Here is a 57,671-nt window from a genome sequence, read left to right as displayed (position 1 = left end):
TGGTGCTTTTGATGAAGCTACTGTTCAAAATAAGGTTGATCAACTTCTAGCAGAAAGTCGTGAAGTCTATAAAGATAAACCAATTTTACAAAGACAAATTGAGCTTGCCTTGGGACAATTCTCTGAAAATATGAAGAAGCTCTCAACCAACTCAACAGCTGGTTATCTGGCTGCTTTAGATCTCTTTGACAAGCAGTATATCCACGTTGACTCTAGTGTAAAACCAACAGAAATCAGTCCTTTAGACAAGAAATATCAAGCTTTAGTAGATAAGATTAATACCTTGGATACGGATGCTTATGGACTTCCTAAAAAGGATCTATTGGCTCAACTCCAAGAAAATAAATTGGCTCAAGATGAGGCTGGTTTAGATGCAGTTGAAGCTAAACTACAAGCTCTGCAAGATTTTAATGATCGTACTGGTGTTACGACAGTCGAATACATTAAGTATTTCTATCAACATCTGTCAGATGGTCGTTTAAATGACACTCTTAGAAATAAAGTTGCTAACTTAACTTGGACTCTTTATCAGTCACAATCTTTCCTTAAGGCAACTGACTTGAACAAACTCTTCCCTGAAATCTATCAAACAAAATTAGAGGTAGAAGAAGCAGTGAGGAATGAATCAGTTGCTCATAAACCTTCTGAAACGATCCTAGACACTGAAAAAGTGGATGGTCATAGTGCCAAAACGGCAGTCTATGAATTTTTGAAAGGTTTGTTTGATGATATTCAACCTGAGGAACAAAGCAATCATGTTCGAAAAGGTCAAGTAGAAGAACTTTTAACAAAAGCTGAAGAATTAGTGGCTCAAGTCAAAGAAGAGGGAGTTAAAGCTTCACTTGCTGACGAAGTTAAAAATCTGAAAGCTGCTCTAGATAAAGATGACGCAGACCTTGATGAATTAAATACGCAAGTCCAAGATCTTCTGAAACGTATTTCACTAACCATTCAGAATGAACGTGAGAATGTCAAACAAGACCCAGAGGTTTTAGTTCTCTACCAAAAACTTTATAATGGTGTCATTGCCCTTCATACTTATTTAGAAATGAATAATGGGTCTGATGCTGACTTTGAAAAAGTGGACGCCTTATTTGATAAGCTTAGTGCCGCAAGCAAAGACAAGCAAGCTCTTTTGGCTCTTGCTCAAGAAATCGTTTTGTTAAACCAAGAATTTCAATCCAAAGTAAAGCCAGCTGAAGCTAGCACGGAAACAGCCAATACAGAAACAAACGATAAACAAGCTGAGTCAAACTTAACTCCTGCAACTAGCTCTCCAGAAACAAGAGAAAAAGTAGCAGAATAATAAAAAGTTCAGACAGCTACCGTGTCAAAAGTAGGCTGCTGATAAAAAAGAGGTCGGGAATTTTTTCCCGATCTCTTTAGTCTTTATAAGCTACAATTCCAATAATAGTGTCAACAGCACGCTCCATAGTTTGAAGGCTAACGTATTCAAAACGACCATGCATATTCTCGCCACCAGCGAAGATATTTGGCGTTGGAATTCCCATAAAGGAAATCTTAGATCCGTCAGTTCCACCACGGATAGGTTCGATAATAGGTGTGATAACAAGGTCTTCCATTACCGCTTTAGCAATGGTTACTGGTGTCATATCCTTTTCAATGACTTCTTTCATGTTGTAGTACTGGTCTGTCAAAGTTAAAGTAACACGATCACTACCAAGTTCTTGGTTCATCTTATCAGCGATAGCTTGCATAGCAGCTTTACGCGCTTCAAAGTTTTCTTTTTCGAAGTCACGGATAATATAACTGGCACGCGCTTCCTCAACAGTACCTGTTACATCCATGAGGTGGTAGAAACCTTGGTAACCCTCAGTCAACTCTGGACGGTCGGTTGCAGGAAGTTGATTGTGGAAGTTAATGGCTAATTGGAGAGCATTAACCATTTGCCCTTTAGCTGTTCCTGGGTGAACATTACGACCTTGGAAGTGAAGTTCTGCACCTGCAGCAGAGAAGGTTTCGTATTGCAATTCACCAAGAGGTCCACCGTCAACTGTATAAGCAAAGTTGACATCGAAATCTTCTGCATCAAATTTATTGGCACCGACACCGATTTCTTCATCTGGTCCGAAGCCAACACGGATTTCACAGTGTTTAATTTCAGGATGAGCAGTCAAGTATTCGATAGCTGTCATGATTTCAGCGATACCAGATTTATCATCAGCCCCGAGAAGGGTAGTTCCATCTGTAGTAATTAAGGTTTGGCCAGGATATTTCTCTAAGCTCTTGAAATCCGCTGGATCGAGTTTGAAACCAGAATTACCTAGTTCAATCACACCACCATCGTAGTTTTCAATTACCTGTGGATTGACTCCTTCGGCATTAAAGTCAGCAGTATCCATATGGGAGATGAAGCCAATTTTACGTGTTAAAGATGGATCATTGGCTGGCAAGGTACCAATCGCAAAACCATTTGGAAGGTAGTAGACGTTTTGCAGTCCAACACGTTTCATCTCTGGGATGAGGACATTGGTTGCGAAGTCTACTTGACTTTGGGTACTTGGTGTAGTGGTTGAATGTTCGTCAGAACGTGTATTGACTTTGACATAAGTCAAAAAACGCTCCAACAATGTTGGATATTTCATCGTAACTCCTTTTTCCTTCTTTTAAAACCATTGTATCATAGAAAGAAGAGAAAAACAAAAGTCAGAAGGGAGATAAAATCCTTATGTTATCGTTTACTTATGGCTTCTTTAGTGATACAATAAAAAAGATAAAAATATCACAAGGATGCAGAGATGAAAAAAGCGATTTTAATGATGACATTTGGTTCACCAGAAGAGATTACCTTTGAAGGAGTAGCCGACTTTTTTACCAACATTCGTCGAGGAGTTCGACCTCAAGACCACGAGATTCAAACCCTTTATGATAATTATGTTCGAATTGGAGGAACTCCACTTCAAAAAATTACCCGTGAAGAAGTTGCCTTGGTAGAAGCTAGGTTAGGAAATGAATATAGTGTCTATTTTGCCAATAAATTTTCAACCCCTTTTATTTCAGATATAATTCGGCAAATGGAAGCAGATGGAATTGAAAAATGTATTTGCTTGATTTTAGAGCCACACTATTCTTTTTACTCTGTCATGGGGTACGAAAAGTTTCTGGAAAGCAAACAAATTCAGTTTTTAGTTATTAAGGACTGGTATCAAGAAGAAGCACTATTAAACTATTGGACAGCTGAAATTGCTAAGATTTTAAAAGAAAAGGTGAAACAGGATAGCTTTAAAGTCATCTTTTCTGCCCACAGCGTACCCATTTTTGCCTTGGATTTTGGTGATCCCTATATCGACCAGATTTTCGAAAATAGCAAGTTAATTGCTGAGAAATTAGGCTTGAAACCAGAACAATATACCAACACTTGGCAGAGCGAAAGTGATATTGGTATTCCTTGGATTAAACCAGATGTATTGGAGTATCTTAGAGAACAGGAAGAACATCCAGAGCATTATATTTTTGTGCCTATTAGTTTTATCAGTGAGCATATTGAAGTCTTGTTTGACAACGATGTAGAATGTCATGACTTGTGTCAGGAATTGGAGGTGAACTACCATCGTCCACCAATGCCAAATACAGATTCTCGTTTGATTGATGCCTTGGTCAATATTATCCGAGCTAATGAACATAAAGAATTTAGAGAATTCCTCCCAGAAGAAGAAACCTTTGATGAATTAGTCCCTTCGGATGACACTAAGAATATTTTAGATGAATCACAAGACTTACAAATGCCAGAATTTGTTAAAAAATTAATTGAGAAAAAAGGTCGTGAAAATGTCAAGATGCCTTATTTAATCAAAAAAATGCTTGAAAAAGCTGGCAAATTACCTAAAGACTAAGTGAAAATAGAAAAGAACTGGTAAGTTTTGTTTCCAATATCTGCTAAGGTAGGATATAACTTAGAATGTGAAAGAAAAGGCGGTGGGACAGAAATCGATAGACAAAGTCTTGATTTCGTAGTCCCAGCCCCGCGAGGATGATTAGGAACTTTTTGGAGTCTAAAAGACGAACAAAAAGTTCAATCAGCTACCGCGTCAAATTATGATTGATAATAAAAAGTGAGGTCGGGATCTTTTTGTCCCAACCTCTTTTTAGGTGACTAGCATTTTTTTGACCTAGTTTTTTCTTATTTACCCAGACAAAATTGGCTGAACAACTGTGTAATGAGTTCATCTGGTGCAGCATCACCAGTGATTTCTCCGAGGATTTCCCAGGTTCGAGTTAAATCAACTTGAAGCAGATCAACTGGCATGCCCAGCTCAAGACCTTCGTTAACAGCTTGTAGGCTTTCAACAGCCTTCTCAATCAAGGAAATATGACGAGCGTTGGATAGGTAGGTAGCATCTTGCTCAACCAACCCAGCATTCTCAAAGAAAAGGTTGTTGATTCTATCTTCAATCTTATCAATGTTTTGATTTTTAAGGACTGAAATACGAATGACATCATCTGGAAGTTCAGAAGTTTCAATCGCTTCTGGCAGGTCAGTTTTGTTGAGAAGAATGATTCGATTGGTATCTTGACTGATTTCAAGAAGTTGTCGGTCTTGGGTAGTTAGAGGTTCACTGGCGTTTAAGACAAGTAGTACCAAGTCAGCTTCCTTGAGAGCTTTTTTGGAGCGCTCGACACCGATTTGTTCGACGATGTCATCTGTTTCACGGATACCCGCAGTATCAATCAACTTAAGTGGTACACCATTGATGTTGACGTATTCTTCGATGACATCTCGGGTAGTACCTGCAATATCCGTTACAATAGCCTTGTCTTCACGTAGGAGGTTGTTGAGTAGACTGGATTTCCCAACGTTGGGACGACCAATGATAGCCGTTGAAATCCCTTCACGTAGGATTTTACCACGACGAGCTGTTCTAAGGAGATTGGTTAGTAATTGCTCAAATTCCAATGTCTTCTCTCGGACAACAGCAGTAGTGGCTTCTTCCACATCGTCATACTCAGGATAGTCGATATTAACCTCTACTTGTGCTAGTGTATTGAGGATTTCTTGACGAGTATTGTTAATCAAGTCTGATAGAGAACCGTCTAGTTGCTTGACTGCAATATTCATGGCCTTATCCGTCTTGGCACGAATAATATCCATAACAGCTTCGGCCTGTGTCAAGTCGACACGACCGTTCAGGAAAGCACGCTTAGTAAACTCACCAGGCTCTGCCATACGAGCACCTTCGCGGATAGCCAGTTGGAGAATTTCATTGGTTACGGCGATTCCACCGTGGGTATTGATCTCGATAATGTCTTCACGAGTGAAGGTCTTTGGAGATTTCATAGCTCCAACCATGACCTCATCCATGACTTTCCCTGTCACAGGATCAACAATATGACCGTAGTTAAGAGTGTGGCTAGCAACCTTACTCAAGTCCTTGCCTTTAAAGATTTTCTGGGCGATAGCAAAGCTATCTGTTCCGCTTAAACGAACAATCCCAATAGCCCCTTCACCTAGTGGAGTGGAGATTGCTGCGATGGTATCAAATTCCCGTGTAATCATTTCAATTCCTTTATAGTTTATTTGTTTGTATTGACTAATATCTCTTAAAATTGTAACAAAATATAATGTTTTATTCAACGAATGCCACTTAGAAAGAAAAGCCTAAGCAGATTGCTTAAGCTTTACTTAGTGCGCATTTCGCCTTGTGGGAAATAGGTTCCTTCAGGCATATCGTTGATAATGACATGAACAGCAGATTGAGGTGCACCAGTGTTGCGAACCACAGCTTCCGTTACTTCCTTGGCTAGGGCTTTCTTTTGCTCTAACGTGCGTCCTTCAAATAAATCGATGCGTACAAATGGCATAATTGCGTCCTCCACTAGTTATTTGATTTCTTCTATTTTACCACAATTTGTCGTTTAAAGCTTTGAGAAAATATGGTATACTAGAATGTAGCAAAAATTTAGAAATGGACGTGAAATAGAAGCATGGCACAGTTGTATTATCGTTATGGGACCATGAACTCAGGCAAGACGATTGAGATTCTTAAGGTAGCCTATAACTATGAGGAGCAAGGAAAGGGAGTTGTGATTATGACTTCGGCTCTGGATACGCGTGACGGTGTTGGCTATGTTTCAAGTCGAATTGGGATGAAAAGACCAGCAGTTGCTATTGAGGAAACGACGGATATCTTTGGGTTCATCCGAGATTTACCTGAAAAGCCTTACTGTGTACTTGTCGATGAAGCCCAGTTTTTAAAGCGTCACCATGTTTACGACTTAGCTCGTGTTGTTGATGAGTTAGACATACCTGTTATGGCATTTGGTTTAAAAAATGACTTTCGCAATGAGCTATTTGAAGGTTCTAAACACCTCTTGCTTTTAGCAGATAAGATTGATGAAATCAAGACCATCTGCCAGTATTGCAAGAAAAAAGCGACCATGGTCTTGCGTACGCAGGACGGATTGCCAGTCTATGATGGTGAGCAAATCCAGATAGGTGGCAATGAAACCTATATCTCGGTTTGCCGTAAACATTATTTTGCACCACTGATAATATCCAAAAAGGAACAAGACTATGACAATTGAACTAAGAGATGTTACAATGGAAAATTATTTTGATGTTCTGAATTTGGATGTTAAAGAATATCAAAAACAATTTATTGCTACTAACGCAATTAGTTTAGCTGAAGCATATGTCTACACAAAAAATGGAGATTTTGTAGCTCCATTGGCAGTTTACGATAATGATGCAATCATAGGTTTTGTGATGTTAGTATATGATAAAAAAATCGGAATTAGTAATGGAAATTATTTACTATTTCGTTTCATGATTGATAAGCATTTTCAAGATCAAGGATACTTTAAACCAATTATGGATAAGGTGCTAGACTATGTTCGGACAGCGCCAGCAGGTTTATCCAATAAACTTTGGTTGTCTTATGAACCAGAAAATGAACATGCAAGATCTTGTTACCTCAGTTATGGATTTAAAGAAACTGGGGAAATATTTGAGAACGAAGTAGTAGCAATATACGATTTAACAATTGAGAAATAAGGAGAAAAAATGAATATCTATGATCAACTACAAGCTGTAGAAGACCGTTATGAAGAGTTGGGAGAATTGCTGAGTGACCCGGATGTCGTTTCAGACACCAAGCGTTTCATGGAGCTCTCAAAAGAAGAAGCTTCTACTCGTGATACCGTCACAGCTTACCGTGAATACAAACAAGTTCTTCAAAACATCGTCGATGCTGAGGAAATGATTAAAGAATCAGGCGGAGATGCTGACTTGGAAGAAATGGCCAAGCAAGAATTGAAAGATGCTAAGGCTGAAAAAGAAGAGTACGAAGAAAAACTGAAGATCTTGCTTCTTCCTAAAGATCCAAACGATGACAAGAATATCATCCTTGAAATCCGTGGAGCTGCAGGTGGTGATGAAGCAGCCCTCTTTGCTGGCGATTTGCTAACTATGTACCAAAAATATGCTGAAGCTCAAGGCTGGCGCTTTGAAGTCATGGAAGCATCTATGAACGGTGTCGGTGGTTTCAAAGAAGTGGTTGCTATGGTTTCTGGTCAGTCAGTTTACTCTAAACTTAAGTATGAATCAGGTGCTCACCGTGTACAGCGTGTCCCTGTGACAGAAAGTCAAGGGCGTGTCCATACCTCGACAGCGACTGTCCTTGTCATGCCTGAAGTGGAAGAAGTAGAGTACGACATTGATCCAAAAGACCTTCGTGTGGATATTTACCACGCATCTGGAGCTGGTGGACAGAACGTCAACAAGGTTGCGACTGCCGTTCGTATTGTTCACTTGCCAACCAATATCAAGGTTGAAATGCAGGAAGAACGTACTCAGCAAAAGAACCGTGAGAAGGCTATGAAGATTATCCGTGCGCGTGTTGCTGACCACTTTGCACAGATTGCTCAAGACGAGCAAGACGCAGAGCGTAAGTCTACTATCGGTACTGGTGACCGTTCAGAACGTATCCGTACTTATAACTTCCCACAAAACCGTGTTACCGACCACCGTATTGGCTTGACTCTTCAAAAACTAGATACGATTTTGTCTGGTAAACTAGATGAAGTTGTGGACGCCTTGGTTCTTTACGACCAAACTCAAAAATTGGAAGAATTAAACAAATAATGAAATTAGCTCAAATTTTTAAGGATTTTGAGGAAAAGTTGATAGCACAAGGAGAGGAAGCAGAAAGCCTCTCCTTTGTCTATCGTAGCCTGAAAAATCTATCTTTTACAGACTTTGTCTTTGCTCTCCAGCGAGAGGTAACAGATGAAGAGTTACAGCTTATAGAGGACATTTACAGGAAATTGGCAAATCATATACCCGCCCAGTATATTATCGGTCATGCTGAATTCTTTGGGATGAAGTTAAAAGTAGATGAGCGGGTCTTGATTCCTCGACCAGAGACAGAAGAACTAGTGGAGCTCACCCTGGCTGAGAATCCAAAGGAAAATCTTAAAGTTCTGGATATTGGAACAGGGAGTGGTGCTATTGCTCTTGCCTTAGCTAAAAATAGACCTGATTGGACAATCACAGCTGCCGATATTTCTCAAGATGCTTTGGATCTGGCGATGGAAAACGCTAATAAACAAGGTCTAACATTATCCTTTATTAAATCTGACTGTTTTTCCGAAATTTCTTCAAAATATGATATAATTGTATCCAATCCACCTTACATATCTCGAGTAGATGAGGCAGAAGTAGGTTTGAATGTTCTCCATTCAGAGCCACATTTAGCCCTCTTTGCAGATGAGGATGGTCTAGCGATCTATCGCAGAATTGCGGAAGAATCAAAGGACTTTCTAAATGATGGTGGTAAGATTTATCTTGAAATTGGCTACAAACAAGGACAAAGTGTACCTGCTCTCTTTAAGGAAAATTTTCCCGAGAAGCGAGTTCGAACTCTGAAAGATCAATTTGGCCAAGATAGGATGGTTGTCATTGATGATTGAGAAAATTAAGAAAGAGCTTGAAAATGGTGGAGCTGTAGTTTTGCCGACAGAAACAGTTTATGGTCTCTTTGCAAAAGCTTTGGATAAAAAGGCAGTTGACCATGTTTATCAGCTTAAATGTCGCCCTAGAGATAAGGCGCTCAATCTCAATGTCGCAAGTTTAGACGATATCTTGAACTTTTCTAAGAATCAGCCACCTTATCTCAATAAACTGGTTGAAAGTTTTTTGCCAGGCCCTTTGACCATTATCTTAGAAGCTAATACCAAGGTTCCCTACTGGGTTAATTCAGATTTGACGACTGTTGGATTTCGCATGCCGAGTCATCCAGTAACTCTGGACTTGATTCGTGAGTTTGGCCCCTTAATAGGACCTTCTGCCAATATCTCAGGGCAATCAAGTGGAGTAGATTTTCACAAGATTCTTCAAGATTTTGACCAAGAGGTCTTGGGACTAGAAGACGATGCTTTTTTAACAGGTCAGGATTCGACTATTTTAGACTTATCTGGTGACAAGGTAAAGATTCTACGTCAAGGAGCGATTACTCGAGAAGATATCCTTGCCAAGATACCAACAATTCCTTTTGAGGAGGTATGATATGCTACGTGATTTGAAAACAAGAGATGTTGCAGCTATTTGTGAGATTAACAAAGAAGCTTTAGACTATTCCTTTAGTTTAGAGGAAACGTCTAGTCAACTAGATAAGTTATCTCAAGACTCTCATCATTACCTACTGGGTTTCGAGGATTCGACCAGCCATGACTTAGTTGGTTATGTTCATGCCGAGGTTTATGAATCCCTTTATTCAAAACCAGGTTTTAATATCCTAGCTTTAGCTGTTTTGCCTCAAACACAGGGTCAGGGTATCGGAAAAACTTTGCTCCAAGGATTGGAACAAGAAGCAAAAAAACGAGGCTATAACTTTATTCGCTTAAATTCTGCAGACCATCGTCTGGGTGCCCATGCATTTTACGAAAAAGTTGGTTATACCTGTGATAAGACGCAGAAACGGTTTATTCGCATTTTTTAGTTTGGATTTTATATTCTTGTTGTAAAAACAAACTAAAGACCTGTCACACTATAAAGGAGAAGACATATGATTTTTGACAAAGATGATTTTAAAGCTTATGACGCAGATCTTTGGAATGCTATTGCTAAAGAAGAAGAACGGCAACAAAACAACATCGAGTTAATTGCCTCTGAAAATGTTGTTTCTAAGGCTGTTATGGCAGCTCAAGGGTCTATCTTGACCAATAAATACGCCGAAGGTTACCCAGGACGTCGTTATTACGGTGGTACTGATGTAGTAGATATCGTTGAAAGTCTAGCTATTGAACGTGCAAAAGAAATCTTTGGTGCCAAGTTTGCCAATGTCCAACCTCACTCAGGAAGTCAAGCCAACTGTGCAGCTTACATGGCTTTGATTGAGCCAGGTGATACGGTCATGGGAATGGATTTGGCAGCAGGTGGGCACTTGACTCACGGAGCTCCTGTCAGCTTCTCAGGTCAAACCTACAACTTCGTTTCATATAGTGTTGATCCTGAAACCGAACTTTTAGACTTTGACGCCATCTTGAAACAAGCTCAAGAAGTAAAACCCAAACTAATCGTAGCAGGGGCTTCAGCTTATTCTCAAATTATTGATTTTTCAAAATTCCGTGAAATTGCTGATGCTGTTGGTGCTAAACTCATGGTCGATATGGCGCACATTGCTGGTTTGGTTGCTGCAGGTCTTCATCCAAGTCCAGTCCCTTATGCACATATTACAACAACAACGACCCACAAAACACTTCGTGGGCCACGTGGTGGTTTGATTTTGACTAACGACGAAGAGCTTGCTAAGAAGATCAATTCTGCTATTTTCCCAGGTATCCAAGGTGGGCCATTAGAGCACGTTGTTGCTGCTAAGGCTGTTGCCTTTAAAGAGGTATTGGACCCAGCATTCAAGGAATATGCAGCAAATGTTATTAAGAACAGCAAGGCTATGGCAGAAGTCTTCTTGCAAGACCCTGATTTCCGTATTATCTCTGGTGGTACTGAAAATCACCTCTTTCTAGTTGATGTAACTAAGGTTGTAGAAAACGGAAAAGTTGCTCAAAACTTGCTAGATGAGGTCAATATTACCCTAAATAAAAACTCAATTCCATACGAAACTTTGTCACCATTTAAGACAAGTGGGATTCGTATCGGTGCAGCAGCAACAACTGCACGTGGTTTTGGTGAAGCTGAAAGTCGTAAAGTGGCTGAACTTATCATTAAAACTCTTAAGAATGCAGAAAATGAAGCTATTTTAGATGAAGTAAGAAGCGATGTCAAAGCCTTGACAGATGCCTTCCCATTATATGAGGACTAAAATTTTTATGGACATTTATATTAAGAAAGCTATTATCCATCAGTTCAGCCCGGATGACACAGAGTTGTTTCTAGCGGATAAATTTCTCAATATCACTCCAAAAATCGAAGAATACCTGCGCAAGAAAATTGAACGTGTGTATTCAGATGAAGCCAAGACTGGGATTTTCGAAGAAGAAAATCCCTTCTTCAATCACATCACAAACGATTTGTTGGAGACATCGGTGACGCTGGCTAACCTCTGGAAAGAGGAATTCAGCATTTCTGAAAATCTTAAGACCAATGACTTGATTTTTGTGCAGTTTTCTAAAGAAGGAGTGGAACATTTTGCTTTCTTGCGAATTGCCCTGCGTGAGACCTTAACCCATCTGGGTGGAGAAGTTGACAATCCAATCAAGCTAACTCAAAACAATCTACCAGGATTTGGAACAGGTGCTGACGAGGCCTTGGTGGTCAATCTTCAAAGCCGAAAATATCACCTGATTGAGAAACGAATCAAATATAATGGAACTTTTTTGAACTATTTTTCTGAGAATTTGATTCAGGCTCAGCCAAAGATATCACCTAAGAAGTCAATCAAGGAACTGGAAAAAACAGCTCAAAGAATTGCAGAAACCTTCAACACAGACGATTTTCAATTTCAATCTAAGGTCAAGTCTGCTATTTTCAATAACCTTGAAGAAAGCAATGAGTTGTCTCCAGAAAAATTGGCCAATGACCTTTTTGACAACAATTTGACAGCTCGATTGAGTTTTATAGACCAAGTCAAAGAAGCAGTGCCAGAGCCAGTTCAATTTGATGAAATCGATGCCAGTCGTCAATTAAAGAAATTTGAAAACCAAAAACTTTCTCTGTCAAATGGGATTGAGTTAATCGTACCCAATAATATTTACCAAGATGCTGAGTCGGTCGAATTTATCCAAAATGACAATGGAACCTACTCTATCTTAATCAAAAACATCGAGGATATACAAAGCAAATAATGTTTAAATTTATAAGAAGGGTCTTAGTGCTTGTTCTTATCTTATTTACTGGTTATAAACTTTTTCATATGTATCGGGATGTGAAGCAGGTCATGACCTATCAATCCTTGGTACGAGAGGTTTTAAGTGAGCAAGATACGCCAGCAAATGAAGAACTAGTCCTGGCCATGATTTATACCGAAACCAAAGGAAAAGAAGGCGATGTCATGCAGTCTAGTGAGTCTGCTAGCGGAACTACAAATACAATCTCTGACAATAGGAGTAGTATTCGTCAGGGAATTCAAACCTTGACAGAGAATCTTTATTTAGCTCAAGAAAAGGGTGTAGATGTTTGGACTGCTGTACAGGCCTATAACTTTGGGCCTGCTTATATCGATTTTATCGCCCAAAATGGGAAAGAAAATACCCTTGCACTAGCCAAGCAATACTCAAGAGATACCGTTGCTCCGATTTTAGGAAATACAACTGGAAAAACCTATCGATATGTCAATCCAATTTCCATCTTTCAAGGTGGAGAACTTTATGTAGATGGAGGGAACTATTATTATTCTAGACAGGTTCAACTAAATCTCTACATTATTAAATTTTTTAATCTATTTTAAGCACTTAGAAAATTCTAGGTGCTTTTATAAGCTTTCTTTAAGACTAATTTACTATGCTAGATAGGAAAAGGAGGAACGTCTCATGCGAAAGAAATTCTTTCTGACTAGTGCTGCAGTTCTTTTAGCTGTTGCAACTTTGCAAAGCGCTCAAGCAGCCACTGATGTTCAAAAAGTAATTGATGAAACTTATGTTCAACCTGAGTACGTCTTGGGTTCTTCACTAACAGAAGATCAAAAAAATCAAACATTAAAAAAACTCGGCTATAACGCATCTACAGATACCAAAGAACTGAAGACTATGACGCCAGATGTCTACTCAAAGATTATGAACGTCGCCAATGACTCTAGTCTCCAGCTCTATTCGTCTGCCAAAATTCAAAAATTGGGTGAAAAATCTCCACTTGAAGTGAAGATTGAAACCCCTGAAAATATCACTAAAGTGACCCAAGACATGTACCGTAATGCGGCCGTTACCTTGGGTGTGGAGCACGCGCGTATCACCGTTGCGGCACCAATCCCTGTAACAGGTGAAAGTGCCCTAGCAGGTATTTACTATTCATTAGAAGCTAATGGTGTTCAACTTCCTCAAGAAAATAAAGACCTAGCTCAGGAAGAGCTAAAAGCCTTGTCAGACATCAACGATGAAAACAAGGACAAATCAGGCTATGATGCCAATAAACTCAATGTAGCCCTTGCCGATATCAAGTCTGCTATCGCTAAGGCTAAAGAGTCCAAGGGTGAGCTTACTGAAGATGATGTTCGTAAGATTGTAGAAGATACATTGAAAAATTATAAGCTAGATCAGGTTATAACAGGAAATCAGATCAATATCATCATCAATTTTGCCTTCAATCTTTCAAAGAGCGATATTCTTAATAACGAAGACTTTACTAAGACGCTAAAAGATCTGAAACAAAGTATTGTTGCACAAGCAGGAGATAGTTTTAGCAATATCGACCTTAACTTTGATGCTAATAAAGCTATTCAAGACGGTGGCAATATCCTCAGTGCTATTTGGCAAGCAATTGTAAACTTTTTCAAGAGTTTTGGTGCTTAGGGGAATTCATGGTATAATAGATGGTAACAGAACAGTTGCTGTCTTTTTTTGTCGGCTGATAGAAAGTGAAAATTATGTTAAAGAAGAATGATATTGTAGAAGTAGAGATTGTCGATCTGACCCATGAAGGAGCAGGTGTTGCCAAGGTAGATGGCTTGGTCTTTTTTGTAGAGAATGCTCTACCAACTGAGAAAATCTTTATGCGTGTCCTTAAAGTCAACAAGAAGATTGGCTTTGGTAAAGTCGAGGAATACCTGACGCAATCTCCACATCGTAACCAAGACTTAGATTTGGCTTACCTGCGTTCAGGCATTGCCGACTTTGGACATCTTGCTTATCCAGAGCAACTCAAGTTTAAAACCAAGCAAGTAAAAGATAGCCTATATAAGATTGCTGGAATCACGGATATAGAGGTAGCAGATACTCTTGGTATGGAAGATCCTATCAAGTATCGTAACAAGGCTCAGGTTCCTGTTCGTCGTGTCAATGGTGTTCTGGAGACTGGCTTTTTCCGTAAGAATTCTCATGACCTTATGCCGTTGGAAGATTTTTACATTCAGGATCCAGTCATTGACCAAGTTATCCTTGTTTTACGAGATTTGCTTCGTCGTTATGACTTAAAACCCTATGATGAGAAGGAACAGTCTGGCTTGATTCGTAACCTTGTTGTTCGTCGTGGCCATCATTCAGGTCAAATTATGGTTATTTTGGTGACAACTCGTCCTAAAATTTTCCGTGTGGAACAGTTGATTGAACAATTGATTAAGCAGTTCCCAGAAATTGTGTCTGTTATGCAGAATATCAATGACCAAAACACCAATGCGATTTTCGGGAAAGAATGGCGTAGGCTTTATGGTCAAGATTACATTACCGATCAAATGTTGGGTAATGATTTCCAAATCTCAGGCCCAGCCTTTTACCAGGTCAATACCGAAATGGCGGAGAAACTCTATAAAACAGCTATTGACTTTGCTGAGTTAAGAGCAGAGGATGTGGTTATTGATGCCTACTCAGGAATTGGGACTATTGGACTATCAGTTGCTAAACACGTTAAGGAAGTTTATGGCGTAGAAGTCATCCCAGAAGCCGTGGAGAATAGCCAGAAGAATGCTAACTTAAACGGCATCACCAATGCCCACTATGTCTGCGATACAGCTGAAAATGCTATGAAGAATTGGCTCAAGGAAGGTATCCAACCAACCGTTATTTTGGTCGATCCACCACGCAAGGGCTTAACCGAAAGCTTTATCAAAGAAAGCGCCCAAACAGGAGCTAAACGCATCGCCTATATCTCCTGTAACGTCGCCACCATGGCGCGTGATATCAAACTCTACCAAGAGTTGGGCTATGAATTGAAGAAAGTACAGCCGGTGGATTTGTTTCCACAAACACATCACGTGGAGTGTGTGAGCTTGTTGGTAAAACGCAGTTAATCCTCAAAAGGTTCACCCAAACCTTTTGAGTCCCACAGACGCATTATGTCGAAGCTTGTACGAGCTACAGAGTAGCGAAGTAGAAGTAGATGTTCGGCCCATGCGACAAGGTGAGACCGAAGGTCGAGAAGGTGCCCTGGGGTATAGCTGTCGTAGATTGAGGAGATTACGACGAAACGATACAGTAATAGCGAACTGCTGAATGTGTAAGCTTGTTTGTGAAATGTGGATAATCGTTCAAAAATCAGAAGGACTAGAGATGTATATGTTGGAATTGTATCAAAATCCTTCTTATAAAGATCTAGTCGCATTTGGGTCCTTAAAAGAAGGAAAGGAATTTGTATCTAAAATAACTGGATATGCTCTAGAAAATGAAAATGATTTTGTTCAAGGTAATAAAGTAGAAATAACGAACATTTAGATGAAAGGTTTAGAGTAAACATGAGTCTCTTATTTGAAGAATTTAAAACCATTTGTTTCCATTTAAATCGAGTCGGAATTACACCGACACTGATGGGGTCTTTGGGATTGGAGTTTAGAACGAAAGAAAATTGGGGACCGTCTGACATCGACATTCATGTGCCTGGTGACCCTAGAGGTTGGGATGCACCTGATCATCTCAGAATTTATGACTGGGACAAGATAATGAAAGTGATGAAAGACTTAGGCTACGTCTTAATAGATATTCATGAGCATGAATTCCAAAAGGATAGAGTGAGTGTTGAATTTGGAAGTATCGATTCCTTACTTGATTTTGCAGGAGTTTCGGAATCAGATATAGAGCTTATTCACATTGAAGGCATCACTTTTCGTCTTCCAAGTCTGGAGCAGTATCTAAGTATTTACAAAGCTTCTTCTCAAGACTTCTATCGAAATGATCACAATAACAATAAGGATTTTAAAAAGATCGAGTGGCTGGAAAGACATTTGTAAATTATCATATGAAAAGTAGTAAGTTGTAAGACTGGCTGCTATGTTATTTTTATCATCATTTTTATTGGTCATTTAATTTATACTATATTGGCTAGTAATAGAATTAGTAAAGAAAAGGATTTTAAATTTTAGATCAGCTTATCCATTATTGAAAGTAACGATTTTATAATTAGATGATTAATGTTAGAGAATTATCAATTGTAATTCTAAGTGGAGTTATGGATATCGTTTCTTTTGGAAGTGATGATAATCTTTCCGTTCCACAGTATCATTTTAAAATGATTTTCATTGCCTTTTGTTTATTAGTATAAAAGCAGAATATTACCACATGTTGAGTGTGTGAGTTTGTTAGTGAAACGGAGTTAATCCTCAAAAGGTTCACCCAAACCTTTTGAGTCCCACAAACGCATCACGTTGAGTGTGTGGCACTTTTGTCCAAACTCGACGTCGATAAGCATATAGATGGTGAAATTAAGCTTAATAAGCTCGATTTGACAAGTGCTGAAAGTAAAACAATCAAGGAATATATATATTGAAAAAGTTTGATTTAAAGGTTTCGACACATTTTATTGCACAGATTAAAAAGAAATTTGGTATTGTACTGAGGGAGCATTATAATAAATTGGAAAAAGAGAAATAGTTTATTCCACAATGCATACCGGAAAACGAGGAAACTATCATCGATGCTTTAAGGTATTTTAAGATGATTTAATAGAAAAGGTGCTAATTCAAGTTAAAAATTATATGAAAAAGGAGAGCGAATATATGGAAAGTATTAATATTGAATGTCAAGTGTTTACTCCTCACAATATTGTCGTTGAGATATTAAATCAAGTTGGGTATATAGAAAAGCTATATGGGAAAAAGGTTCTAGAAAATTCTTGTGGTGATGGAGCTTTTCTTGTTGAAATTGTTGATAGATATATTATTGACTGCTTGAAACAAAATTTTTCTAAAGATAGGATAATCTATGGATTGGAAAATGATATATACGGAAATGAAATAGATGAGAAGCACAAAGTGAATTGTATAGATAATTTAAATAGGGTTGCGAAAAAATATAATATTGATTGTGTTAAATGGAATATTGCACAGAATGACTTTTTAAAAAGTTCTATTATCGAAAAATTCGATTTTATTATAGGAAACCCTCCGTATATAACATATTCAGATTTAAATAAAACTACAAGATCTTTCATTAAAAAGAATTTTATAGTGTGTTCAGATGGGAAACCAGATTATTATTATGCTTTTATTGAAATGTCTATAAAGCTATTAGCTGATGATGGTAAATTAGCTTATCTGATACCTAACAACATTTTTAAAAATAGATTTGCAGATAGATTACGTATCTTTATGTTACCTCATTTGTCAGTAATAATTGATTATACAACAGAAAAACTCTTTGAAAATAAATTAATTTCTTCTGCTATTATTATTTGTAATGGCACACAGAACAATAACGATATTCAATATGTAAATAAGGTAAAAAACCGAGAAATAACATTGCATAAAAATAGTTTAACAAATAAGTGGATTTTTAGAAAAAAAGAAGTAGTTAAAAAAAAGGCAAAAAGAAAATTTGGTGATGATTTTAATGCAATGTGTTCGATTGCTACGTTATTAAATGAAGTATTTATAATAAAAAAATATGAAGAATATAATGAACATATATTGGTTAATGGGTATAAAATTGAAAAATCGGTATTAAGAGAAGCCGTTAGTCCAAGATCATTGCAGTATGCCCGAAAAGAATTTTTGATTTTTCCATACTCATATGGAGAAAATAATAGTATATTGCGCTTTGAAGAATCAGAGTTTATACAACAATTTCCAGGAGTGTACAACTATTTAAAATCCTTTAGTGAAAGATTAAATAAGCGTGATAAAGATAAAAATGCACAATGGTTCGAGTTTGGAAGATCACAAGCATTAAGCCATCTTAATCAAGAAAAATTATTGTTATCTACTTTGATAACAGAAAAAGTTAAAATACATCACATTACTAAAAATCAAGTACCTTATTCAGGGATATGTATATATCAAAAAGGAGATTTGTCATTAGAAATTGCAGAAAAGATTTTGAAAAGTGATGAATTTTTAAATTATGTTTATGATATAGGGATTAATGCTAGTGGAACAACAATGAGGATTACAGCAAGAGATGTTATGAATTTTGAATATACTTTGGATTAGGAAGAGAAATTACCATGGAAAAGATATCATTCAATGTAGATGCTTATACAGCTCGTTTAATAGGACGGGAAAATGTATCAAAATTAAACGGTGCTATAATTGAATTAGTTAAAAACACATATGATGCGGATGCTACGATTTGTGTCTTATATTATGAAAAAACAACTAATTCGCTATATATCGCAGACAATGGTTGTGGTATGACAAAGGATGTCATTATAAAACACTGGATGACTATTGGAAGATCGACAAAAAAGGATAGATTTATTAGCAAATCAGGTCGAATACAAACTGGAGCAAAAGGAATTGGAAGGTTTGCTTTAGATAGGATATCTGATACATGTGAAATGTTTACTGTTTCTGTGGAAGGAAAGTTAATTTGGAAGGTTGATTGGGAGGATTTTTCAAAGAGTGATAATATTACAGATGTAACAGCAGATTTGTATGAACCAACTGTATCAATAGATGGGTTTCTTGATGAAGTTATTAATTACGAAGTGAAAAATATAATATTAAATAATTTAAAAAACACGGGAACTATTTTTAAGTTAACTTCTTTAAGAGACTCATGGAATGATAATGTTATAAAAAAAATCAAGGACGATTTAATAACATTAATACCATATGAAATGAAAAGTGAATTTCAAGTATATTTCTTTGATGAACAAAACTCAAGTGAAGATGCTGATGTATTAGATGTTGAGAATGCTTTTTCTTATGATTATAAAATTAAATTTAATGTTCTGAAAGATGGAAAAACTTATATTGAGATACATAGAAATGAATTTGACTTTGGTGATAGATTTGATGAAATAATTACACAAGCTGAATTTACTTCAGAAGATGAACAGTATTTTAAAGGCAAATATATTTGTATAGAAACAAACTTTGCACATATGCTACCAAAACGTGGGGAGCAGTTTAAAAATACAATAGGTGAATTTTCCGGAGTTTTGTATTTTGAAAAAGTGACTTCTTCAAAAACAGATGCTGAAAAATATTTCTATAAATTGTCGAATAATCGTAATAATAAGAGGGATATTTTTGGGGGAATAAAAATATATAGAGATAGTTTTAGAGTGAGACCTTATGGAGAACCCAAAACATCTGATTATGACTGGCTGTTATTAGCTGGTAGAAAAAACAAATCTCCTGCTGCACCTTCACATCAAACAGGTGCGTGGAGGGTTAATACTGATCAAATAATTGGATCAATTTTTATTTCTCGCATGAATATTACATTACCAGACCAATCTAATAGAGAAGGTATTGTAGAAACAAAGGAATTTGTATTATTAAAAGAATTTTTAATTAATGTGATTCAGGAATTTGAAAAAGATAGGCAATATGTCTTTCGTAAGTTAGATGCTCGCTATGATAAAATAATGGAAGCTGCAAGGATACAAGCTGAAATTAATAAGAAAGCAGAAGAAGCAAAGGCTGCTAGAGAAGATAAGAAATTTTTAGATGATAGCAGTGAACTCAATCAAAAATCAGAATCTGCTAAAAGTTTTATAGATCCAGAAGAAGCTAAAACCGTTTTAGATCATAAAGATACAGTTATTAAAAACTTAGAAGATGAGAATAGATTGCTAAGAACATTAGCTACAACTGGTATAGTTACTAACACTTATGTCCACGAAATTAAAGATATAACTCATAAGCTAAGCAGAAAGATTGTTATGGCTAAAGAAGCTTTGGAATTAGATAGAAACTTACAAGATGGGTTAAAATATGTAAATGAAGCTAATGTAATGAGAGATTCATTAAATTCATGGTTCAAGGTAACAATAGGTTCTGTAACACGTGATAAAAGAACTATGAAAAAAACAGATTTAATCTTTCTGATATCACAAACGGTAAAGTCATGGGAAGAAACACTTAAAAACGTTTCAATAGTTTTAGAATTTCAAGGTTCAGAAATACAATTAAAATGTTTTCCTTATGATATTGAAAGCATTTTTAGTAATCTGATTGCTAATAGTGTAAGTTCTTTTGAATCCTGTTTTTCAGATAATAAGAGTATAAAAATCGTAGTATCTGACTTAGAACAAGAAATTATTATCAAATACAGCGATTCTGGACGAGGGTTATCTCGTGCCTATAAAGATAATCCAAGAAAAATATTAGAACCTATGGAAAGTGATAGAAGAAATGAAATGGGAGAAACTATTGGCACTGGTATGGGTATGTGGATTATAAATAGAACGGTTGCTGACTATAATGGAAGTATAGATTTATCCGATAATATGAAATATACTTCTGGATTCTATGCCACTATAAAATTAATAAAGAAATAGAAGTGGAGAACTGACATGTATAGAATAGGATTTATTGATGATGATCGAGATTCATATGAGGATTATCAAGTACGTTTAGCAAGAAAAAATATTGAATTACTATATCCAGACGGCATTACTGAAATGCCAGAAATAATAGAATGGCTTTTATCTAATGGTATTAAATGTTTTATTATAGATTATAAACTTAATAATAAATTTAAGTTTTTGGGGACGGAATTAATTACTTATATAAATTTGAAAGTCCCTGATTTACCATGCTTAATATTAACTAATTACCCTGAAGAATCAATAAATGAAAATTTAGTAATTATAAATTTGATTGAAGATAGAAATGTTTTAGCTGCAAATGATATAGAAGAGTTTGTAAGAAAGATCAAACAGGCTGTTGATGTTTTTGAAACTAGGTTACATAAATATCATATCGACTATGAGAATCTTCTCAAAGCAAAGAAAAATGGTTCTATATCAGCAATAGAAGAAGAACAGTTTATAGATTTATATAAATTATTGCGTGCATACGGTGAAGTAGATGACTTGCCAATTCAGCTTTTAAGTAGCGAGGTTAATCAGAAAATTGATGAAATACTTGGAAGAGTAAATGTTTTGGTAGAGGAAATCGAAAACAGGTAAAAGTTATGCGAATACATGGAGAAAATGAAATTAGTAGAAGTATTGATGTGAATCAAGAAAATGACTATAAAAAATATGTTCCTCATTTGAGAGAAGACTTTAAACATATATGCGGTTATTGTGGTAAACCTGAAGAGGTTACAACAAAAGGTTTTGAACCAGATCATTTCGTTCCTGACAGAATAGATTCAAGTAGAAAACTTGATTATTCCAATTTAGTATATTCTTGTTTCACATGCAATAGAAAAAAACTCGGCAAATGGCCAACGGAAAATAAAGATAAACCCAATGATGGAGAGGTTGGATTTGTAGATCCTGTATTAAAAGAATATGATAATCATTTAGGCAGAGATAAAGAAGGTAGTATTGAATTCTATACAAATATTGGTAAATACATGTATAAAAATGCGTTTAGGTTTGATATACGGCCGATGAAGGAAATATGGAAAATTAGTCAATTGATTAATGCAAAGAAAAATTTACTCGAAATTAAAGATAAGCTCACATCAGAGGAATTGATGAAATATTTAGAATTAGATAAGGCTATAGAGGAGTTAAAGAAAATATTATTCGAAAAAAAAGAGTAATCAGATATTATTGCGGTTTTGACTAGATATTAAATCTATAAAATGATGTATCATGATATAAATTTATATAAAAACAAATGCTGATATATAGTTCATATACGATATTCTGAAGCGGTAAGTTTATTAGAGAAGTGTAAAAAGTTCACTGAACCTTTTGAGTTCGTCCATGAGACAAATTGAGACAGAAGGTCGAGAAGGTTCCCTGGGGAATAGCTGTCGTAGAGTAAGGAGTTTACGACGAAATCATACGAAAACAGCAAACCTCTGAGTGCGTATGCTTGCTGGTGAAAAAGTAAAAACTTTCATCTGAAGTAATTTTATAAACAGCTGGAATTTAAGGAGAGAAAAATGATTTTAGAAACGGAGAGATTGATTCTTCGCCCATGGGAAGAAAGAGATGCCAATGATTTATTTCAATATGCCAGTAAGCCAGAGGTTGGTCCGATTGCAGGTTGGCCTGTACATACCAGTGTTGAAAACAGTAGGGAGATTATAAAAAATTATTTTTCAGCACCTGAAATATACGCCATCGTTTTAAAAGAAACCATGCATCCAGTCGGTAGCATAGGATTGATGATCGGCTCTGCAAGTGATAAAGGTATTCCTGATACTGAGGCGGAGATTGGTTACTGGATAGGAGTTCCGTATTGGGGTCAGGGACTGATACCAGAAGCCGTTCGTGAAATTATGAGACATGGATTTGATGACCTGAATCTGGAGAAACTGTGGTGCGGATATTTTGATGGTAATACAAAGTCACAGAGAGTTCAGGAAAAATGTGGTTTCCGTTATCATCATACAAAAGAGAACGTTCCATGTGCATTGGAAGGTGTTCTTCGCACAGAGCACATAACCTGTCTATCAAAAGAAGAGTGGATTTCATTTAAGTAAGGAATAGCCGTCGTAGAGTGAGGAGATTACGACGAAATGATACGGTAAGTCCGAACCGCTGAGAGTGTTTCTCTGCTCTTAAAAGTGAACGAAAGGAATAACGAAAAGCGTAAAGGTAGCTTCTCTAATCGAATAGAGGATAAGAATCAGAGTAATAGTTCAAGTTGGGCTTCTGGATACTATAGTCTGACATGCTATCAATCTATTTCAGAAGCTGGACAAATTGTAATAACTTTCCTTGAAGGAATTGAGATAGATTTATAAGAGACTGTGACTGGGAAGTTGCAGTCTTTTTCAGGTTTTAATGGTATAATGAGATTATAAATGAGTATAATATTTTAATCCTCTGGAGGACGCATAATGTTGAATTTAGTAAAAGGTCATCGAATTAGCTTGGTAGAAAACCTGTTTGAGTCATTTACAAAGTTAACCGAACATCATTTGATGGCGAATGTGCACGCAGAAAAAATATTAGAGGTTTTTCAACACTTTATTGCGATTCATGACGAGCCCTTGTTTTTTATTTTGGAATTGCCTGTTAGTATTGATAGAGAAAAAGTGATAGCAAAGAATATTATCAAGGAATCCCATAAGGATGTTTATTATATTGATGGTTGTTCAAGAGAGGAATGCCTAGCACTGTTGATTAGATACGGTGATTTGCTTATTAATGATGGACTTAGTCAGTTTGGATTTGGTGGGCATCAAAGTCATGATGAGATCATGCTTGATAGCTATAATGTTGTGACAATTTATAGTAAAGAACTATCGAAATTTAATGACTTTTTTGAACCTCATAATATTCAATTTGTAGAAGAACTAGTGACTGCTTGGAAAACTTTTTCTAAGACCTCACCAGGAATCTCTGAAATCTATGAAAGTAATGGAAAAACTGTTTATGACTTGCCTGAAGAATTAGCTGAATGGGGAATATATTTAGCTGAAACTCGAACAGAATAGGTATAGTTATAGATTAGAAATAGAATATTTCAATTCCTCTAATACCCAAAATTTAACTTTAATGAATTTATAGGAGTAAAAGCTATATGCAAACACACGTTGAGGCGGTATTACTCTTTGTACGATCTAAAAAAAAGTAGAGTAGATTTTTAGTATATTTATAGATGTGACATTGGACATTAGGAGGTATTTCATGTTAGGAGCAATAGTTGGAGACATTGTTGGTTCTGTTTACGAATGGGACAATATTAAAACGAAAGACTTTCCATTATTTCGTGATGATTGTTTTTTCACTGATGATACGGTGATGACCTGTGCTGTTGCAGAAGCAATCATGAATGGCGGTCAGAAGGATGACTTTATTGACGCCATGAAAAAATATGGTATGATGTATCCCGATGCAGGTTACGGTGCAAGATTTGGTAATTGGATTGATGGCGATGATCGAGAACCTTATAATAGCTTCGGCAATGGCTCAGCAATGCGTGTTTCTCCATGTGCCTGGACCATGGATTGTAGTTTCTGTGCACGAACTGGAGCCTGGCCGTCCAGAAGAGCTCTTGCACGACTTTCTGCAGAGGTGACTCATAACCATCAAGAAGGGGTCAAAGGAGCTATGGCGACGTCTGATGCTATCTTTATGTGTCGCTTTTACTTTGGAGGTTACTGTGGGGATTATGAACAACCAATCAACGATAATCCTACAGAATGTAAGAGACTCATCAAGGAACACATAGAACAAGAGTATGGATATAATCTTTCTCAAACACTAGATGAAATTCGTCCTACTTATCGTTTCAATGAAACTTGCCAGGATACGGTACCTCAGGCCATCATTGCCTTTCTTGAAAGTACAGACTTCGAAGATGCTATCAGAAATGCTATTTCTCTCGGCGGTGATAGTGACACTCTCGCTGCGATAACAGGAAGTATAGCCGAAGCTGCTTATGGTATACCTGATTGGATTAAAGACAAAGCCTATACCTATCTAGATGAGCCTTTAAAAGATGTGCTCAGACGATGGGAGAAAGAAGTTTCGATATCATAATGGAGATTAGCGAGTCAGTATCCTGTGGTGAAAAAATAATGTACGGACAGTTTAGAAAGGATTATCAATGCTTATATTGGAATTGTATCAAAATCATTATTCAAAAGATTTAGTCGTGTTTGACTCTTTAGAAGATGGAAAAGCCTTTGTAGCTCAAATTCCTGGATATACTTTAGAAACAGAAGATGGGTTTCAAGTGGAGTATGTGAACCCCAAACACTTGCCGGATTATATGGAAATTGTCTTTAACGGAAATATTGTCCCTTTATCTAGATTTTCGTTTAATTTTGAGGAAAATGTGGACATTATTTGGAAAGAAATTTCGAATCTATCCGAACCAAACGATAAAGTGATTGAAGGAGCTACAAAAGTCGATGCTTATGTCATTAACAACGATGAAGTGAAAGCCTATGTAGAAGTCAGAGAAGCAAATTATCACAAGGTAAAAGATTTCTTAGAGCGCAATGGGTATGAAGTTGACAGAAGCTTTTTCGGAAGTGAAGACGGCGAAGCGATTGTCTATAGAAAAAAAGGCGCCGAAGATTGGCACTTCTTGTGTCACTTAGACCCATCGTTTGTAGAGATTGAAGATGTAGAAGGATATGTGAAAGAAGCCATGGAAGATATGCAATAGTTACTCAAAGTTCGTTTTAAGTTTGTAGGATTGCTAGTTAAAGCAATTTGATATAGTGTTCAAAATAATCAATAAAAAAATGTAGTATTTTAGCAAATATAATATGGAGGTTTAAGATGCCAACTACAATAGAAGTTAATAAACAGAGTGTTGAGGCACTACTTGGTAGTGGAAGAACAAAACCATTTGTTATTCCAGAATATCAGCGTCCTTATGCTTGGACGGATGAACAGGTTGAAACACTGTTTGAAGATTTATGGGAATTTACCGTCAGTAATGGTGGTACTGAACGCGAAGGTTCGTATTTTCTTGGAAGTATCGTTTCGTATGAAAATGATAATGGTGAACAGGAAATTATTGATGGTCAGCAACGTATTACCTCTCTGTTTTTATTGTTAAGAGCGATTTACACAAAGCTATTTAATTCTCCATTATCAGAACGAACTCCAGAAGCAAACAATTTTATTGGTAAGATTGAACCTTCAATCTGGCGAACTAATAAACTGACTGGAACAGTTGATTATAAGACTACTCTTCTAACATCACGTGTTGTTAATAATGAAGGTAATGAAATTCTTCGTAAAATTCTCGAAACTGGAAGAGCAAATAAAGATTCTAAAGATAATTATTCTAGAAATTATATTCATTTTCAGGAGTTACTTGATAAACATTCAAGTGAGAATCCCTTAATGATTTATCAGTTCATTTATTCCCTATTAAATCAAGCTATTCTTTTACCAATAACTGCCGATACCCAAGATACAGCATTGACTATTTTCTCTACTTTAAATGACAGAGGTTTACCGCTATCTGATGCTGATATATTTAAAGCTAAGATTTATAACCATCTTGAGGGAAAAGATAAGGAAACATTTATTGAACGCTGGAAAGAGCTTGATGAACAAGCTACAGCAGCTAACGAAAGTATCCAACAATTATTTTATTACTATATGTTCTATCTTAGGGCTTTGGAAAAAGATACTAAAAGTACTACACCTGGTGTCAGAAAATACTATTCGAGTAACAAATTTGAACGCCTTTATCAATCTGAATTATTAGATAATTTATTCGTAATGATCGAATTATGGAAAGTAATTAATAAAGGTGAAGTGCTGGAAGATGAGAGTTGGTCATCAAATATAAAGATAAAACAAACATTAGATACACTTACTTCATATCCTAATGAGTTCTGGAAATATCCGGTGATTATATATTATATTTGTTATCGTAAGGATAAAAACTTTGAGGATAAATTTGCAAGATTCTTAAACAAATTACTCGCTGAACTAATGACAAAGTACATTCTTATTCCAACTATCAATGCTGTTAAAGGTGATATTTTAAAATTAAATTCAGCAATTGTTGTATCAGATATTCCTAAATTTGATTTCAAAGAACTAGACCAAGCTCAACTTGAAGCAGGAATCCAAAATCCTCACCGTAATGTGGTGAGAATGTTGCTTAAAACACTTGCTTATAAACATCAGGATTCATTATTACCAAGTAAATGGGAAATCGAACATATCTTCCCTCAAAAATGGCAAACTAACTATTTTATCGATGAATCAGATCATAAAATCCGAGAGAAAATCGAGCATATAGGCAATAAATTACCATTTGAAAAGAAGTTAAATATTATAGCAGGAAATGGTTACTTTGCTAAAAAGAAAAAAGAATATGCAGATTCTAAGATCGAAATCACAAAAGTTATGGGACTTTCTGAAATTCAAGAGTGGAATTTAGAGTCAATTTCGAAAAGAGATATCAGGATTTCAGATTCTATTATTGCAATTCTTAAAAAATGGAACAAAGAGTATTCGGTTATTACAAAAGAAATTGTTTCCAATAAACCTTCAGATGAGGATTTAGCTCGTATTGCTGAATTTAAGGAAAAAGGATGGATTTAATGGTAAATCAATAACAAGTAGCTGTGCGTTTTTCAAACTACTTTAGATTTTTATAGAGAGAAAGCGTATGAGATGATTGAAAATAGTGGAGAGAGATTTAATGCTAGAGTGGAAATCTGTACCAGAGGATGAATATGAAGCTAGTGCAGCTTTTAGTGAAAATAGTCATTACGAGATTTCTACGATGACTTTGAAGGGAAAGAAACATCTGATTCGATTGAAATTTCCCTTCTGTCATTTTTACCAAATCACAGATAGAGGCATTTTTAATGCTCTTCATAAGATTCCTCGGTCGCCAGTTCTTGAATCCCCTATTTGTAAGCTAGAGACTAGTAGCCTGATTACAGAAGTGATTCATAGGGCGGGTGGAGTTTTGGCTGAAGTAGACTTGGTTCATTTTCGTATTTGTGCTAAGAATCTAGTTTTTGACTTAGTTCTCTATAAAAATCAAGAGAGTGATATAAGGATAGAAGAGGTTGAACAAAAATGAAGTGGGTTCATATTGGTGAGGAAATAGAGTATGATTGGTATGAACTACGGTGTCAACTTTCTCAAGAAAATCACCTACAAATTTTTCTTGAGGGCTTAAAGAATCAAAAGCTCAAATACTGTATTGATTTTGGTAAGATTCTTTTTTGCAGATCCATCGATGAGGGGGTGGGACCTGAATTTGCTCGAAGAAGATTTACTTAGTGGACCAGAAATTCCCTATTTATCAGATGGGATTTTACTTGAAATGATAGACACTCACCTTAAAAACAGAGTTCAAAAATTTTATCCTGACCCCATCTATCACTACCAAGTACAGGGAATTAATTTTGGAATAGACGTTCTTACAGAGGCATTTCCGATTATTAAAAAACTAGACTGAAACCAAGGTAAAAGCAACCCTTTTTCAACAATAAAATAGGCTCCATAATATCTTTAGGGAATTTATCCACTAGAAATATTATGGAGCCTGAATCCTTACAGCTTTATCTACAGATTTTGGTAAGTTCTTTATAAAATATCCACCCTGAGGGAATCGAACCCCCATCTCAAGAACCGGAATCTTACGTGATATCCATTACACTAAGGGTGGAAACTTTAATTATTATATCAAAAAAGAGAGCTGAACTCAAGTTTTTTCTAAACTCAGCAAAAGGAGAAGTAAAAAAGGATTCAGTATGAACCGAATCCTCAAGACGATTATTTTTTCTCAAGAAGAGCTTTGATTTCTTGAAGAACTTCCAACTCAGTTGGACCAGCAGGTGCTTCTTCAACAACCTCTTCTTTTTTGCGAAGGTTTTGAGCTTTTTCCATTGCTTTAATCACAAAGAATAGAACAGTACCAACTACAAGGAAGTTGATAACAGCACTCAAGAAGTTACCGTAAGCAACCCCATTCCATGAAAGTTCAGCAATACGTTCGATTTTCGCTGCTTTCAAAGCAGGGTTCAATAGAAGTGGAGTGATGACATCATTAACAAATGAAGTAACGATAGCACCAAAAGCAGAAGCGATGATTACACCGACAGCAAGGTCTACAACGTTACCACGGAGCAAAAATTCTTTAAGATCTTTTAACATTTTCTTTTTCCTTTCGTAATTTTACATTCTAAATTATAACTTAATCATCTGTTGAATGCAAGTAATATGCTCAGTGTTTTTTAAAAACAAAAACTTTACTGAAGATATAGTTGAGGACTATAATAGTAAGTTGTGCAAAAATAGTCTCAATTGTATTGATAGTATTGAGATTATCACCTACAAATTGACCGATAATATGAGGGTAACTCGTCACAAAAATAAAGGTCAGAAGTAGGTCTAATAGGAAAGTTATGAATCTTGCAGTCGTAAATTTTATCAGACGCTTGAACCAATGTTTTCGTTTCTGTTTAAAAACAATGGTATCATTTGTGAAAAAAGCAAAGAGAATTCCAGCTATATTTCCCAGAGCAGTCGCCCATAATTCTTGTTTACAAAGATAAAAAATCGTGATGCGAACAATGATAGAAACAAGAGTAGTCGCAACTCCGAAAAATAAGTAGGAGAGGATTTCATTATCGAAAAAATTTTTTATGCATGTTTTCATAAAAATAGTATAGCATAAAGGAGATAAATGTGCTATACTTGTAAGGTTGACTTGCTCAACCCTTGGTGCTTAGCTTCTTTCACCAAGCATATTAGACGCGCTATTGTCGCTAAAGGAGAAAACATGAAAAAACTAACTGTTCGTGATATGGCGGATATTGCCATTGTCGCAGCAATTTATGTGGTTTTGACAATCACACCACCCCTTAATGCTATCAGTTACGGTGCTTATCAGTTCCGTATCTCTGAAATGATGAATTTTCTTGCCTTTTACAATCCTAAGTACATTATCGGTGTTACTCTTGGCTGTATGATTGCTAATTTCTTCAGTTTTGGAATCATCGATGTCGCGGTTGGTGGAGGATCAACTCTTGTCTTCCTAAGTTTAGGCGTATGGTTGTTTAGCAAATATAAAAAAGACTATCTTTTTAATGGATTGATCCGAAAAGATCATTTCTTCTTTTCAATTCTTTTTTCGATTTCAATGATCACCATTGCTGCTGAATTGAACATCGTAGCAGAAGCACCTTTCTTCTTAACTTGGTTTACAACTGCTATCGGAGAATTCGCTTCACTCATTGTTGGTGCTATTCTTATCGGAAAAATCGGTAAACGTCTTGATTTGACTAGATAAAGATATCACATGAAATATTATTGAAAATGGCTGAACTTTGTTCAGTTTTTTTCTTTATCCATGAACCTAGAAGCTCAACAAAAGTGGTATAATAAAGAAAAAAGGGATTATTTTAGTATGCATAGTTATAGTATTTCAGTTTTTGAAGTCCTTTGGGAACATCCGGTCATTAGATTTTTGTTAATTTTTTTAGCACTATTTTATGCCTATCTTTTTTTCCAAAGAGTTAAGACATCCTTAAAAAGTGGTGGGAGTATGTTGGATCCTTTTCATATTGCAAAGGGAAGATTATACATTCACACGATTATTCTTTTTAGAAAAAGGATTGTTCCTCTAGCTGAAATTAGACAGATTGATATTGATTACATTCGAGGGAGAAGAATGAATGGGGACAGGTATCATCTGTATTTTACAAGGAAAGATGGAAAATCTTTTACTTTTTATTTTGGAAAAAGCAAAAGAAACGAGGAGTTAGTGAAAAATCTTGCCAATGTGGCCAAGAAGTGCCATATTAAAATCTATTATTATTATTATTAAGAGTCGATTGCTGTTGTCACTTGTGACAGTTGTCAAAGCTAGGAGAGTAGCTAATATGAATCAACTACAAGTAATAAGACAAGATAAACAACTAAGAATTTTATTGATGCAAGAATGCGATATTCTCTTTTATGACCAGTTGAAAGAGGTTGAATTTTCTCAGAACAATGAAGTTTATTCTCTTTCGCCCATAGCCTTTGCTAAAGACGGCAGCGGGGGAGAATATGTAATTCTTGAGGATGAGAGTATTGGCTTTATAGGGAGTGAAGGCCAAGTTGGTCGGGTAGCAGAAAGCCTTGATGACTTGCTTACTTTCTTAATTCATGCTGGTTCTATCTCAGACTTTTCCTGTCGGTTACTCTACCAAAACAAGGATTTGTTGGCAAAATTCTGTCAGAGATTTATCAATAAAGCACGACAAAACTACCAGTCAAAAGGCGAAAAGTGGGACAAAGTGAGAACTCTACTTGCGCAAGAGTTGGGACTTAAATTTCAGCCAGAAAAACTGCAAGAGTTAGCCTTCAATTTTTATCAATCAGCGATAAGAACTCCACTATTTACTTGTAAATATGGTCATGGTGAGAATGAATATGTCTGCGATTCTGTTTTGTCAGATATTGTTGGCTTGTGGGTTTCATAGCTGGTAAGGTTGACTGCAGAAGAAATTGAAGCTTTTACAAACACTAAAAACAATCAAATGTAAAGGACAAAAATTTATTTCCACTTAAAATATTTTATGTTATAATATTAACAATGATGTTTTAAGGAGTTTATATGAGTTCTTCAGAATTTATTTCAAAGATTGATTATTATTGCCATAAGAAAGAGAGTCTATTTGACCAAAGTAAGTTTAAATATGCCATTCGCTCGATGTTTGCAGGTGCTTTCTTAACCTTTAGTACAGCCGCTGGGACCATAGGTGCTGATCTACTCAATAGCATCGTTCCAAGTGCTGGTTATTTCCTATTTCCCTTTGTATTTGCATGGGGACTTGCCTATATCGTTTTCTTGAATGCCGAGTTGGTTACCTCAAATATGATGTACTTGACAGCTGGAACATTTTTAAAGAAGATTGATTGGAAAAAAGCCTTTACCATTTTACTTTATTGTGCCTTTTTCAACTTAGTTGGTGCTCTGTTAGCAGGTTGGTGCTTTGCTAATTCATCGGCTTTTTCACACCTGACACACGACAGTTATCTTCCAAAGATTGTAGCCAAGAAGTTGGCACGTCCTAGTGAGTTGGTCTTGTTGGAAGGGATTTTGGCAAATATGTTCGTAAATATTGCCATTCTATCTTCAATTTTGGTTAAGGATAGCAATGCCAAACTCTGGATTATCTTGTCAGCTATTTCTATGTTTGTTTTCTTATCTAACGAGCATATTGCAGCCAACTTTTCATCTTTTAGCATTATTAAATTCAGCATTGTTTCTGATCAAATTGCTAACTTTGATATTCCAAATATTCTACGTCATTGGAGTGTTACCTTCATTGCTAACTTGATTGGTGGAGGATTCTTGATAGGTTTACCATACGCTTATCTTAATAAAAATGAAGAGACTTATGTTGATTAGCACTTAGCTCTTACTAAATAAAATGAAAATCAATAATAGAGGAGGTCGGGACTAAAAATCCAGACCTCGATTTTTTTCCAAAGAACTTTTTGATAAAAACGTTGTTTTCTCTGTCTATAAATTCAAACAAATTATTAGTACATGGACTTTAGCTGAAAACTAAAGAGACTCTTTTGTAAATTCAATATAGAACAAAATAAAAAATATATTAAATATATAGAGTAGAGGATTTGAAAATAAAGAGTTGAAAACATTAAATATGGTGATACAAAGCAAATGGAAACGATTGCTAAAAGTGATAAAAATATTGTAAATAGAATTAAGAAAGCCTTCCCATAATTTCGATTTTATGTTATAATATTCACAAATAAAAGTTTTAGGAGTTAATATGGTTTCTTCAGAATTTATCTCAAAAATTGAGTTTGCTTGTAAGAAAAAGGAAAGTCTTTACAGTCAAAGTAAATTCAAGTATGCTATCCGTTCAATGTTTGCTGGTGCATTCTTAACATTTAGTACAGCAGCTGGTGCAGTTGGAGCTGACTTGATTAATAAGATTGCTCCAGGTAGTGGACGTTTCCTCTTCCCATTTGTTTTCGCTTGGGGATTGGCTTACATTGTCTTCTTGAATGCTGAATTGGTAACATCTAACATGATGTTCTTGACAGCTGGTAGCTTTTTGAAAAAGATTAGCTGGAGAAAAACAGCTGAAATCCTTCTATATTGTACACTCTTTAATTTGATCGGTGCTCTTATAGCAGGTTGGGGCTTTGCCCATTCAGCAGCTTATGCAAACCTAACACACGATAGCTTTATTTCTGGCGTTGTAGAAATGAAGTTGGGCCGTTCAAATGAACTAGTCTTACTCGAAGCTATCTTGGCTAATGTCTTTGTAAATATCGCAATTCTTTCATTTGTTTTAGTCAAAGATGGGGGAGCTAAACTTTGGTTAGTTCTATCTGCGATTTACATGTTTGTATTCTTAACAAACGAGCACATCGCCGCAAACTTTGCATCATTTGCGATTGTGAAATTCAGTGTCGCTGCTGATTCAATTGCAAACTTCGGTATTGGAAATATTCTTCGTCACTGGGGTGTAACCTTTATTGGTAACTTTATTGGTGGTGGTCTACTGATAGGATTGCCTTACGCCTTCTTAAATAAAAACGAAGATACATACGTAGATTAAAAGTTGGATTCATTCCAACTTTTTCTTTTTGTTTTTCCATGCTATAATGAATGTAGAATAGATAAATATAGAGGAATAACATGAACGAGATTAAATGTCCCAATTGTGGCGAAGTATTTACAGTCAATGAAAGTCAATATGCAGAATTGATTTCTCAAGTTCGAACTGTAGAGTTTGATAAGGAATTACACGAGCGAATCAAGCAAGAGTTGACATTAGTGGAACAAAAAGCCTTAAATGAACAACAGGCAAAACTGGCTCAAAAGGATCAAGAAATTGCCCAGCTTCAAAGTCAAATTAACAACTTTGATACAGAAAAAGAATTGGCTAAGAAAGAGGTGGAGCAAAGTGCTAGTCAAAGCTTGCTAGAGAAAGAAAAAGAAGTCCAAGCTCTCGAAAATCAATTGGCTACCTTGCGCTTGGAGCATGAAAATCAACTACAAAAAACTCTTTCTAATCTTGAAAAAGAACGCGATCAGGTCAAAAATCAGCTCCTCTTACAAGAAAAAGAAAATGAGTTGTCTCTAGCTTCTGTTAAACAAAACTACGAAGCCCAGCTTAAGGCAGCCAGTGAACAGGTTGAATTTTACAAGAATTTCAAGGCGCAACAATCAACCAAGGCAATCGGTGAAAGTTTGGAACACTATGCAGAAAGTGAGTTTAACAAGGTTCGAAGCTTTGCCTTTCCAAATGCATACTTTGAGAAGGACAATAAGGTTTCAGCACGTGGTTCTAAGGGTGATTTTATTTTCCGTGATTTTGATGAAAATGGACTAGAATTCATTTCCATTATGTTTGAGATGAAAAATGAAGCAGACGGGACAGAGAAGAAGCATAAGAATGCGGATTTTTATAAGGAATTGGACAAGGACCGCCGTGAGAAAAATTGTGAGTATGCAGTTTTGGTAACTATGCTTGAGGCTGATAACGACTACTTCAATACTGGGATTGTCGATGTCAGCCATGAATATGAAAAGATGTATGTCATTCGTCCCCAGTTCTTTATCCAGTTGATTGGACTCTTGCGCAATGCTGCACTGAATTCTCTCAAATACAAGCAGGAATTGGCTTTGGTTCGCGAGCAAAATATTGACATTACGCATTTCGAGGAAGACTTGGATGCTTTCAAGGTAGCCTTTGCTAAGAACTATAATTCAGCTTCTGTCAACTTCGGCAAGGCCATTGATGAAATTGACAAGGCCATTAAGCGTATGGAAGAAGTCAAGAAATTCCTGACCACATCAGAAAACCAACTGCGCCTTGCTAACAACAAATTGGATGATGTTTCCGTTAAAAAATTGACACGAAAAAATCCAACTATGAAAGCTAAGTTTGAAGCTCTGAAAGGGGAGTGAGAAAAAACATATGAACGGTATTATCAACTTAAAAAAAGAAGCGGGGATGACCTCGCATGATGCAGTTTTCAAGCTGCGTAGGATTTTACGAACTAAGAAGATTGGTCATGGAGGAACTTTAGACCCTGATGTTGTCGGTGTTTTACCCATTGCAGTTGGCAAGGCTACTCGTATGGTGGAGTTTATGCAGGATGAGGGTAAGGTCTATGAGGGTGAAATCACCCTAGGCTATTCAACGACGACTGAGGATGCTAGTGGTGAGGTAGTTGCAGAGACACCAGTTTTGTCACCTTTAGATGAGAATCTTGTTGATGAAGCAATCGCTAGTCTGACAGGTCCTATTACTCAGATCCCCCCTATGTACTCCGCTGTCAAGGTCAATGGGCGCAAACTTTATGAATATGCGCGTGCTGGTCAAGAAGTGGAACGTCCAGAACGTCAGGTGACCATTTATCAATTTGAACGGACAAGTCCGATTTCTTATGAGAGTGAACTTGCACGATTTACTTTTCGTGTAAAATGCAGTAAGGGAACCTATATTCGTACCTTGTCGGTTGACTTAGGAGAAAAACTTGGCTATGCTACTCATATGTCTTATTTAACACGAACAAGTGCAGCTGGATTACAGTTAGATGATGCTTTGACCTTGAGTGAAATAGAGGAAAAAGTACAAGCTGGTGAATTAGACTTTCTTCATCCCTTGGAGATTGGGACAGGTGACTTGGTCAAGGTATATTTGACTCCAGAACAGGCAGAAGAAGTGCGTTTTGGTCGCTTTATTGAATTGGAACAAACCGAGAAGGAATTGGCTGGTTTTGAAGGTGAAAAATTACTAGCCATTTTAGAGAAACGTGACCAACTCTATAAGCCTAGAAAGGTTTTCAATTGATTAGAGCTGGTGGTAAAATCGCAAACTGATTTTTAGTTTTAAAAAATGCTAAAAGATAGTTCAATTTAGACCCGAAAAAGTTATGAAAAAGGGTTGAAAACACGGTGATATTTGACAGTTTTGCTTGCTTATGATAATATTTAAATAAAGAAAAGCTAGAAAACTTTCAGAGGATATTATGAGTATTGAGATGACTGTTAGTGAGATTGCTGAGGTCTTGGGCTTGTCCCGCCAAGCAATCAATAACCGTGTCAAGGAATTACCTGAAGAAGATACGACTAAAAATGATAAAGGAGTTACTGTGGTAACTCGCAGTGGCTTGATTAAGCTTGAAGAAATCTACAAAAAGACCATTTTTGAAGATGAACCTGTTAGTGATGATGTAAAGCAACGTGAATTGATGGAGATTCTTGTTGATGAAAAGAACGCTGAAATCATCCGTCTTTATGAGCAATTAAAGGCCAAAGACAAACAGTTAGCTGAAAAAGATGAACAGATGCGTGTCAAAGACCGTCAAATCGCAGAAAAAGATAAGCAATTGGATCAACAACAACAGTTAACGCTACAAGCTATGAAGGACCAAGAAACCCTTCAGTTGGAGTTGGATCAGGCTAAGCAAGAAGTACAAGCAACGAAGAAAGGCTTCTTTGCTCGCTTATTTGGAGGATAAGAAAAAACTGCTTGGTTTCTAGGTATAACCAAGTAGTTTCTTTTTACAAATACAGTAAGGAATGGATAAGATGGAAAAATTAAGAGATTACATTTCATTTGATTTGGAATTTAATAAACACCAAGATAAAACTCACTTGATTCAGGTATCTGCGGTCCGTTTTAAAGATGGTGAAGAAGTAGGAGCATTTGACTCATATGTTTATACGGATGTACCATTGAAAAGTTTTATCAATGGTTTAACGGGTATCACTTCTGAAACCTTGAAAGATGCTCCGATGGTGGAGGAAGTTCTTAAGAATTTTCAAGATTTTGTAGGTGAATTACCCCTTGTTGGATATAATGCAGCCAAGAGTGATTTACCGATTTTATTGGAGCATGGTTTGGATTATAGTAGCCAATATCTAGTTGATCTCTATGATGAAGCTTTTGAGCGACGCAGTTCTGATCTTCACGGCATTGCAAATCTCAAGTTACAGACTGTGGCTGAATTTCTTGGATTCAAGGGTCAATCTCATAATAGTTTAGAGGATGCGCGAATGACTGCGCGTGTTTATGAAGCTTTTCTAGAATCTGATGAAAGTAGAATATTACTGGACTCCAAGAGTAGTCTAAACTCTAATCCTTTCGGTGGTTTAGATTTATCACAGCTGTTTGATTAGGAGGTTTTATGAAACCTGAAAAACCTAAAAAATTGGGTTTTAAAAAGATTTACCTAAATCTGGATAAAATCCTCTTTCTATTTTTTCTAATCTTCATGCTGGTAGATTATATTTGGTTGCCATTGAACTCATTGATAGCAGGCTTTTTACTCAGTCAGACGGGCTATTTGTTTATCTCTTACAATAACATTTTTGAGATTATCAAAAATGCGCCTTTAGTCAGCTTTGGTTTTTTAATCTTAATAGCCATTAACCTTTTAGTAGCCTATTTTCAAATTAGTCTTCTCTTCATTGGGGCTCGACACCTTCTCTATCATGAAAAACGAACCTTGATTGAGTATAGTCGCAAGGTCTTTCGTGAAAGTATAGCCTTCATGAAACGTCTGACTCTTTCCAAGGCCTTGTTTATCTTCGTTTATATCGCTATGATTTTTCCGTTTATCAGGAAGATTTTTAAAATTTATTATTTTAATAAAATAGTTATACCTGATTTTATCCAGACCTACATGGAAGACAAGTATTGGATATGGTGGCTTGGTATTATCATCTTGTCAATTCTCTTCCTATACGTTTCTGTTAAGTTGGTTTTTGTTCTACCAAAAATCTTTTTTGAAAAGATGACGGTTAAGGATGCTGTGGTCTACAGTCTAGAAAAAACCAGGAATCATTTTTGGTTTTACGCTTGGCATCTTTTTCTCATTGTTGTCAAAACAAATCTTTTCTTTTACTTACTTCTAATCCCACTATTGGTTGGCCAGTTTTTAGTAGATGGTCTCACACATCGAGAATCTTTGATTCTTGCTATTTCGAACTATATTTTGATTAAAAATATCCACTATATGGCTTTGACTTACTTCTTGGTTAAGTTTACCTCCTTTTTAACTGGTGAGGAGTTGGATATTATGCCAAGACGAAAGAAAGATCATATCATGAGATGGGGTGTAATGGGGTGCGCCAGTGTCTTCTTTGCGATTGAGGGTTATGTTTATCTAGAAGCACCCGTAGTCAATCCTCCGCTTGTCATCTCTCACAGAGGAGTTTCTAATGGGAATGGTGTCCAAAATACAGTTGAATCCTTAGAAAAAACAGCTCAGTTAAAACCAGATTTAGTTGAGATGGATGTGCAGGAAACCAAGGATGGTCAGTTTGTCATGATGCATGATGCTAACCTAAAAAGTTTAGCGGGATTAAATGTAACACCGCAAGACTTAACTTTAGATGAGTTGAAGCAATTAGATATTTATGAAAATGGTTATCAGACCAAAATTTCCAGCTTTGATGATTATATAAATCGTGCCAATGACCTTCATCAGAAATTGCTGATCGAAATTAAAACGAGTCGAAAAGATAGTGCCCAAATGATGGATCATTTTCTAGATCAATATGGGGCAAAGATCAAAGTCTATGGGCATCAGATGCAATCTTTGGATTATCATGTTATTGAAAAAGTAACTCAGTATGATAAGGAAATTCCAGTCTATTTCATTCTGCCCTACAATTCCGTTTTTCCAAGAACGAATGCAACAGGCTATACCATGGAATATTCTACCTTAGATGAATATTTTGTAACCAAGCTTTGGAATACAAAACAAAAACTCTATGTATGGACAATCAATAGTTCGGAATCCTTTGATAAGTCCCTACGTTTGGGAGTTGATGGTATGATAACAGATGATCTAGAAAGAATTAAAGAAGAGCTTGAAACCGCTCAGGAAGATCCTGAATATACGGACTTGCTTCTCAAGAAAGCAGCAGAAATATTTACTTTCTAGGTAAGACAAAAGAGGCTGAATTGAACATCAGCCTCTTTTTATACTATTAGAAAGGTAATTTACCAGCAAAAGCACCTAGTTTCTTCTTAGTTGCTTCATCAATTCGTTCAAGAGCAGCATTGACTGCTTGAACTGTCATATCTGATAGAGTTTCAATATCTTCTGGGTCAACAACTGCTGGATTGAAATCAATTTTTGTAACTTTCTTGTCTCCTGTTAGTGTCGCAGTTACAAGGTTTTGGGCAGAGGTTCCAACAAATTCTGTAGCAGCAAGTTCATCCTGACTTTGCTCCATTTGTTTTTGAAGTTTTTGAGCTTGACGCATCATGTTTTGCATATTCATCATGGTAGTGTATGGCTTCCTTTTCTTTTATTTTCCCTATTATTTTAACAATTTTAACTAGAAAAGTCTATTCTAATTTTAAAAGGACCAAACATTAAATTTTCTGACAATTTATTGAATAATTAGAAAAACTATGATATAATAAATTTAAAAAATGGGATTCCCGTGATTTAATAGGAGTATTTAATGAAAAAACTTGGTTTTATCCTTTTATCTTCGGCATTGTTGTTATCTGCTTGTGCAGTTCGTTTTGAACAATCGTCAACTACAAGTGATTCCTCTCAGGTTACAAAATTGTCAGAAGATAACCAAAAACTATTGGATAAGGCAACTAGTGACTACAAAGTATTTGTGGAAGAACAGATTGATAAACTTTTAACGGATACAGAAGGTTTTGTTCAACTATTGAAGGATGGTAAGTTAGAAGAAGCTAAAAAGGCATACCCTTTAATCCGTATGTCTTATGAACGTTCAGAGCCGATTGCAGAGAGCTTCGGAGAATCTGATGTGAAGATTGATTTTCGATTAGCAGACTACTTAGATGAAAATAAGACCGAAGAAGGTTGGTCTGGTTTCCACCGTATCGAGCGCATTCTTTGGGAGGAAAACACAACCAAAGGAACTGAGGTTTTTGGTGACCAACTGGTAAATGACATCAAGGAATTAAAGGCTAAGATTGCGACTGTAGATGTTGATTACAAGATTATGCTAACTGGCGCTGTTGACCTTCTTAATGAAGTAGCGACAAGTAAGATTACTGGTGAAGAGGAGATTTATTCTCATACAGATTTGTATGATTTCCGTGCCAATATCCAAGGTGCTGAAAAGATTTTCCAACTCTTTAAACCCTTGCTTGAAAAATCAGATGCAGCTCTGGTTAAAGAGTTAGAAGAAGATTTCAAATCTGTTAATAGTTTGTTAGACAAACACATGACGGACAAGGAACACTATAAGCTCTATACAGACTTAACGAAAGAGGATACCAAGGAATTGTCTGAAGCAGTCACAAAACTTGGTGAACCATTATCACAAATGGGTAAATTTCTTGGTGGAGAATAAGTAATATGACAAACAAAGGCGAAAAATTTTTTGAACAAAAAATGGACCGTCGAGAATTTCTAAAAAAAGCAGGTATTGGAGGTGCTGGTCTCGCACTTGGTCTCTCCGGTGCTTCTGCTTTTTTCGCACCTAAGCTTGATGGTCAGGAGAAAATCTCGTACGGGGATGAAAAGATAGCCTTCTACGGCAAACACCAAGCTGGCATTACAACTGTTATGCAGAAAAACATTTATTTTGTGGTTTTAGATTTGCATACAACCGACAAAGAGAAAATCATCCAGTTATTTAAAGATTGGACTGATTATAGTGCCAAACTTGTAGAAGGAGAATTGGTTAAAAAAGATGGTAACAATAGCCTCTTACCTCCAAGTGATACTGGAGAAACAGTTGGGCTTAATCCTCATCGTTTGACATTGACCTTTGGAGTTTCGGCTAGCTTCCTAGAAAAGATGAAACTAGAGAACAAACGTCCAAAACTTTTTAGAGATTTGCCTCCTTTTCCAAAGGAACAGTTACGAGAAAAGTACACGGGTGGAGATATCGTCATTCAAGCTTGTGCAGATGACGAGCAAGTTGCCTTCCATGCTGTTCGTAACCTTATCCGAAAGGGAAGGAATGCCGTTACTCTTCGTTGGAGCCAATCTGGTTTTGCAGCTATTGGCAATCGTATGGAAACTCCTCGTAATCTCTTTGGTTTTAAAGATGGGACTGCTAATGTCACTACTGAGAAAGAATTTGATCAGGTTGTTTGGGCTGACAGTAAGGATTGGATGGAAAATGGTTCTTACATGGCCGTTCGTCGCATCCAGATGTTCCTAGATACTTGGGATCGAACCAATCTCGAGGAACAAGAAAATACCTTTGGTCGTTATAAAGAAAGTGGCGCTCCCTTTGGCAAGAAGAACGAATTTGATGAGGTTGATTTAAGCCTTCTTCCTGATGATTCTCATGTACGTTTAGCTAAAGAAGTGGATAAGCCTCTCCTGCGTCGCTCTTATTCTTATTCTGATGGAATTGATGAAAAGACAGGTCAGTTTGATACTGGTTTGCTCTTTATTTCCTTCCAAAAGGACCCAGATAACTTTGTTAAGGTGCAGACCAATCTAGGTGCTACGGATAAAATGAATGAATACGTTACCCATATAGGCAGTGGACTTTTTGCCTGTTTTGGTGGTGTAGAGAAGGGAGGTTACATTGGGCAGAAATTATTGGAATCCTAAAAGTATTATCCTCCTATTTGCTTGTTTCTTCTTGTTGATTTTTCCGGTAGGAGCTAAGGAAAATTTGAGTCCTTACTTTGTGAAAATAGCTGATGCAACTAAAGTTGTTAAAGAAGGCAAACAAGATCAGGCTAGAAAACTAATCGATGAAATGACCAAAGATTTCGAGAAAGTCGAGAATTCTGACTCTGAAGCAGGACGACAAGTTCAAGAAAGGTTAGTCTTAACTGATGATATTACCGAAGACCAGCTAACTCAGATTTCTTTAGCCCTTTTGACATTTGAGAAAGAGCAAAATCCAGTCGACCTTGATGCAGAAAAAGAGAAACTTGTAAGTCGCTTAGAACCTCGTTTTGAAGCCTTAGACAAGGCAATTGCTTCTCAAGAACTGGAAGCAGTAAGAGAAGCCTATAAAAAAATGAATTCAACTTGGACCATCAATGAAGCAGTGGTTCGCGACCATAGTACAGCTCATTATGGGCAAGTGGAAACAGCTATTTCCTTTCTGCGTAGTAGCATTGAGACTGAACCAACTAACTTTGATACTATTCAGGCATCGTTTGATGATTTGAAAAAAGCCATTTCTAACTTTGTTGAAGGTACAGAAGTTGCGACGACATCTTCGAATCTGACCCTTAAGGATGGAATTGATCTTTTAGAAAAGGCCTTGGCTCAATTTCAAGCTGGTCAAGATAGCGAAGCAGCTGCAACGATGAAGGAGTTTATTACTATTTGGCCCACTATCGAGGGTTCTGTAAGTACAACCAATCCTTCGCTTTATACTAAGGTTGAAAGTGAGAGTCCTGTCATCATGGTTAAGGGAAAGGAAAGTGAATATCAAGAAAAGCTTTCTAGCTTGATTGCAGAGCTATCTCAAATTGATACTAGCGCTTCCTATAATGCATTTGACGCCATGCTCATCTTGCTCCGAGAAGGTATAGAAGCCCTCTTGATTGTCATGGCGCTTGTGACAACTTTGAAAGCTGCCAGGATGAGAAAGGGACTCAAGTGGGTCTATGGTGGTGCATTTGCGGGTATAGTTGCTAGTCTTTTAATTGCCTATATCCTACAGGTTGCCTTTCCAGCAGTTACCTCAGGAACTAACCGTGAAATCATCGAAGGTGGAGTCGGGATTTTTGCGGTTATCATGATGATTTTAATCGGTATTTGGCTTCATAGCAAATCCTCTGTTAAAAAATGGAATGCTTTTATGGAATCGCAGATGCAAACTGTCACGAAAACAGGATCGTTCTTTTCTATGTTTGCTCTGAGTTTTCTAGCCGTGTTCCGTGAAGGTGCTGAGACGATTTTATTCTATGTGGGGATTCTGCCAAGGATTTCTAGTTTTGATTTTGTCCTAGGAATTTCTCTAGCCCTCTCAGTTTTAGTCGTGATTGCCTTTGTGATGAACAAGGCTAGTCAATTTTTCCTGCCTCATAAGTTTTTCTTCATCCTGACTTGGATGATTTATGCCTTAGCCTTTAAGATGACGGGAGTCAGTATCCATGCCTTACAGTTGACAAATATGATTCCAAACCATCTGCTCTCAGGAATACCAAGTATTGATATATTGGGAATTTACCCTAGTTGGGAAGGGGTAGCAGGTCAGACTCTCTTTATCCTCGTAGTCTTTCTAATTACCATTAGACAGGGTGAAAAGTGATGGATCAAAAGGAATTGACAATTATTGAACATTTGCTAGAATTTAGAAAGAGATTGCTAGCAGTAGTTGTTTGCTTCTTTCTAGTATTCTGCGTTTCACTATTATTTGCTGATCAGGTTTATCAGTATATCACACAAGGTTTTAGTCAGAAGTTAATCGTCTTGGGGCCGAATGATATTTTATGGATTTATCTCCGTTTAGCAAGTTTAATGGCCTTTAGCCTTACCTTACCTTTTACGGTCTATCAAGTCTGGAGTTTTGTTCGACCAGCCCTTAAAACTGAAGAAGCAGGAGCGATTTTTGCTTATATCCCTGCAACTTTCCTTTGTTTTATCTTGGGATTAGCCTTTGGCTTTTATTTTGTAACACCAGCTATACTTCAGGTCTTACTGGGACTAGGTGAAAACTTATTTGAGACGCAACTGACAGCACAAAATTATCTAGCCTTTGTCTTTCAAACAACTGTACCACTAGCGTTTATCTTTGAATTGCCAGTTATCATTGCTTTTTTTACCTCAATTGGTTTGATTGGACCTGGCCTACTCATTTCTTATAGACGTTATGCTTACTTCATTTTATTGGTATTGGCAGTTATATTGACGCCGGCCGATTTTATTAGCGATTTAGCGATGACTGTTCCTTTAATCTTATTGTATGAGGTTAGTATCGCTATTAGTAAATGGATAATTAAGAGAAAAAGGAAAGGAGAAAAAAATGGGAATCTTACGTGATATTGGTGCACCAGGCTTGATAGTCATTGTTCTTGGAGCACTATTGATTTTTGGGCCAAAACGCTTACCAGAGTTAGGCGAGTCAGTAGGAAAAATGCTTGCCGAGTTTAAGAAAGCCGTTAAGGGCATCGGTGAGCAAGAAGAAAAATAAACGAAAAATGATTGAATAGAGTTGAGAATTGTTAGCTTGGAATTATCTCTGGCAAATATTCTCAACTCTTTTTATTTGGTTTAAGGTTTCTTTAAGGTTTCTATAATATTCTGAAGAACTCTATATTAATGGAAAGATGGATTTGAAAACCTACTTTTTATCATTCAAGATACCTTCCCAAAAAGTATGTAACAACCCTCTTTCTGGCTAGAGAATTCTAGTATTTATTTCGATAAAGGGCTAGGTTGTGATATAATGGTAAAGAATGAGTTTTTTAGAACAAACTAAAGGAGTATTAAAATGATCTACGCTGGAATTTTAGCAGGTGGAACTGGCACGCGCATGGGGATTAGTAATTTACCAAAACAATTTCTTGAGTTGGGAGATCGCCCAATCTTGATTCATACTATTGAAAAATTTGTCTTGGAACCAAGTATTGAAAAGATTGTAGTTGGAGTTCATGGTGACTGGGTTACACACGCAGAAGATTTAGTTGAAAAATTCCTTCCGCTTCATAAGGATCGTATCATCATCACAAAAGGTGGTGCGGATCGTAATTCTAGTATTGAAAAAATTATTGAAGCTATTGATGCTTATCGTCCACTGACAGAAGATGATATCGTGGTAACGCATGATTCGGTTCGCCCCTTTATCACACTTCGTATGATTCAAGACAATATTGCTCTTGCTCAAAAACATGATGCTGTCGATACTGTGGTTGAAGCGGTGGATACCATTGTTGAAAGTACAAATGGTCAGTTCATCACAGATATTCCAAATCGCGCTCATCTTTATCAAGGACAAACACCTCAAACCTTCCGTTGTAAAGACTTTATTGATTTGTATGGTTCTTTATCAGCAGAAGAAAAAGAAATTTTAACAGATGCATGTAAAATCTTTGTCATTAAGGGTAAAGATGTTGCCTTGGCAAAAGGTGAATACTCAAACCTTAAAATTACAACAGTTACAGACTTGAAGATTGCTAAAAGCATGATTGAGAAAGACTAGAGACATGATTAATCAAATTTATCAACTGACAAAACCCAAATTTATCAATATCAAATACCAAGAAGAAGAGATTGATCAAGAGAATCATATCCTTATTCGACCAAACTTTATGGCGGTTTGTCATGCGGATCAACGTTACTATCAAGGAAAACGTGATCCAAAAATTTTATCAAAGAAACTTCCAATGGCTATGATTCATGAGTCTTGTGGGACTGTTATTTCTGATCCCACAGGTACCTACAAAGTTGGTCAGAAGGTTGTCATGATTCCCAATCAACCACCTATGCAGAGTGATGAGGAATTTTATGAAAACTATATGACAGGAACCTATTTCTTGTCTAGTGGTTATGATGGCTTTATGCGAGAATTTGTTTCTCTACCTAAGGATCGTGTGGTAGCTTACGAGGACATCGAAGATACAGTAGCTGCCATTACTGAATTTGTCAGTGTGGGTATGCACGCTATGAATCGTTTCTTGACGGTTTCTCACAGCAGACGTCAGCGTATTGCAGTTATTGGCGATGGTAGTTTAGCTTTTGTAATGGCTAATATTATCAACTATATCTTGCCTGAAGCTGAGATTATTGTTATTGGTCGTCATTGGGAGAAATTAGAACTCTTCTCTTTTGCTAAGGAGCTTTACATTACGGATAGCATCCCAGAAGATCTTAGTTTTGATCATGGTTTCGAATGTTGTGGTGGTGATGGATGCGGACCTGCTATTAATGATCTCATCCGTTACATCAAACCACAGGGAACCATTCTGATGATGGGTGTTAGTGAGTACAAGGTCAACATCAATACCCGAGATTCCTTGGAAAAAGGTTTGTTACTGGTAGGTTCTTCGCGTTCAGGACGTGTTGACTTCGAAAAAGCTATCCAAATGATGGAGATTAAGAGATTTGCCAATCGTTTGAAAAATATCATTTATTTAGAAGAACCAGTACGAGAAATTAAGGATATTCACCGAGTTTTTGCAACTGACCTAAATACTGCCTTTAAGACAGTCTTTAAGTGGGAAGTCTAATGGAGGATGATTGTGGAAAAGATTATTAAGGAAAAACTGACATCTTTACTATCAACTGATGAAGATATTTTAAGTGTTGAACAACTAGGAGGAATGACTAATCAAAACTATTTGGTTAAGACAACCTCAAATCAGTATATCGTTAAGTTTTTCGGAAAAGGCACAGATAAATTGATCAACCGCCAGAATGAGAAATTTAATCTGGACTTGTTAAAAGATTTAAAACTTGATGTGGAAAATTATCTTTTCGATATTGAAGCAGGTATCAAGGTTAATCAGTACATTAAATCTGCGAATACTCTTAATTCCACTACTATCAAGACTAAGTTTGAAAAGATTGCGCCTATTTTACAAACGGTTCATGCTTCGGGTAAGGAATTAAAAGGAGAGTTTGCTCCTTTTGAGGAAATCAAAAAATATGAAACCTTGATTCAAGGGGAGATTTCCTATCCGAACTATGAAACTGTCAGAAAGTTAGTATTTTCTCTGAAAGAAGAGCTTGAAGAAATTGGTATCGATAAGAAATCATGTCACATTGATTTGGTTCCTGAAAATTTCATAGAAGGACCAGATGGTCACCTTTATCTGATTGATTGGGAATATTCATCTATGAATGATCCTATGTGGGATTTGGCAGCTCTTTTCTTGGAATCTGAGTTTACTTCAGACGAAGAAGAGAACTTCTTAAGTCATTATGAAAGTGACCTGACACCAGTTTCTCGGGAAAAAATTCGTATTTACAAAATCTTGCAGGACATTATTTGGAGTCTCTGGACTATCTACAAAGAAGAAAATGGTGCAGATTTCGGAGATTATGGAATCTCTCGTTACAGTAGAGCTGTGAAAGAGTTGGATTCTATGGGAGGTTCTGATGAAGACTAAAAACGGAGTTTCCTTTGGTCTGCTTTCAGGGATGTTTTGGGGATTAGGTCTGACTATTAGTGCCTATATATTTTCAATTTTTACTGATTTATCACCTTTTGTAGTAGCAGCAGCACACGACTTTCTAAGTATTTTTATCTTACTAGGTTTTCTTCTAGTTAAGGAAGGAAAAGTACGTTTTTCAATCTTCTTGAATATTCGAAATGTCAGTGTTATTATTGGTGCTTTACTGGCAGGACCGATTGGTATGCAGGCCAACCTTTATGCAGTTAAGTATATTGGAAGTTCTCTAGCATCGTCTGTTTCTGCGATTTATCCTGCTGTTTCAGTCTTGCTTGCCTTCTTCTTCTTGAAGCACAAGATTTCCAAAAATACAGTTTTGGGGATTCTTCTAATCATTGCAGGAATTATTGCTCAGACCTATAAAGCCGAGCAAGTGAATTCTTTCTACATTGGGATTCTTTGTGCCTTGATATGTGCCCTTGCTTGGGGCAGTGAAAGTGTTCTGAGTTCCTTTGCAATGGAAAGTGATCTCAGTGAAATTGAAGCCCTCTTGATTCGGCAAGTTACATCCTTCTTGTCTTATCTTGTTATTGTGCTCTTCTCGCATCACACGTTTGCAGAAGTGGCTAACGGGCAATTGTTTGGTTTATTGATAGTCTTTGCAGCATTTAATATGATTTCTTACCTTGCCTACTACATTGCTATCAATCGATTGCAACCAGCAAAGGCAACCGGTCTAAATGTCAGTTATGTAGTATGGACTGTTTTGTTTGCAGCAATTTTCTTGGGCTCGCCCCTTAATTTACTAACCATCATTACTTCATTTGTTGTAATGGCTGGTGTTTACATTATTATTAAAGAATAAAGGAGAAAGCGCGTGAAAGCTATCATCTTAGCAGCAGGTTTGGGGACTCGTTTGAGACCCATGACAGAAAATACACCCAAAGCTTTGGTTCAAGTTAATCAAAAACCTTTGGTTGAATATCAAATTGAATTTTTAAAAGAGCGTGGAATCGATGATATCATCATCGTAGTTGGTTATTTGAAAGAACAGTTCGACTATCTTAAAGAGAAGTATGGCGTTCGTTTGGTCTTCAACGACAAGTATGCTGATTACAATAATTTTTACTCACTTTACTTGGTAAAAGAAGAGTTGGCTAACAGCTACGTTATCGATGCGGATAACTATCTTTTCAAGAATATGTTCCGCAATGATATTGAACGTTCAACTTACTTTAGTGTTTATCGTGAAGAATGTGACAATGAATGGTTCCTAGTTTACGGAGAAGACTACAAAGTTCAAGATATCATCGTTGATAGCAAGAACGGCCGCATCCTGAGTGGTGTGTCATTCTGGGATGCTCCAACAGCTGAGAAAATCGTTGGGTTTATCGACAAAGCCTATGCAAGCGGCGAATTTGTAGATCTCTACTGGGACAACATGGTTAAAGATAATATCAAAGAACTAGATGTTTACGTAGAGGAATTGGAAGAAAACTCTATCTACGAAATCGATAGTGTCAAAGATTATCAAAAATTGGAGAAGATTCTCTCTTCACAAAAATAAGTAAACTAAAATACATCCGACACCTTACCTATTTTTGCTTGACTTTTTAGGGTTGATACAGTATACTAGTAAAAATTTAACCTTTAAGGGAAGTCCAGAGAGGCTCACAAGGTGTCAGATAGAAAATAGATTACACAAACTTCGAATAAACAAAGTTTATTTGATTCTTTTCTGTAAGTATCTTACTGAAACCTTGCGATTGCAAGGTTTTTCTTTTTCTGAACCCCTTAAAATTTAAGGAGGAAAAGTTATGAATCCAAATTGTAAAAAACGCATGGGTGCTATTCGCTTGGAAATCATGAAAGTAGTGTCTCAAAAGGAAATCGCACCAGCGATCTTTGAGCTAGTACTTCAAGGAGACATGGTTGAAGCTATGAAAGCAGGCCAATTTCTTCATTTACGAGTTCCTGATGATGCTCATCTCTTGCGGCGTCCGATTTCAATCTCGTCTATAGATAAGGCTAATAAACAATGCCATCTTATTTATCGTATCGAAGGTTCTGGTACGGCAATTTTTTCAACCTTAAAAACAGGTGATAGCTTAGATGTTATGGGACCTCAGGGGAATGGTTTTGATTTATCTGATTTAGACAAGCAGAATCGTGTTCTCCTAGTTGGTGGTGGAATCGGAGTACCACCCTTACTCGAAGTAGCTAAGCAACTGCATGAGCGTGGTGTAGATGTCACAACGGTTCTAGGATTTGCGACCAAAGACGCAGTTATTTTGGAAGATGAATTATCCCAATATAGCAAAGTCTTTGTAACGACTGATGATGGTTCTTATAGAACCCAAGGAAATGTATCAGTAGTGATAAAGGAATTTGATAAGAAATTTGATGCCATCTACTCTTGTGGGGCACCTGGTATGATGAAATATATCAATCAAACCTTTTACGAGCATCCAAGAGCTTATCTATCTCTTGAATCCCGTATGGCCTGTGGTATGGGGGCTTGCTATGCTTGCGTATTGAAAGTACCTGAAAGTGAAACAGCTAGTCAACGTGTGTGTGAAGATGGCCCTGTATTTAAAACAGGCACAGTAGTTTTATAAGGAGAGTGTCATGACTACAAATCGATTACAAGTTTCTCTACCAGGCTTAGAATTAAAGAATCCTATCATTCCTGCTTCAGGTTGTTTTGGCTTTGGTCAAGAATATGCCAAATACTATGATTTAGACCTTTTGGGCTCCATCATGATTAAGGCAACTACCTTAGAACCACGTTTTGGAAATCCAACTCCACGAGTGGCAGAAACGCCTGCTGGTATGCTCAACGCCATTGGTTTACAAAATCCAGGTTTAGAGGTCGTTCTCTCTGAGAAACTACCTTGGCTTCAAAGAGAATATCCAAATCTTCCCATTATCGCCAATGTTGCTGGCTTTTCAAAACAAGAATACGCAGCCGTATCTCATGGAGTTTCTAAGGCAACTAACGTGAAAGCCATTGAGCTCAATATCTCTTGTCCTAACGTTGATCATGGAAATCACGGATTTTTGATTGGGCAAGACCCGAATTTAGCTTATGATGTGGTAAAAGCAGCTGTGGAAGCATCAGAAGTGCCCGTTTACGTCAAATTAACCCCTAGTGTGACAGATATCGTGACTATTGCAAAAGCAGTAGAAGATGCTGGAGCTAGTGGTCTCACAATGATTAATACCCTTGTTGGGATACGTTTTGACCTTAAAACCAGAAAGCCGATTATCGCAAATGGGACAGGTGGCATGTCTGGACCTGCTGTATTTCCTGTAGCTCTAAAACTAATCCGTCAAGTAGCTCAAACAACCAAGCTTCCAATCATTGGTATGGGAGGAGTGGATTCAGCTGAAGCGGCCTTAGAAATGTATCTGGCAGGAGCCTCAGCAATCGGTGTCGGAACAGCCAACTTTACGAATCCCTATGCTTGTCCAGATATTATCGAAAATCTACCAAAAGTCATGGATAAGTACGGGATCGAAAGTCTAGAAATGTTGCGAAAAGAAGTCAGAGAAAGTTTGCTCTAAGTTTTATGTCCTGAATTCAGTCTAAATTGTTTTGAAAGCGCCATTTTTCTGGTATAATAAATACTATGATTATTACAGTACCTATTAAAACAGAAAAAGATATTGCAACACCAGGACCAAACGTCCTTGTACTTGGTTATTTTGATGGAGTTCATCTTGGACATCAAAAATTATTTGAAATAGCTTCTAACATTGCTGCTGAAAAGCGCCAGGGAGTAGCTCTAGTAACTTTTAACGAATCACCAAAACTAACTCTGAATCAATACTCACCTGAACACTTATTGCATATTTTGAATGCTAGTGAACGTGAACGTAGATTGAAGCGAGCTGGAGTTGAGAGCTTGTATTTGATGGATTTCACTAGTCGAGTAGCAAATATGACTGCCCAAGAATTCATTGATACCTATGTCAAGGAAGCAAAGGCAGATACGATTGTAGTTGGTTTTGACTATACTCTTGGTTCAGATAGAAAAACAGCTGAGGATTTAAAAGAACTTTTCCATGGTGAAGTAGTTGTTGTTCCACCAGTTGAGGATGAAAAGGGGAAAATTAGTTCAACGCGTATTCGCCAAGCCATTCTAGAAGGAGATGTAAAAGAGGCAGGCAAACTTCTGGGATTCCCTTTGCCAACGAGAGGTGTAGTGGTTCACGGAAATGCGCGTGGTCGAACTATTGGCTTCCCTACAGCTAATTTAGTCAACTTGGATCGGACTTATATGCCGGCTGATGGTGTCTATGCCGTTGACGTTGAAATCCAAAGAAAAGTCTATCGTGGTATGGCGAGTCTAGGTAAAAATGAAACCTTTGATGGCGAAGAAGAGCGTTTTGAAGTTCATATCTTTGATTTTTCCGACGATATCTATGGGGAAACTGTCATCGTTTCCTGGTTGGACCGTATCCGTGATATGGTAAAATTTGATAGCGTTGATCAATTGGTTAAGCAACTAGAAGAAGATGAAAAGATAGCTAGAAAATAAAATCAAAAAATAGTAGAGTTTGGGATTTTCTCAAACTCTTTTTTATTTGTATTTTTAGCTTAAGTTTGGGGAATCATCATAACTATTATAGTAGGCTAAATAAAGAATAGTTCATTTCGACTTCTAAAACATTGCTAGAAATTGATTTGACTCCCCTAATCAATTTGTCCAGATTTTATTTCATTTCACCATAGAGGAAATTTGAAATATCAACTTGTGAACATCATCGTATTTTTGGATTATAGAATGAATAAATGATATGTTCTTTTTATACCAAGTTATAGAAATTATAAAATCTATCTAAAACGAGTTTTAAGAAATATTTCCTATAATTAAGACCGCGAATAAGTTTCATGAGAAAGAGGAAAGTGTTGGTTATTATATAAATATCCTAGTTGACGTATTGGAGATCTTTTTTGAACTGTGTAAATCAGTATTTTTTAAGTAATTAACGGTTATCATTGCTAGATATTATCATTAAAAAGTGGTAAAGTAGGAAACAGCATCAATTTTTAAAATTGATAGAAAAACGGAAGGTATTAACATGTTTTTTAAAAGAAATGAAGGTCAATTTAGAGAGACAGACCGTGTTACAAGATTTAAGTTAATCAAGTCTGGTAAGCACTGGTTACGTGCCTCTACTTCCCTTTTTGGCTTGTTTAAAGTCATTCGTGGTGGAGTCGATACTGCTCAAGTGTCAACAGAAGTTGTTGAAGAGCGTTCTTCCACACCATTGACAGGAATCGATGTTCTTAAGGGAATAGTAGCAGCTGGTTCAGTTATCGGTGGTGGGGCTGTTGTTCAAACTCAAGTCCATGCCAATGAACAAACTGCAGTTGAAAAAGTTATCGAAACAGAGGATACACTTGTCACTGCAGATAAAGTTGTTCTAGGAACAGTAGGGAAAGAAAATCAAGAAGCTCCGGCTTCAGATGTGACTTCTCAGTCTATTAGTGAGAGTGTTTCAGTCTCTGAAAGTCAATCATTATCAGAGTCCTTGTCTTCATCAGTGTCTGCAAGTACATCTGCATCAGAGTCTACCTCAACTTCAGCATCTACTTCAACTTCACTCAGTAGCTCTGAGTCACTTACAAGATCAGAAAGCCTCTCAGAAACGAGTTCTACTAGTTCTGTAGTCACAAACTCAACAAGTAAGGGTTCTACTGGTGAAACTTCTAAGGTAGAAGAAGTAGTAGCGGATAAAGATGGTGCTACAATTACCTATAAGTCAACTCCAGCTAACTTGAATACTGCTTCAGCAAGCGCAGGTGTTTCTGATAAAGTCAATGGCAACACTGCTGATATGTTAACAACAGCAGCGACAGGGTTAGTAACTGCGACTGAAACTGACAAAAAACGAGCAGAGCAAGAGAAAAAACTCAAGAGTCTTTCAGATGAGATTGGAACCTATCTCGGTCGTCTGGGAAATCGTGAGGGTGCTGAAAGTGCTCTTCTAAAAGGGAAAGCTACGATTGAAACTATTCAAAATGCTTTGACCGATCCTAACGCTGACCTTAATACTCTTATCTCTGAGGCTACTAGAACACGTAATAGTGTGGTCAACACAGTTCTTCGAGCAAGTTCTGGAGCGCGTGACTACCGTAATGGTCAAGCTTTGACTTCTTCAAATGATTTTCGTATTCCATTTAATACAAATGCTTCTTTGGGAAATGCAAGCTATGATTCTAAAGCCAAACTAATTGTTACCAATAAAAACCAAGCAAACTACTTTAAAACATCAGGGACTGCAAATCTAAGTGGTGGTACAGTAACCTTAACACAGAACACAAGTGGGCAAGCTGGTTCCTATACCTTGAAAACTAAGATTGATATGACTGAAAGCTTTACTTTGACAGGTAAGATCAATCTTGGTAATGCCTATGAAGGGTATACTAATGGTCACTATGGTGGTGATGGGATTGCTACAGTGTTTTCAACTGCTGAACCTGGTGTCATCGGAAATGCTAACGGTAATGGTTCAGGTGCCTCTCTTGGTATGGGGGGAGATAATCTTAAAGGTTCTTTTGGATTTAAACTTGATACATGGCATAATACGGGTGCACCAGAAGCTGTAAATAAAGCATCTGCCGATCCAGGGTCCGTGTCAGGTGGCGGTGCCTTTGGTGGCTTTACCTATAACTATAATGGTAACAACAGAAATGCCCAAGGAACTGTCTATCCAGTAATACGTACATTTTCAAAATTGGCTCAAAATCCAACGAATAATACTTTCAGAGACTACCAGGTTTCCTACAATGGAACGACCAAAGTGATGACTGTTACCTATAATGATGGTCAAACCTGGTCTATGAATCTGCAATCAGATACAATTGCGACTACAAGAGATATGTTTGTAGATGGCCGTCCAGTTAATACAAATTCTCTCAGACTTGAGAATACAAGGAGAAGTTTGTTGGATAACGCTGGTAACCCTGAAGAACTAGCCTTGGCCCTCTTCGCTTCGACAGGCTCTGGAACCAACTTGCAACAATTTAGACTAGAAAAATTTGAATACTCTGCGCGTGGTGCCTATGTTACAGTTCATTTCATCGATGCAGATACTGGAGAGGAAATCCCTGGTAAGGATGAGATGTTTATCCAACAACTTCCAGGAACAACTGTAGATCTTTCACAATATTTGAACATTGATGGTTATCAGTTGAAGGCAACTAACGTTGCAACAGCCAAAGGATACGTATCGGGCAATACTGTCAGAGTTCTTGAAGGAAAACAAGGTATTACCTATGCCTTCCATAAACTCAAACAAAATGAACTTTATAATGCTACAACTAAAGTTCCAACTGTTTATACTTTGCAAGGGGAAGCTGCGACAGATGTTGCTAATGTAAATAACTTTGTCACTGTTGATCCTGTTGATAGTTCAACACCAGCTGTCACTGGACATAGCATTTCTTGGGTAACGCCAATCTCTACTAGTGCAACTGGGGCTCAATCAGCTCTAGCACGTGTTACCTATTCTGATAATTCGACAACGGATGTAACCATCAACTATACGGTCTATCCGAAAGTTGAAACCAAAACAAACAATGGTGTGAAAGGTCAATTTTATGCCTTTAAAGCAGTTCCAGGTAGTGATAGAACTGTTGGAGGAAGCTATGCCAATAATATTGGTGGCTATTCAAACCTCTATATCAATAGTAGTGACCTTCCATCAGGTACTACATTCTCTTATGAATATCGCCTGAATAACAATCCAAGTGCCACATTGAGTAAACAAGCTGGCTCACCTGAATTTAGTAGCGTATGGCATACAACAGGAACTAATCCTGTGTCGCACCGTACAACTTACACAGTAAGAGCTACCTATCCAAATGGACGTTTTGGTACTGTATCATCTAGCAATGCAGCCCTAACAAGTGAAACTAGCTTTGACTATACTGTAGTTGATCCGGTAGCAAAACAAGAGTATGTTACTACAGTTGGTGATAAGGCTTCATTAGCGGATATTATTGCCAATCCAAGTAATGCTATTAAGAATTCTGATGCTGGAGTTGCGATACCTGCAGGTACAACATTCAGTTGGGAACAAACTCCTGACGACGCCATGGTTGCTAATCCAGGATTCTACACAAGAAAAGTAAGAGTGACCTTACCGCAAGGTTCTACTGATGCAGCAAGAAACAGCACATCTGTTCCAGTTATCTTCAAGGTCAATCCACAAGCACCACAAATCGCAGATAATCAGGTTACTAACACAGGTGGTCTTCCAAATAAAGGAATTACAGTCACCAATGTGACGCCGGGTGCACTTGTTACCCTGACATTAAACGGACATACATTCCCTAAGACAGCGGGGAATAATGACACAAGTGTAACCTTTACTGCGACAGATTTGAAGGCTGCCTATGATGGAAACAACGGTCTCCTTCCAACAGGTGACGTAACTGTTAAACAAAGTAAGGTTTTCCAAAATCCTGGTACTAGTGTAAATGAAACCTTGGAATCAGCTACAACGACTAAAACTATTACCAAGGAAACTGTAGCACCTGAAGTAACTTTTGAACTTTATATTAAGAACGACAAGACGGGCCTATGGGAAAAACAATCGATTAAGAATAATGTTCGTCCAGGAGTCAGTGGTTACGAAGTATTCGCAGGCGACAAGATTAAAGTTGTTTTAACTGCTAAAGATAATAGTGGTAAGATTAAAACTCTGAAATTAAACGATGGTACTTCAGATATCAGTCGTATTTTCCAAGATGGTTATTCTTCAGATGATGCAGCGCCAGGCATTAAGGACACCACTACTGAAGCTTCAGCAACAAATCCAAAAGTATTAGAGTACACTGCTACTTACGGAGAAAATGTCCAATATAAAGATGGAAATAAATGGACTCGTGGAACTAATGCTACAGACTTATCAGATAATACGGGTAGAGTAACGGCTGTAGTTGCACAAGGAAAATTGAATGAAAAATTCCCAGGAGCTCAACCTACTAACGCCATTGCAGTTGCCAATCCAAATGCGTTGACCGATGATGAACGCACCAAGATTCTTGATGCAGTGAAAACTGCAAATCCTCAGGTAGCCAACCGCATTAGCGATTATAGTATTGCTACCGATGGTACTGTAACGATTACCTACAAAGATGGCACAACGAACGATGTGACTATTAAGGTAATTCCACAGGCACCAGTTATCTCAGTTGCTTCTACTAATGAAACTGGTGGCTTGCCAAATCGTTCGATCGTTGTTACAAATGTAACACCAGGAGCTCTTGTAACCTTGACTTTGGCAGGTCATACGTTCGAGAAGAGAGCTAAAGATAATGAAACAAGCGTCACATTTGATCCGACAGAATTGCAGGATGCTTATGATGGCAATAACGGTCTTCTTCCGACAGGTGTTGTAACAGCTAAATCTACAGTTGCTGGTCTCGATTCAGAAGTAACGACAAGTAAGATTACTCCTGAACGTGTGAATCCAACAATTACCTATACTGTTACTGTAAATGGTCAGGAACCTAAGAAAGATAGCAATGGTCGCTATTTGTTCTATGCAGGAGATACTATCCAGATTACCTATACAGGTAAAGATAATAGTGGTAAATTAAAAACTTTGAAGGTTTCTGGTAATCGAAAAGATTTGACGGACTTCTTTGAAAACAGACCTGAATGGGGAACTGGTCCTATCACAAATATTATCAATACCTTAACAAATGATGACCAAACTACCTTCACCATTAATGCGGTTACTAACAAAGACCTTGCTTGGAGATCAGGAAATACCTGGGGACGTTGGCTCAATGCTACAGATCCAAGTGGAAACACTGTTGACGTCGGAGAAATTCGAATTCAACAAGATCAGTTGCAGAACTTGTTTAATAAACCTGCGATTGACTTGACTGAAGTCAAGGATAAAAATCATTTATCAGAATCTGATAAGGACAAAGTTCGCGAAGAAATCAGAAAAGCTCACGATAAAGTGACTCCGAACGGTCGTGATCGTATTTCTAGCATCGATGTAAGTGACAGCGGTGTTGCAACAGTTTATTATAAAGATAATGCTAAAGTAACATCTGGTAATCAACCATATGCACCAACGGTTTATAGTCAAGATGAAACTGTTTCAGACAAGAAATATCGTTCTGAGTCAGCATCAACAAGTGCATCAGTGTCAGCTTCAACCAGCGCATCAGTAAGTGCAATGACTAGCGCAAGTACATCAGCAAGTACATCTGCATCAACGAGCGTAAGTACATCCGCAAGTACTTCAGCCTCAACGAGCGCAAGCACATCAGCAAGTACATCGGTTTCAACCAGCGCAAGTACGTCGGCAAGTACGTCAGCTTCAACGAGCGCAAGTACATCGGCAAGTACATCGGCTTCAACAAGCGCAAGCACCTCAGCAAGTACATCGGCTTCAACAAGCGCAAGTACGTCAGCAAGTACATCTGCATCAACAAGTGCATCGACCTCAGCGTCTGAGTCAGCGTCAACAAGCGCAAGCACTTCAGCCTCTGAATCAGCATCAACAAGTGCGTCTACATCAGCATCTGAGTCAGCGTCAACAAGTGCATCGACATCAGCATCTGAATCAGCGTCAACAAGTGCAAGCACCTCAGCATCTGAATCAGCAAGCACAAGTGCAAGCACCTCAGCATCTGAATCAGCAAGCACAAGTGCAAGCACATCAGCGTCTGAATCAGCGTCAACAAGTGCATCGACCTCAGCGTCTGAGTCAGCGTCAACAAGCGCAAGCACTTCAGCCTCTGAATCAGCATCAAC

55 protein-coding genes, 1 tRNA gene, 1 pseudogene and 1 riboswitch (1 of these 58 running past the window's edge) are annotated in these 57,671 nt (G+C 37.2%); of the genes and pseudogenes, 50 read left to right on the top strand and 7 right to left on the bottom strand.

All coding sequences use genetic code 11. The features are described 5' to 3' along the window. Window positions 1-1,306: the final stretch of a pneumococcal-type histidine triad protein gene (locus QEZ38_RS02020; RefSeq protein WP_281334876.1), read on the top strand. It extends 1,994 nt beyond the left edge of the window; the window shows 1,306 of its 3,300 coding nt (coding positions 1,995-3,300); its start codon lies off the left edge, out of view; the stop codon is at window positions 1,304-1,306. A gap of 76 nt (window positions 1,307-1,382) precedes the next feature. Here QEZ38_RS02020 and pepT read toward each other — a convergent pair whose 3' ends face one another. Next, the gene (pepT, locus tag QEZ38_RS02015) at window positions 1,383-2,606 is read right to left on the bottom strand and encodes a peptidase T (protein WP_281334875.1); all 1,224 of its coding nucleotides are present in this window, start codon (window positions 2,604-2,606) and stop codon (window positions 1,383-1,385) included. Window positions 2,607-2,759: 153 nt separating this feature from the next. Between pepT and hemH the strand changes: the two genes are divergently transcribed. Next, complete coding sequence (gene hemH / locus QEZ38_RS02010) at window positions 2,760-3,854, top strand: ferrochelatase (protein WP_281334874.1); 1,095 nt, start codon at window positions 2,760-2,762, stop codon at window positions 3,852-3,854. 287 nt (window positions 3,855-4,141) lie between these two features. Here the strand turns inward: hemH and mnmE are convergent, their stop codons facing one another. Further along, window positions 4,142-5,515 (bottom strand): tRNA uridine-5-carboxymethylaminomethyl(34) synthesis GTPase MnmE, encoded by a 1,374-nt coding sequence (gene mnmE / locus QEZ38_RS02005; protein WP_281334873.1) that lies wholly within the window; start codon window positions 5,513-5,515, stop codon window positions 4,142-4,144. A 122-nt stretch (window positions 5,516-5,637) separates the two neighbouring features. Beyond that, window positions 5,638-5,820 carry a 4-oxalocrotonate tautomerase gene (locus QEZ38_RS02000; RefSeq protein WP_001117401.1) on the bottom strand — a complete coding sequence of 61 codons (183 nt, stop codon included), beginning with the start codon at window positions 5,818-5,820 and terminating at the stop codon, window positions 5,638-5,640. 123 nt (window positions 5,821-5,943) lie between these two features. Between QEZ38_RS02000 and QEZ38_RS01995 the strand changes: the two genes are divergently transcribed. The 25 genes and pseudogenes from QEZ38_RS01995 (at window position 5,944) to QEZ38_RS01875 (ending at window position 28,313) form a co-directional block, all read left to right on the top strand. Then, complete coding sequence (locus QEZ38_RS01995) at window positions 5,944-6,543, top strand: thymidine kinase (protein WP_281334872.1); 600 nt, start codon at window positions 5,944-5,946, stop codon at window positions 6,541-6,543. Beyond that, entirely contained in the window at window positions 6,533-7,012 is a 480-nt protein-coding gene (locus QEZ38_RS01990; protein WP_281334871.1) for a GNAT family N-acetyltransferase, read from the top strand. The genes QEZ38_RS01995 and QEZ38_RS01990 overlap by 11 nt, the downstream gene beginning before the upstream one ends. 9 nt (window positions 7,013-7,021) lie before the next feature. Continuing rightward, a complete protein-coding gene (gene prfA / locus QEZ38_RS01985; protein ID WP_001028815.1) occupies window positions 7,022-8,101 on the top strand; it encodes a peptide chain release factor 1 in 1,080 nt (359 codons plus the stop codon). Further along, complete coding sequence (gene prmC, locus QEZ38_RS01980) at window positions 8,101-8,928, top strand: peptide chain release factor N(5)-glutamine methyltransferase (protein ID WP_281334870.1); 828 nt, start codon at window positions 8,101-8,103, stop codon at window positions 8,926-8,928. Before prfA ends, prmC begins: the two co-directional genes overlap by 1 nt. Next, the gene (locus tag QEZ38_RS01975; protein WP_281334869.1) at window positions 8,921-9,523 is read left to right on the top strand and encodes an L-threonylcarbamoyladenylate synthase; all 603 of its coding nucleotides are present in this window, start codon (window positions 8,921-8,923) and stop codon (window positions 9,521-9,523) included. The genes prmC and QEZ38_RS01975 overlap by 8 nt, the downstream gene beginning before the upstream one ends. A 1-nt stretch (window position 9,524) precedes the next feature. Further along, on the top strand, window positions 9,525-9,956 hold the full coding sequence (locus tag QEZ38_RS01970; RefSeq protein WP_281334868.1) for a GNAT family N-acetyltransferase: 432 nt from the start codon (window positions 9,525-9,527) through the stop codon (window positions 9,954-9,956). A gap of 66 nt (window positions 9,957-10,022) precedes the next feature. Next, window positions 10,023-11,279: a serine hydroxymethyltransferase gene (gene glyA, locus QEZ38_RS01965; protein ID WP_281334867.1), complete on the top strand. Its 1,257-nt coding sequence runs from the start codon at window positions 10,023-10,025 to the stop codon at window positions 11,277-11,279. A 7-nt stretch (window positions 11,280-11,286) separates the two neighbouring features. Next, entirely contained in the window at window positions 11,287-12,261 is a 975-nt protein-coding gene (locus QEZ38_RS01960; RefSeq protein ID WP_281334866.1) for a nucleoid-associated protein, read from the top strand. Beyond that, on the top strand, window positions 12,261-12,863 hold the full coding sequence (locus QEZ38_RS01955) for a lysozyme family protein (RefSeq protein ID WP_281334865.1): 603 nt from the start codon (window positions 12,261-12,263) through the stop codon (window positions 12,861-12,863). The genes QEZ38_RS01960 and QEZ38_RS01955 overlap by 1 nt, the downstream gene beginning before the upstream one ends. Before the next feature lie 82 nt (window positions 12,864-12,945). Further along, window positions 12,946-13,920, top strand: coding sequence for a DUF1002 domain-containing protein (locus QEZ38_RS01950; protein ID WP_049509015.1), 975 nt, complete (start codon window positions 12,946-12,948; stop codon window positions 13,918-13,920). Between the two features lie 74 nt (window positions 13,921-13,994). Then, a complete protein-coding gene (gene rlmD / locus QEZ38_RS01945; RefSeq protein WP_281334864.1) occupies window positions 13,995-15,353 on the top strand; it encodes a 23S rRNA (uracil(1939)-C(5))-methyltransferase RlmD in 1,359 nt (452 codons plus the stop codon). 265 nt (window positions 15,354-15,618) lie between these two features. Beyond that, the gene (locus QEZ38_RS01940; RefSeq protein ID WP_281334863.1) at window positions 15,619-15,774 is read left to right on the top strand and encodes a hypothetical protein; all 156 of its coding nucleotides are present in this window, start codon (window positions 15,619-15,621) and stop codon (window positions 15,772-15,774) included. Window positions 15,775-15,794: 20 nt separating this feature from the next. Continuing rightward, window positions 15,795-16,286, top strand: a complete 492-nt coding sequence (locus QEZ38_RS01935; RefSeq protein ID WP_281334862.1) for a phosphoribosylanthranilate isomerase — start codon at window positions 15,795-15,797, stop codon at window positions 16,284-16,286. Between the two features lie 398 nt (window positions 16,287-16,684). Continuing rightward, window positions 16,685-16,998: pseudogene (locus QEZ38_RS01930) on the top strand (23S rRNA (uracil(1939)-C(5))-methyltransferase RlmD); the annotation flags it as partial. 53 nt (window positions 16,999-17,051) lie between these two features. After that, a complete protein-coding gene (locus tag QEZ38_RS01925) occupies window positions 17,052-18,482 on the top strand; it encodes an Eco57I restriction-modification methylase domain-containing protein (protein WP_281334861.1) in 1,431 nt (476 codons plus the stop codon). Between the two features lie 14 nt (window positions 18,483-18,496). Beyond that, entirely contained in the window at window positions 18,497-20,782 is a 2,286-nt protein-coding gene (locus QEZ38_RS01920; protein ID WP_153225499.1) for an ATP-binding protein, read from the top strand. 15 nt (window positions 20,783-20,797) lie between these two features. Continuing rightward, window positions 20,798-21,415 carry a hypothetical protein gene (locus tag QEZ38_RS01915; protein WP_281334860.1) on the top strand — a complete coding sequence of 206 codons (618 nt, stop codon included), beginning with the start codon at window positions 20,798-20,800 and terminating at the stop codon, window positions 21,413-21,415. A 5-nt stretch (window positions 21,416-21,420) separates the two neighbouring features. After that, window positions 21,421-22,002 (top strand): HNH endonuclease, encoded by a 582-nt coding sequence (locus tag QEZ38_RS01910; protein WP_281334859.1) that lies wholly within the window; start codon window positions 21,421-21,423, stop codon window positions 22,000-22,002. Between the two features lie 348 nt (window positions 22,003-22,350). After that, the gene (locus tag QEZ38_RS01905) at window positions 22,351-22,893 is read left to right on the top strand and encodes a GNAT family N-acetyltransferase (RefSeq protein WP_281334858.1); all 543 of its coding nucleotides are present in this window, start codon (window positions 22,351-22,353) and stop codon (window positions 22,891-22,893) included. Window positions 22,894-23,253: 360 nt separating this feature from the next. Further along, window positions 23,254-23,853 carry a hypothetical protein gene (locus tag QEZ38_RS01900; RefSeq protein WP_281334857.1) on the top strand — a complete coding sequence of 200 codons (600 nt, stop codon included), beginning with the start codon at window positions 23,254-23,256 and terminating at the stop codon, window positions 23,851-23,853. A gap of 193 nt (window positions 23,854-24,046) precedes the next feature. After that, window positions 24,047-24,901 carry an ADP-ribosylglycohydrolase family protein gene (locus QEZ38_RS01895; protein ID WP_281334856.1) on the top strand — a complete coding sequence of 285 codons (855 nt, stop codon included), beginning with the start codon at window positions 24,047-24,049 and terminating at the stop codon, window positions 24,899-24,901. Between the two features lie 67 nt (window positions 24,902-24,968). Next, window positions 24,969-25,535, top strand: coding sequence for a hypothetical protein (locus QEZ38_RS01890; RefSeq protein ID WP_281334855.1), 567 nt, complete (start codon window positions 24,969-24,971; stop codon window positions 25,533-25,535). A gap of 116 nt (window positions 25,536-25,651) precedes the next feature. Continuing rightward, window positions 25,652-27,442, top strand: coding sequence for a DUF262 domain-containing protein (locus tag QEZ38_RS01885; protein WP_281334854.1), 1,791 nt, complete (start codon window positions 25,652-25,654; stop codon window positions 27,440-27,442). Window positions 27,443-27,542: 100 nt separating this feature from the next. Next, entirely contained in the window at window positions 27,543-27,932 is a 390-nt protein-coding gene (locus tag QEZ38_RS01880; protein ID WP_281334853.1) for a hypothetical protein, read from the top strand. Window positions 27,933-28,112: 180 nt separating this feature from the next. Then, entirely contained in the window at window positions 28,113-28,313 is a 201-nt protein-coding gene (locus QEZ38_RS01875) for a hypothetical protein (RefSeq protein ID WP_281334852.1), read from the top strand. A 138-nt stretch (window positions 28,314-28,451) separates the two neighbouring features. Here QEZ38_RS01875 and QEZ38_RS01870 read toward each other — a convergent pair. The 3 genes from QEZ38_RS01870 to QEZ38_RS01860 all read right to left on the bottom strand — a co-directional run bounded on the left by QEZ38_RS01870 (window position 28,452) and on the right by QEZ38_RS01860 (window position 29,516). Further along, window positions 28,452-28,523, bottom strand: a tRNA-Arg gene (locus tag QEZ38_RS01870). A gap of 107 nt (window positions 28,524-28,630) precedes the next feature. Continuing rightward, window positions 28,631-29,011: a large conductance mechanosensitive channel protein MscL gene (mscL, locus tag QEZ38_RS01865; RefSeq protein ID WP_281334851.1), complete on the bottom strand. Its 381-nt coding sequence runs from the start codon at window positions 29,009-29,011 to the stop codon at window positions 28,631-28,633. Between the two features lie 70 nt (window positions 29,012-29,081). Further along, complete coding sequence (locus QEZ38_RS01860; RefSeq protein WP_281334850.1) at window positions 29,082-29,516, bottom strand: GtrA family protein; 435 nt, start codon at window positions 29,514-29,516, stop codon at window positions 29,082-29,084. Window positions 29,517-29,544: 28 nt separating this feature from the next. Continuing rightward, window positions 29,545-29,642: riboswitch (PreQ1 riboswitch) on the top strand. Between QEZ38_RS01860 and QEZ38_RS01855 the strand changes: the two genes are divergently transcribed. The 9 genes from QEZ38_RS01855 (at window position 29,640) to QEZ38_RS01815 (ending at window position 38,791) form a co-directional block, all read left to right on the top strand. Further along, window positions 29,640-30,149, top strand: a complete 510-nt coding sequence (locus tag QEZ38_RS01855) for a QueT transporter family protein (RefSeq protein WP_061863000.1) — start codon at window positions 29,640-29,642, stop codon at window positions 30,147-30,149. It overlaps the preceding riboswitch by 3 nt. Window positions 30,150-30,741: 592 nt before the next feature. Beyond that, a complete protein-coding gene (locus tag QEZ38_RS01850) occupies window positions 30,742-31,326 on the top strand; it encodes a hypothetical protein (RefSeq protein ID WP_281334849.1) in 585 nt (194 codons plus the stop codon). Between the two features lie 134 nt (window positions 31,327-31,460). Continuing rightward, window positions 31,461-32,258: a formate/nitrite transporter family protein gene (locus QEZ38_RS01845; RefSeq protein ID WP_281334848.1), complete on the top strand. Its 798-nt coding sequence runs from the start codon at window positions 31,461-31,463 to the stop codon at window positions 32,256-32,258. 388 nt (window positions 32,259-32,646) lie between these two features. Then, window positions 32,647-33,444, top strand: coding sequence for a formate/nitrite transporter family protein (locus QEZ38_RS01840; protein WP_281334847.1), 798 nt, complete (start codon window positions 32,647-32,649; stop codon window positions 33,442-33,444). An 80-nt stretch (window positions 33,445-33,524) separates the two neighbouring features. Then, on the top strand, window positions 33,525-34,799 hold the full coding sequence (locus tag QEZ38_RS01835) for a DUF2130 domain-containing protein (RefSeq protein ID WP_281334846.1): 1,275 nt from the start codon (window positions 33,525-33,527) through the stop codon (window positions 34,797-34,799). 10 nt (window positions 34,800-34,809) lie between these two features. Continuing rightward, entirely contained in the window at window positions 34,810-35,688 is an 879-nt protein-coding gene (gene truB / locus QEZ38_RS01830; RefSeq protein ID WP_281334845.1) for a tRNA pseudouridine(55) synthase TruB, read from the top strand. A 178-nt stretch (window positions 35,689-35,866) separates the two neighbouring features. Next, window positions 35,867-36,358 carry a DUF536 domain-containing protein gene (locus tag QEZ38_RS01825; protein WP_049504976.1) on the top strand — a complete coding sequence of 164 codons (492 nt, stop codon included), beginning with the start codon at window positions 35,867-35,869 and terminating at the stop codon, window positions 36,356-36,358. A gap of 70 nt (window positions 36,359-36,428) precedes the next feature. Beyond that, window positions 36,429-37,019, top strand: coding sequence for a 3'-5' exonuclease (locus tag QEZ38_RS01820; RefSeq protein WP_281334844.1), 591 nt, complete (start codon window positions 36,429-36,431; stop codon window positions 37,017-37,019). An 8-nt stretch (window positions 37,020-37,027) separates the two neighbouring features. Next, the gene (locus tag QEZ38_RS01815) at window positions 37,028-38,791 is read left to right on the top strand and encodes a glycerophosphoryl diester phosphodiesterase membrane domain-containing protein (protein ID WP_281334843.1); all 1,764 of its coding nucleotides are present in this window, start codon (window positions 37,028-37,030) and stop codon (window positions 38,789-38,791) included. Between the two features lie 46 nt (window positions 38,792-38,837). On the opposite strand, the gene QEZ38_RS01810 is transcribed toward QEZ38_RS01815, so the two are convergent. Further along, on the bottom strand, window positions 38,838-39,137 hold the full coding sequence (locus QEZ38_RS01810) for a YbaB/EbfC family nucleoid-associated protein (protein WP_281334842.1): 300 nt from the start codon (window positions 39,135-39,137) through the stop codon (window positions 38,838-38,840). A gap of 183 nt (window positions 39,138-39,320) precedes the next feature. On the opposite strand from QEZ38_RS01810, the gene efeO reads away from it, so the two are divergent. From efeO to QEZ38_RS01740, 14 genes are all read left to right on the top strand, one after another. Then, the gene (efeO, locus tag QEZ38_RS01805; RefSeq protein ID WP_281334841.1) at window positions 39,321-40,193 is read left to right on the top strand and encodes an iron uptake system protein EfeO; all 873 of its coding nucleotides are present in this window, start codon (window positions 39,321-39,323) and stop codon (window positions 40,191-40,193) included. Window positions 40,194-40,198: 5 nt separating this feature from the next. Beyond that, a complete protein-coding gene (gene efeB, locus QEZ38_RS01800; protein ID WP_281334840.1) occupies window positions 40,199-41,413 on the top strand; it encodes an iron uptake transporter deferrochelatase/peroxidase subunit in 1,215 nt (404 codons plus the stop codon). Then, complete coding sequence (locus QEZ38_RS01795; protein WP_281334839.1) at window positions 41,388-43,076, top strand: FTR1 family iron permease; 1,689 nt, start codon at window positions 41,388-41,390, stop codon at window positions 43,074-43,076. The genes efeB and QEZ38_RS01795 overlap by 26 nt, the downstream gene beginning before the upstream one ends. Further along, the gene (gene tatC / locus QEZ38_RS01790; RefSeq protein ID WP_281334838.1) at window positions 43,076-43,807 is read left to right on the top strand and encodes a twin-arginine translocase subunit TatC; all 732 of its coding nucleotides are present in this window, start codon (window positions 43,076-43,078) and stop codon (window positions 43,805-43,807) included. Before QEZ38_RS01795 ends, tatC begins: the two co-directional genes overlap by 1 nt. Next, window positions 43,791-43,958: a twin-arginine translocase TatA/TatE family subunit gene (locus QEZ38_RS01785; protein WP_000512114.1), complete on the top strand. Its 168-nt coding sequence runs from the start codon at window positions 43,791-43,793 to the stop codon at window positions 43,956-43,958. Before tatC ends, QEZ38_RS01785 begins: the two co-directional genes overlap by 17 nt. 300 nt (window positions 43,959-44,258) lie before the next feature. Continuing rightward, window positions 44,259-44,966, top strand: a complete 708-nt coding sequence (locus tag QEZ38_RS01780; protein WP_036752755.1) for an IspD/TarI family cytidylyltransferase — start codon at window positions 44,259-44,261, stop codon at window positions 44,964-44,966. Between the two features lie 4 nt (window positions 44,967-44,970). Next, window positions 44,971-45,993 carry a ribitol-5-phosphate dehydrogenase gene (locus tag QEZ38_RS01775; RefSeq protein WP_281334837.1) on the top strand — a complete coding sequence of 341 codons (1,023 nt, stop codon included), beginning with the start codon at window positions 44,971-44,973 and terminating at the stop codon, window positions 45,991-45,993. Window positions 45,994-46,005: 12 nt separating this feature from the next. Continuing rightward, on the top strand, window positions 46,006-46,875 hold the full coding sequence (locus tag QEZ38_RS01770) for a choline/ethanolamine kinase family protein (protein WP_281334836.1): 870 nt from the start codon (window positions 46,006-46,008) through the stop codon (window positions 46,873-46,875). Next, entirely contained in the window at window positions 46,865-47,743 is an 879-nt protein-coding gene (locus tag QEZ38_RS01765; RefSeq protein ID WP_281334835.1) for a DMT family transporter, read from the top strand. Before QEZ38_RS01770 ends, QEZ38_RS01765 begins: the two co-directional genes overlap by 11 nt. Before the next feature lie 12 nt (window positions 47,744-47,755). Further along, entirely contained in the window at window positions 47,756-48,445 is a 690-nt protein-coding gene (locus tag QEZ38_RS01760; RefSeq protein ID WP_281334834.1) for a sugar phosphate nucleotidyltransferase, read from the top strand. A 250-nt stretch (window positions 48,446-48,695) separates the two neighbouring features. Beyond that, window positions 48,696-49,496 carry a dihydroorotate dehydrogenase electron transfer subunit gene (locus QEZ38_RS01755; RefSeq protein ID WP_281334833.1) on the top strand — a complete coding sequence of 267 codons (801 nt, stop codon included), beginning with the start codon at window positions 48,696-48,698 and terminating at the stop codon, window positions 49,494-49,496. A gap of 10 nt (window positions 49,497-49,506) precedes the next feature. Further along, a complete protein-coding gene (locus QEZ38_RS01750; RefSeq protein WP_281334832.1) occupies window positions 49,507-50,445 on the top strand; it encodes a dihydroorotate dehydrogenase in 939 nt (312 codons plus the stop codon). A 65-nt stretch (window positions 50,446-50,510) separates the two neighbouring features. Then, entirely contained in the window at window positions 50,511-51,422 is a 912-nt protein-coding gene (locus tag QEZ38_RS01745) for a bifunctional riboflavin kinase/FAD synthetase (RefSeq protein ID WP_281334831.1), read from the top strand. A gap of 544 nt (window positions 51,423-51,966) precedes the next feature. Next, window positions 51,967-57,671, top strand: a 5,705-nt coding sequence (locus QEZ38_RS01740) for an accessory Sec-dependent serine-rich glycoprotein adhesin (RefSeq protein ID WP_281334830.1), incomplete at its 3' end; no start/stop codon positions are given.

Source organism: Streptococcus taonis, assembly GCF_029948085.1.
Taxonomy (GTDB): domain Bacteria; phylum Bacillota; class Bacilli; order Lactobacillales; family Streptococcaceae; genus Streptococcus; species Streptococcus taonis.
The sequence above is the reverse complement of the archived record's forward strand: the minus strand, read 5'-3'. Positions and strand labels throughout refer to the sequence as shown.

Bases quoted from the DNA above. Each gene is read 5' to 3' on its own strand.
- pepT (WP_281334875.1), bottom strand. From the start codon at position 2,606: ATGAAATATCCAACATTGTTGGAGCGTTTTTTGACTTATGTCAAAGTC.
- hemH (WP_281334874.1), top strand. From the start codon at position 2,760: ATGAAAAAAGCGATTTTAATGATGACATTTGGTTCACCAGAAGAGATT.
- mnmE (WP_281334873.1), bottom strand. From the start codon at position 5,515: ATGATTACACGGGAATTTGATACCATCGCAGCAATCTCCACTCCACTA.
- QEZ38_RS02000 (WP_001117401.1), bottom strand. From the start codon at position 5,820: ATGCCATTTGTACGCATCGATTTATTTGAAGGACGCACGTTAGAGCAA.
- QEZ38_RS01995 (WP_281334872.1), top strand. From the start codon at position 5,944: ATGGCACAGTTGTATTATCGTTATGGGACCATGAACTCAGGCAAGACG.
- QEZ38_RS01990 (WP_281334871.1), top strand. From the start codon at position 6,533: ATGACAATTGAACTAAGAGATGTTACAATGGAAAATTATTTTGATGTT.
- prfA (WP_001028815.1), top strand. From the start codon at position 7,022: ATGAATATCTATGATCAACTACAAGCTGTAGAAGACCGTTATGAAGAG.
- prmC (WP_281334870.1), top strand. From the start codon at position 8,101: ATGAAATTAGCTCAAATTTTTAAGGATTTTGAGGAAAAGTTGATAGCA.
- QEZ38_RS01975 (WP_281334869.1), top strand. From the start codon at position 8,921: ATGATTGAGAAAATTAAGAAAGAGCTTGAAAATGGTGGAGCTGTAGTT.
- QEZ38_RS01970 (WP_281334868.1), top strand. From the start codon at position 9,525: ATGCTACGTGATTTGAAAACAAGAGATGTTGCAGCTATTTGTGAGATT.
- glyA (WP_281334867.1), top strand. From the start codon at position 10,023: ATGATTTTTGACAAAGATGATTTTAAAGCTTATGACGCAGATCTTTGG.
- QEZ38_RS01960 (WP_281334866.1), top strand. From the start codon at position 11,287: ATGGACATTTATATTAAGAAAGCTATTATCCATCAGTTCAGCCCGGAT.
- QEZ38_RS01955 (WP_281334865.1), top strand. From the start codon at position 12,261: ATGTTTAAATTTATAAGAAGGGTCTTAGTGCTTGTTCTTATCTTATTT.
- QEZ38_RS01950 (WP_049509015.1), top strand. From the start codon at position 12,946: ATGCGAAAGAAATTCTTTCTGACTAGTGCTGCAGTTCTTTTAGCTGTT.
- rlmD (WP_281334864.1), top strand. From the start codon at position 13,995: ATGTTAAAGAAGAATGATATTGTAGAAGTAGAGATTGTCGATCTGACC.
- QEZ38_RS01940 (WP_281334863.1), top strand. From the start codon at position 15,619: ATGTTGGAATTGTATCAAAATCCTTCTTATAAAGATCTAGTCGCATTT.
- QEZ38_RS01935 (WP_281334862.1), top strand. From the start codon at position 15,795: ATGAGTCTCTTATTTGAAGAATTTAAAACCATTTGTTTCCATTTAAAT.
- QEZ38_RS01925 (WP_281334861.1), top strand. From the start codon at position 17,052: ATGGAAAGTATTAATATTGAATGTCAAGTGTTTACTCCTCACAATATT.
- QEZ38_RS01920 (WP_153225499.1), top strand. From the start codon at position 18,497: ATGGAAAAGATATCATTCAATGTAGATGCTTATACAGCTCGTTTAATA.
- QEZ38_RS01915 (WP_281334860.1), top strand. From the start codon at position 20,798: ATGTATAGAATAGGATTTATTGATGATGATCGAGATTCATATGAGGAT.
- QEZ38_RS01910 (WP_281334859.1), top strand. From the start codon at position 21,421: ATGCGAATACATGGAGAAAATGAAATTAGTAGAAGTATTGATGTGAAT.
- QEZ38_RS01905 (WP_281334858.1), top strand. From the start codon at position 22,351: ATGATTTTAGAAACGGAGAGATTGATTCTTCGCCCATGGGAAGAAAGA.
- QEZ38_RS01900 (WP_281334857.1), top strand. From the start codon at position 23,254: ATGTTGAATTTAGTAAAAGGTCATCGAATTAGCTTGGTAGAAAACCTG.
- QEZ38_RS01895 (WP_281334856.1), top strand. From the start codon at position 24,047: ATGTTAGGAGCAATAGTTGGAGACATTGTTGGTTCTGTTTACGAATGG.
- QEZ38_RS01890 (WP_281334855.1), top strand. From the start codon at position 24,969: ATGCTTATATTGGAATTGTATCAAAATCATTATTCAAAAGATTTAGTC.
- QEZ38_RS01885 (WP_281334854.1), top strand. From the start codon at position 25,652: ATGCCAACTACAATAGAAGTTAATAAACAGAGTGTTGAGGCACTACTT.
- QEZ38_RS01880 (WP_281334853.1), top strand. From the start codon at position 27,543: ATGCTAGAGTGGAAATCTGTACCAGAGGATGAATATGAAGCTAGTGCA.
- mscL (WP_281334851.1), bottom strand. From the start codon at position 29,011: ATGTTAAAAGATCTTAAAGAATTTTTGCTCCGTGGTAACGTTGTAGAC.
- QEZ38_RS01860 (WP_281334850.1), bottom strand. From the start codon at position 29,516: ATGAAAACATGCATAAAAAATTTTTTCGATAATGAAATCCTCTCCTAC.
- QEZ38_RS01855 (WP_061863000.1), top strand. From the start codon at position 29,640: ATGAAAAAACTAACTGTTCGTGATATGGCGGATATTGCCATTGTCGCA.
- QEZ38_RS01850 (WP_281334849.1), top strand. From the start codon at position 30,742: ATGAATCAACTACAAGTAATAAGACAAGATAAACAACTAAGAATTTTA.
- QEZ38_RS01845 (WP_281334848.1), top strand. From the start codon at position 31,461: ATGAGTTCTTCAGAATTTATTTCAAAGATTGATTATTATTGCCATAAG.
- QEZ38_RS01840 (WP_281334847.1), top strand. From the start codon at position 32,647: ATGGTTTCTTCAGAATTTATCTCAAAAATTGAGTTTGCTTGTAAGAAA.
- QEZ38_RS01835 (WP_281334846.1), top strand. From the start codon at position 33,525: ATGAACGAGATTAAATGTCCCAATTGTGGCGAAGTATTTACAGTCAAT.
- truB (WP_281334845.1), top strand. From the start codon at position 34,810: ATGAACGGTATTATCAACTTAAAAAAAGAAGCGGGGATGACCTCGCAT.
- QEZ38_RS01825 (WP_049504976.1), top strand. From the start codon at position 35,867: ATGAGTATTGAGATGACTGTTAGTGAGATTGCTGAGGTCTTGGGCTTG.
- QEZ38_RS01820 (WP_281334844.1), top strand. From the start codon at position 36,429: ATGGAAAAATTAAGAGATTACATTTCATTTGATTTGGAATTTAATAAA.
- QEZ38_RS01815 (WP_281334843.1), top strand. From the start codon at position 37,028: ATGAAACCTGAAAAACCTAAAAAATTGGGTTTTAAAAAGATTTACCTA.
- QEZ38_RS01810 (WP_281334842.1), bottom strand. From the start codon at position 39,137: ATGATGAATATGCAAAACATGATGCGTCAAGCTCAAAAACTTCAAAAA.
- efeO (WP_281334841.1), top strand. From the start codon at position 39,321: ATGAAAAAACTTGGTTTTATCCTTTTATCTTCGGCATTGTTGTTATCT.
- efeB (WP_281334840.1), top strand. From the start codon at position 40,199: ATGACAAACAAAGGCGAAAAATTTTTTGAACAAAAAATGGACCGTCGA.
- tatC (WP_281334838.1), top strand. From the start codon at position 43,076: ATGGATCAAAAGGAATTGACAATTATTGAACATTTGCTAGAATTTAGA.
- QEZ38_RS01785 (WP_000512114.1), top strand. From the start codon at position 43,791: ATGGGAATCTTACGTGATATTGGTGCACCAGGCTTGATAGTCATTGTT.
- QEZ38_RS01780 (WP_036752755.1), top strand. From the start codon at position 44,259: ATGATCTACGCTGGAATTTTAGCAGGTGGAACTGGCACGCGCATGGGG.
- QEZ38_RS01775 (WP_281334837.1), top strand. From the start codon at position 44,971: ATGATTAATCAAATTTATCAACTGACAAAACCCAAATTTATCAATATC.
- QEZ38_RS01765 (WP_281334835.1), top strand. From the start codon at position 46,865: ATGAAGACTAAAAACGGAGTTTCCTTTGGTCTGCTTTCAGGGATGTTT.
- QEZ38_RS01755 (WP_281334833.1), top strand. From the start codon at position 48,696: ATGAATCCAAATTGTAAAAAACGCATGGGTGCTATTCGCTTGGAAATC.
- QEZ38_RS01750 (WP_281334832.1), top strand. From the start codon at position 49,507: ATGACTACAAATCGATTACAAGTTTCTCTACCAGGCTTAGAATTAAAG.
- QEZ38_RS01745 (WP_281334831.1), top strand. From the start codon at position 50,511: ATGATTATTACAGTACCTATTAAAACAGAAAAAGATATTGCAACACCA.